Here is a 57671-nt window from a genome sequence, read left to right as displayed (position 1 = left end):
TTATATTGAGCCGTTCCGTTAGACAAGAAGCTTCCCAACGCCTGGCTATGAAGACTCTCAGTTGAAGACTACAGGCTAATTATAGCAATAAACCACTCGGAAAAATATGTTCCACATTACAAAATGCAAAAATATATCATAAGTGGTAGATCGCAATTGCAGCCAGCTAAAAAGCCCAAGAATGCTGTGAAATCAACATTCTTGGGCTTTTTAGCATTTCAGGGGTTATGCACGAACCCGCTTCACGGGACTAGCCTGAGCATCGATTAACAATTCTCTTGCTCCATCTGCTTGATCGCCTCCGGCGAGTAGCCTGTGACCTCGGCTATAATCTCGCTATCTACTTGCTTCGCCAGCAGTTGCTTCACCATCGTTTGCTTCGCAACGCGTTCTCCTTCTAGTCGACCCTCACGACGACCCTTATGCTCGATGTCATCCAATATTTTCTCCAGTCCCATCTGCGATGACTCTCCTTTCACGCTCGGAACTGAACGTTTAGTCGCCCTCTTGCTCCATCTGCTTGATCGCCTCCGGCGAGAAGCCTGTGACCTCGGCTATGATCGCGCTATCTACTTGCTTCGCGAGCAGTTGCCTCACCATCGTTTGTTTCGCAGCGCGTTCTCCTTCTAGTCGACCCTCGCGGCGCCCCTCCTGACGACCCTCCTGGCGACCCTCACGACGACCCTTATGCTCGATGTCATCCAATATTTTCTCCAGTCCCATCTGCGATGACTCTCCTTTCACGCTCTGAATGAATTGCTCCAGCGCATCCTTCTCCGGCAGCTTCCGCTTTAGCACATTCGCCATCCACGACACAAACTTCTGCTGATTCTCCTCCGGCAGGCGGCGGAATGTCCCCATCAACTGCTCCAATCTCCCTTGCAGTTGATCCGGGCGCGCCGTCTTATCCAGGAAGAATACAGAGGCAATCGTATTCGATAACGACAGCAGATCCTCATCCGTATAACGTGCCACATCTATGAGCAGATATTCAAAATTCAGCAGCTCCGGCCCGAACCACCCTTCTGTCTCCAGCAACTGGCGAAATTCCCGCTTCGCCGTCCAGCTCTGCTGCCCATTGTACAGTACAAGCGGCACGATCGGTGGCAGCCTGAAGGTCTTCCGGTTCTCCGACGAGTACGCTTCATGATGCTGCAGATACCGCCAGATCTCCACCTGATAGAGCAGCAGTCGGTACGCCATCCGGTAGTCCACACTCGACTGCAGCTCCAGCAGCAGATAGAAGACGACATCCTGACCGTTCAGCTTAACTCGGTAGACCAGATCCGCTTCCTTCCGCTTGAAGTCCGGCAGCACGAACGAATGCGGAATCTCCTCCACTTCCTCTTCCGTCACCGTCTTCAACCAACCGTTGTCTACGAAGGTTCGCAGCAGCTCCACGAACAGCTTCTTGCTCGATAGCAAATATCGATACGAGGTGTCGTGCTGCGGATGGCTTGACGTTGTTTCTTCCTCCTCCATCTTCGGCGCACCTCCCTCTCTCACTGTTTAGTCGCTCTCTTGCTCCATCTGCTTGATCGCCTCCGGCGAGAAGCCTGTGACCTCAGCTATGATCGCGCTATCTAATTGCTTCGCGAGCAGTTGCTTCACCATCATTTGCTTCGCCGCGCGTTCTCCTTCACGACGACCCTTATGCTCAATGTCATCTAATATTTTCTTCAGTCCCATCTGCGATGACTCTCCTATCACGCTCTGAACTCACCGTTAGTCGCTCTCTTGCTCCATCTGCTTGATTGCCTCCGGCGAGAAGCCTGTGACCTCGGCTATGATTGCGGTATCTACTTGCTTCGCGAGCAGTTGCTTCACCATCGTTTGCTTCGCCGCGCGTTCTCCTTCTAGTCGACCCTCGCGGCGCCCCTCACGACGACCCTTATGCTCGATGTCATCTAATATTTTCTCCAGTCCCATCTGCGATGACTCTCCTTTCACGCTCGGAACTGAACGTTTAGTCGCTCTCTTGCTCCATCTGCTTGATCGCCTCCGGCGAGTAGCCTGTGACCTCGGCTATGATCGCGGTATCCACCTGCTTCGCCAGCAGTTGCTTCACCATCGTTTGCTTCGCAGCGCGTTCTCCTTCTAGTCGACCCTCACGGCGACCCTCCTGGCGACCCTCACGACGACCTTTATGCTCGATGTCATCCAATATTTTCTCCAGTCCCATCTGCGACGACTCTCCTTTCACGCTCTGAATGAATTGCTCCAGCGCATCCTTCTCCGGCAGCTTCCGCTTTAGCACATTCGCCATCCACGACACAAACTTCTGCTGATTCTCCTCCGGCAAGCGGCGGAATGTCCCCATCAACTGCTCCAATCTCCCTTGCAGTTGATCCGGGCGCGCCGTCTTATCCAGGAAGAATACAGAGGCAATCGTATTCGATAACGACAGCAGATCCTCATCCGTATAACGTGCCACATCTATGAGCAGATATTCAAAATTCAGCAGCTCCGGCCCGAACCACCCTTCTGTCTCCAGCAACTGGCGAAACTCCCGCTTCGCCGTCCATCTCTGCTGCCCATTGTACAGTACAAGCGGCACGATCGGTGGCAGCCTGAAGGTCTTCCGGTTCTCTGGCGAGTACGCTTCATGATGCTGCAGATACCGCCAGATCTCCACCTGATACAGCAGCAGTCGGTACGCCATCCGGTAGTCCACACTCGACTGCAGCTCCAGCAGCAGATAGAAGACGACATCCTGACCGTTCAGCTTCACTCGGTAGACCAGATCCGCTTCCTTCCGCTTGAAGTCCGGCAGCACGAACGAATGCGGAATTTCCTCCACTTCCTCTTCCGTCACCGTCTTCAGCCAACCGTTGTCTACGAAGGTGCGCAGCAGCTCCACGAACAGCTTCTTGCTCGATAGCAAATATCGATACGAGGTGTCGTGATGCGGATGGCTTGACGCTGTTTCTTCCTCCTCCATCTTCGGCGCACCTCCCTTCTGTTACATATATTATACCGTTTTCTATTTGCTGCAACAATCCTCGGAGAGCCGCGTGCACATAAGATCAACGCCTTCTAAGACGCTCGCTCCTTGGCGGGAACAACAGGAGTGTCGCAAGATTTTCTACGAGTTGCACAAAAAGAGATGCACAAAAAACCCCTGGAGTCCAGGGGTTCAGCTTGTAATATAAGAGTATATAAGTGGTATGCTTATAATAGCTTATATTGTCACACGCCACACATTCCTTGCTGTCTATCGAGCGGCGTCTGTCGTATATGCGTGCAGCTACAAATGGTATCCGCAGTGGATGTTACAGTTTAACTACGTTAGCAGCTTGTGGACCGCGAGCGCCTTCTACGATGTCGAATTCGACCGATTGGCCTTCTTCAAGGGTTTTGAAGCCTTCGGATTGGATGGCAGAGAAATGAACAAAAACGTCGCTGCCTTGCTCAGTCTCGATAAAACCATAACCCTTCTCAGCATTAAACCATTTTACTTTACCTTGCATTCAGAACATTCCCTTCATCATCATATAGCTGTGAGATCGCATGAATATGGCCCACAATTTGAATATACAACGGTGTCATACAAAAGTCAAACACTATTTTGTAAGCGAATTCAACTTAATTCGACATTTCCGATAAGAAAAAGGGACATTCGACAAATGCCCCTTTTTTTCGATCATTTTCGTTTGTCAAAAAACTGGCTATCATAGTACTGCGGCGAAGCATCATACGTATTCTTGACGGTGCGTCCATGTGATATTTTATTCAGCTCGGTCTCCGCCTCATCGCGAAGCTGCTCCATCCGACTGGCGATCTGCTTATCCAGCTCCAAGATATGAGCAACCAGCTCCTTATGGCGCACCTTCTCAGCGGCTGTCGGCTCCCAATCCATCAGTTGCTGAAACAGACGGCCGCGCTGCAGCATATATTCCTCTAGCTCCTCTGGTTCTCTGGACTCCAGCCCTTCCGCCAGCTCAGACGACAGTTGTGCGAGTTGTTGGAGAGTAGCTTCCATGTCCGGCTCCTGTCGGGGTTGACTGGCTAAGCTGCCTGGCCGCCTGCATCCACGTTTCTTTCATCTCGACCAGAAGATTAAGAATCTCCTCAGCCGGCTCCGGATTCTGGCGAATATTCGCCTCTGTAAGCTGCCGGTTGAAGTAATCATACAACTGCAGCAGATTGTCTGCAATCGGAGAGGTGCGATCCAATGTGATGGTAAATTCACTGATAATATCCTGGCACTTCTGGATATGGGTGTTGGCCTCCTCGATTCGATGCCCCTTGATGGCTTCGATGCCTGCCCGGCAATTCCGAATCGCGCCGTCATAGAGCATAATAAGCAATTGCGCCGGTGAAGCGGTCTGTATCGTAGTCTCCAAATATTTATTACGCTGCTGCAGTTGCATGATGTATTGCCTCCTTAGGAAGAAAATTGCTGAGTAAGCCAAGCGCTCTGAGAGTTCATTTTGTTGAGATAGGTCTCAAGCGTTGTGAATTGCTTGTAATAGCGGGTTTCGAGATCCTTCATGCGAGTCTGAAGTGCTGTAAGACGCTTATTCATGGTTTTGAGCTCTTTACCCATCGCATAGTCATCTTCATTCATATTGGTTAGACCGGCCTTATCACGAATCTTACCATATATGATGTCAATCGATTCTGTAATTCGGGTAAGCAAACCGTCTCCTTCGGTAGTATTCTTGTTCCCGTCATCCCTGGTGAACAAGGCATAGATTTGATCCGGATTGTCCGAGATTGCTTGCTTGAGCTTATCCTCATCGATAAAGAGCTTCCCTTGGTCCAAATAGGAGCCAGTTATAGAGTTACCTTGAACTATCGCGCTTGATATTCCAATTTCCCCCAGAGCCTTCAAAGCCCCTTCACCAAGACCAGTGACCGCATTGGATAGCCCATTACGCATCGACACAAGAGCGTTGTTTAACAGCGGGTCACTGCGCAAAATGCCGCTCTTGGCCTTTTCTTCCCACTTTTTAATTTCTTCCTCTTTCATATCTTCACGCTGTTCGTCTGTCAGTGGCGCAAAATCCCGGTATCGCTTTTCATCCAGCTTGGAATTCACTGTTGCGATCAGCTCATTATATTTATCGACGAATCCTTTAATCTTCTCGAAGACTGTATCCACATCTTTGGCAACCCCAATCGTAACCTCTTCTGCCCCCTGCTGCTTGGCTACGAAGTTGATACCGGCAATCTGAAAGTTATTGGAGTTGTAATATTGCGTAATTCCATTGTACTGTACTTTTGCATCGGTTCCAGTAACACCACTCACAGCAGTTCTCGTATTAAGACCAAGATTAGTCAGGAGAGTGCTGTCTGTGCCACTCAGGTCAATCGTACCCCCATTGTCACGAACAAGGGATAGCTTTCCAGCGCTATCCAATACAGCCGATACTCCTGTACCGACTCCGCCTTCTGTATTTTCATTAATCTTCTTCACCAACTGCGCCACAGTAGTTTCAGTGGTCACATTGAATTTGAGCTCTTTCCCGTCAACCTTGAGATTGAACTCACCATTGGCCTCAAGCTTGTCCGTGCCCTTTAGTTTTTTGCTACCAGCTTCAAATGTCTGAAATGACGTCTCTGAAAACAAAGACTTCAGATTGTCGCTCAACGTGATCGCAGACTGATTCCCCGAGCCTGAGGAGCTAAGAAACAGACGGTTCAGGGACTCGTCGTAATTCGCCTTCACACCTGTAGCAGGTGACTGATTAGAGATCGAAGCAACAAGCTCCCCTATGGTTGCCGTCTCATCCAATTCGATCGTAGCGCTTCCTTTCTCGCCACCGATGGAGATCTTGATTTTCTCGCCAGCATTAGCTGGTTCGATACCCAGACTTTTCAGCGTTGTTCTTCTCCCTTGGATCGCTTCCAGTTCTCCGGTTCGAATAGATGCCGACTCAGCCAGACGATCAATCTTGATCTTATGCTGACCCACCACGGCATCCGCAGTGCCGGTGCCGGTAACAAGCTTATCGTTGGAGGACGATACAGTCTTCGCCAAAAAAGTAGATTGTCGCTTCATGTCATTGGCTGCAGACTTGAAGTCAAAAAACTTCATATTGAAGCTACGATATTCATCCCTTCTCCACTCCAGCATCTGCTTTTGTTGCTTCAGCTTATTAAGAGGCGCGCGATTCGCAGTCATCATCTTCTTAATAATTTCATCGGTATCCAGTCCAGATGCCAGTCCGGTGTACCGTGTCGTTGCTCCTGTCACTGCCATGTCATAACCTCCCAATCATAGTCGTTCTAGTACACTTCTTACCACTTCTCGTCCACAAAGATGCCGGAAACTTCCCATAGCTTGGCCACCAGATCCAGCGTCTTCTCTGGAGGAATCTCGCGGATTACCTCTCCTGTATCTACGTCCTTCACCTTCACCGCAATCATCTTCGTCGTCTCGTGGACGGAGAACTCTAGCGAGGTTGTCCGGCCCTGTAGAGCCTTAATCGCCCGTTCAAGCGCTCGAACAGCTTGTTCATCACTAATGGTTATCTTCTCGCCACGAAGCTCCGCCTGCTTCAGCTCATTCACATTGGATACTGTCGAGGAAAAATTGACCGTCTTTGGCTCGGCAGGGCTGCTATCCACTGGATTCAAGGAACTGCCGCCCGGAAAGGCAGAGCCTGGAAATGAACTCTGAATACTCATACCCGAATCATCCTCCAGCCGTTAATCTAGACTTATTATCTACTATATCGGCAAGCACTGTTCAATCTATTAGCGCAAATAAAAAGGAACCCGGAGAAAAATCCCCAGGTTCCCATATAACGCGTTAAGATTAACGCAGCAATTGCAGTACGCCTTGTGGTTGTTGGTTCGCTTGAGCCAGCATCGCTTGAGCAGCTTGCGTCAGGATGTTGTCCTTCGTGAAGGTCATCATTTGTTTCGCCATATCCACATCACGGATACGGGATTCAGCAGCAGTCAGGTTCTCGGAAGATGTACCCAGGTTGTTGATCGTGTGCTCCAGACGGTTTTGGAAGGCACCTAGCTTAGCACGTTCGCCAGATACAGTCTCAATTGCTTTTTGAATCGTTGTAATTGCCTTATTAGCACTTGTTTTATCTGTAACATCAATATTATTAATTCCTAGAGCGGCAGAACGCATATCACCAATCGAAACATACATATTTTGGTTTTCATTAGCGCCAATATGCATATTGAGTCCGCCGTTGGAGGTTACAGAAATTGTTGCAGCCCCTGTTGCGCCTGAAACGGAGAATTCCAGACCTTTAGCGTCTCCACTTTGAATAGTAATTTTGTTACCATCTGCAGTATATGAAGGGGCACCTGTGATAGTTACAGCAGCATCTGCACCTTCGGTAATAGTACCTGCTCCGGCAAAATCACCAGCCAAACCAGTAATCGTAAGATTAGATTTACTACCGACCGTCGTAGATGTGAAAACAATGCCAGCACCATCTGTGTGGGAAGCTTCCACCCCAATACCAGCATTATTTATTGTGTCCAATACATTTTGAACAGTATGCGAAGTGTCAAAAGTAAAAGAAACTCCATTTATTGTGATTGCACTACCGGCCGCCATAGTTGCATTTTTGTCAGCAAACGTGGCCGTAGTTGCGGAAGATGTATCCGCAGTCGCGGCTGTAAATGCAGTAATAGCCACACTTCCGCCAACTTTAGTATCAGCAGTTCCGCCATTAACAGTAACTCGAGATGCAGCAGCTCCGGTCACAGTTGCTGCTACAGAAGCACCACCATTTAGAAGCTTTTTAGTATTGAATTCTGTATTGTTACCGATACGATCAATCTCGTCAACCAACTGCGAAATTTCTTTTTGGATTTCGGAGCGGTCGGTTGCTGTATTGGTATCATTCGCAGACTGTACAGCCAATTCACGCATACGTTGCAGAATGCTGTGGGTCTCGTTCAACGCACCTTCAGCAGTTTGAATGAGAGAAATACCATCTTGAGAGTTTTTAGCAGCCATGTCCAAACCACGGATTTGTCCGCGCATTTTCTCGGAGATTGCCAGACCTGCAGCATCGTCGCCCGCACGGTTGATCCGAAGACCGGAAGATAGTTTCTCCAAAGATTTACCTGCCGCTGCATTGTTGCCAGTCAGTTGACGATGAGTGTTCAGTGCCGCGATATTGTGATTAATACGCATGAAAATTTCCTCCCTGAAATTGTATTCCGCATCCTTGCGGAAGCCCTCGGTCTATAGGTCGGCCGCCCTAATTACCGTGCTAATGTATATATCGACAATACGGTCGATTAGTTTATAGCTTTCAATGAAATTATCAAAAATTATTTTTCCTCCGCTTTCTCCTGCGTCGAGGGATTGAGCAGGCTCGCCAGTTGCCCGAGAGCCATCTGTCCCTGTGCCGCCTCGCGGTTGGAGGCCTGAATGGACATGTACAGCTCCTTGCGGTATATATCCACCTGCCGGGGCGCGCGGATGCCAATCTTCACCGTATCCCCCTCGATTCCCAGCACGACAATCTCGATCTGCTCTCCGATCATAATTGATTCTTCCAGCCTGCGTGATAGTACAAGCATCGCTTCCGCCTCCTATTCCGCTCGGTCCGCAGACTGCTGGAGCAGCGGATGACGGGAATTGTATTCATTGGAACGCAATATATATTGTTTGCCAAGCCCTGACTTGCGATTCAATATCACTGGGGCCAGCAGATTAATCGTCGCCTTCTCCAAATCATTGGGCACTGTCAAAATACAGAGGATAATGAGATCCCTTTCCCCTTCAATTTGAAGCTCCTCCTGTACAGGCTCGGGAAGCTCGAACTCATAGCTTGGGTAAAATATAAAGGGCGAGCTGACAAGAAACGAAATGTCCTTGTTGTCAAGCGACTGCAGAAGTTGAATATTTCGTTCAGCCTCCATCTCCAGCAAGGCGAAGCTCCGCAGCTTCTCGAAGCCCGGCAAGCCATGCTCGAACCGATATACCGCCTCCTCTGGAATCTCCACCTCGCCCAGCCATGATGTTTCCACTTTCATCACAATACGCCTCCCTTATGCTCATTCTACACAAAGATAGACCGAAGCGTATACGCCTCACCGGGATATACGTCGGTCTACCTCTCCTGCTGTCATCTTTATGCAGTTAAATCTACTGTAATATTAATACTCGGCCATTGCTGCATATAGATGTCCAGCTTGCCGCGCTCATAACGATGCACCGGACGATTCACTTGAACGTCGATGTCCACACCGCCCCGCTCGACGTCAATATTCAGCTCATCCTGCGTGTAGCTCAGGTCTACATTCAGGCTGGAGGCCGGGCCTCGGAAGTCGAATTCCGGGAATCGCTCGCGCCAATCCTTGGAGATGTCCGCAATCGCATTCCCACCGCGCGTCAGATCGCCTAGCTGCTTGCCCTCGCTGATTCTCCGCGCAATTCCCTTGAGGGCAATATCCTTACCCATCGAGTAGATCTTGCTCATCACCTTCAGATTGTTGCCTAGCGCGAGCGCATCCCATGCCCTCTCCTGATCGATCTCCAGACCGAGCCTATTTCTTGTAATCGTCTGCTTGGCCGATCGCTGATGCATCTCCACCGTAGGCCGTGGCTGTTCGATCTCTTGCGTCCCATTGTCGGCGTTAATCCCGATGCGGCCATATTCCTGCCTGATCTGAATCTGAGGAATGTTCATCTGGGGCCTCCTCTATCCTCTATTAACGGAGAAAATCGATCAAGCTTGGACGAATCAGCTTGGCTCCCGCAGATAACGATGCCTGATACACATTCTCCTCCATCTGAAGATTCGTAATGACGAAGGCTTGATCCGCATCCTCTGTCTTGGACTGCAGTTCAGTCAAATTAAGCTCGATGTCGCTGAGCCGCTCCTGGATCAGCTCCACCCGATTCATTCGGGCGCCAATCTCGGAGCGCTTCTCCAGCAATGTATTCATCCGACTGTCAAGCCGTCCGAGCAGCTCGGATACCTTGGAGGAATCCCCTTCCGAGAGAGCGTCATAGGTCAGCTTCAGCACATGGAACAGATTGTCGCTTGTAGCTTCATTATCTGGTGTAACGGGCTCACCGAATACCTCGGAGCCTGTAATATTGACTGCCATCACCATGCCTGGCGACAGCTCGTACTTGATCTGCCCTGTGTCGGTCGCTATATCCTGTGCTCTCGGGTCGCCGGAGATATCGTCAATAGCCAACTTCGGGTAAGGGGCTGTCGATGTCTGTTCCCCATTGAACATGTATTTGCCATTGAATTGGCTATTCCCTACCTCTACCAGTTGTGCATATAGTTGACCGATCTCTAGCTTAATCGCGTCATATGCAGATTGCGGCTGAACATTTGCTCCCTGTACCATTAGTTCGCGCGCTCTCTGTAGGACTTCTCCTGCCTGAGCGAGCGCCGTATCCGTATATTCGATCTGAGAGATCGCTGAATCGACATTGCGGATATATTGCGAATTGCCGGACAGCTCATTGCGGTAACGCATCGAGAAAGTCATTCCTACCGGATCATCCGAAGGCGCATTAATACGCTGACCTGTCGACAGTTGGTTCTGAAATGTATTCATCTTGTTCATATTATTAGATACATTACGCAGCAGTTGCGTATTCATCATCGATTGGGTGACACGAATTGCCATCTACTATTCACCTGCCCTCTCTTAACGTCCGACGACGCCCATACCGTTAATAATCCGGTCAAGCATCTCATCGATGGTTGTCATATTGCGTGCAGCCGCGTTATAGGCATGCTGGAACTTGATCAGATTGGACATCTCCTCGTCAAGCGATACGCCGCTTACCGACTGCCTCCGTCCATCCACCTGATCAACGAGCGACTGCGCATTGGAGGTCTGACGCACCGCTTCCTTGGTCTGTACCCCGAGCTGACCCACCACAGAGGAGAAAAAGGCCTGCAGCGTGTTCTTGTCCTCCACTCCATTGCTGCCAAATTCAAACTTGGCGTCCCTTGTCTGGGAGAACAGCACAGCAAGCGAGTTATTGCCGATTACGGCGCTTACGTTGCCATCCTCATCGGTCGTGGTCTTCATTGCCGTAGCAATCTTGAAGGCATCAGTCACAATCGCCGGATTCACGGAGAAATTGGCCGCTGTTAATCCTGCGGTCGCACCGCTTGAATCGGTGAAGAACGGGATTCCCTGCTCGCCAGACAAGGTATAACCAAGCTGATGCAGACCGTTCAGTCCCTTGACCACAACCTTCGTATCTGCCGTAATCTCGCGCGTGCCGGCAGGAAGGCCATCCAGCACTACCCCATCGGGCAACAGCGTACCAGCAGGCAATGTAATCTCTACATCACCATTGGCAATCGTATTGGCCAGCTTGTCCAGATCCTTGATGTAGCCCTCCACAAACCGGTCGCGGGACACGAACAGCCCATACATCTCGCCATCATTAAAGGTACCCTCTGTAAAGGCCTGCTCCAGTCCCTCCATCGTGAGCGCCTGCGGCACAGCGCCGCCCTCGACGAGCACATTGCCGCCCATCGTCACCTGATACCCGGTTGCCAGCTCTGTCACGTTGATGTTGATGACTTTGGAGATCTGATCGACCAGCAGGTCGCGCTGATCACGCAGATCATTCGCATTGTCCCCTAGCCCCTCGACACGGGTAATCTCAGTGTTCATCTGGCTGATGGTGCCCAGCATCGAGTTGACGTCCAGCAACTTGATATTCATATTGGTCTCAATGTCCGTCTTCAGGTCATTCAGTTGCTTCGACGTATGATTCAGCGAATCAGCCAGCGCCAGCGCCTGCTCGCGCACGATCTTGCGGCTATCCGAGCTCTCGGGCGTCTTGCTCAGGTCGGACCATGCATTGAAAAACTCGTTCAGCACCGTGCGGAAGCCCGTATCTGTCGGCTCACTGACGATCTTCTCCAGCTTCTCCAGCGTATCCTTCTGCATCGTATAGTTGCCCAGCGCCTTGTTCTCATTGCGGAACTGGTCGTCCAGGAACTTCTCGCGAATACGGGTGATCGAGGAGAATTCCACCCCCATCCCCATCTGTCCCGGCACATTGGAGCGCATCAGCCCATAGGATTCGAGCGGGCGTGCAGCCACCATGTTCACGGTCTGGCGGGAATATCCTTCTGTGCTTGCATTGGAAATATTGTGACCTGTCGTGTATAGCGCTGCCTGCTGGGTTACAATCCCCCGCCGGGACACCTCTAGGCCATGGAACGTCGATCTCATCGGTTCACACCTCTTTCATTAGGCTTTTGTATCGAACTGGCTATATCGCTTGAACCCCTCCGATTGCAAGGAGCGATGATAGGTCGCCTCCTGCTCGCTCGGACCGGCAATCACATCCAGTGAATGGGCGATGTATTCCAGATTCAGCTTCATCATCTGCTGATTGAATTGATTCACATCCTGCAGCTCGTTCAAGGAGGCGGCCAGTCGTTCACAGGCCGCTTGCAGCGCCTGCTTCTCCTCTGCCTTGTATACCATCTGGACGAGTTGGCTCATACGGAAGGTTCCCGTAGGCGAGATGCCACGCTTCACCAGGTATCTGCCGACAGCCAGCAGACGCTGCCGATCCAGCTCTGTCACCTTCGCAATAAGCTTCGTCTCACGGTTGGTTGCCGCAGCTACACCATCTGTAGCGTTGGCCAGGATCGCTTCACGCTTCTCCAGCCCCAAGGCAATCAGCTCGCGGTGGAGAGCATCCAGCTCATCCAGCGTATCGACTATGACTTGCACAGCCTCGTCCATGTCCATTCTCCTCGTAGTGAAAATTCATCGCGCTGCTGCGCGCCTACCGCATATATTAGCCAGACCCTGCAACGCCCGCTATTCTGATGGCGATTTCAAATAGGGCAAGAGCTTGTCTGCAAGCTTGCCGGCATCTACAGAATACGTGCCTGCAGAGACCGAGCTTTTCAGCTCACTCAGCCTCTGAGCCAGCTCGGCCTGATTCATTCGCTGCGACTCCAGCAACTCCTTCGCCTCCGGTGAAATCGACACTTCATCCTTGCGGCGAGGCGGCGAAGCTTGCTCCGACCGATGGCCGTTGCCAGACGCATATTTCTGTATGCCTGCAATCCGTCCGATTTCATTTAATTTCATAGTCTCACTCCGTTCAACAAAAAGAAATAGCCGATGATTACTATGATGTAATATCGGCATAGGGCTTATAAAAGTTTATAGTGGAATGCACAATCCGTCCGTCCACCTTATGGTAATCCTCATCCTGTCTGTCCTGCTATACTGAGGGCAGACCACTACATCTGACAGACAAGCATCTAATCTCGCCTCACTCGCCGGTTTGGTACGTTTTCCCCAGTCTGGCTGCATCCAGTCGGGCCTGATCATGACCCTTCAGCGAGTTGACATCCTTCACCAGCCGTTGTCTACAGTCCATGCACATATTGCTATCCCGAATCAACGTACCGCATACCTCGCATGGGTAGGACATATTGGGCGCATTGACAATCGAGATCCGCCCCTCGCGGATGAAGCGAGTAATCTGCCGCGTGCTGACCTCCGTCTTCTCGGATAGCTCGGTAATAGTGGTGCCCGGAAATTTGCGCAGATAATCCGCGCAGCGCTCGTATTCCTTGTCGAGTTCTTTTATACAAGCAGAGCATAGATTCCGCAGATTTAATTGATAGACCTTCCCGCAGCGGGGACAGTTACCCAGATTCATTATCGCCAACTCCTTTTCTTCTCCGGCTGACCATGGCTGAATATAATAAGTTACCTTATATTTTAACGGATAAATCCAAATTTTTCACTACGGAAAATTAAAGTTCGCGATTGCACTGGCTCGATCCCGTAATCCCTTACATTTCGCTATGACTCTATGTGCTTGGGCAGCCTGTCATCTCGATGCTTCCAAACCTGGCGAATAAGGCTCCTGACCACCTGGCCGTACCTAACAAAAGCAATAGCCAGCTCAATCGTGGATCATGAAAAGCAGGCATCCGCCTCACTGCGATCCAACACAGGCACGCAACTCAGGCACGCAAAAAAAGGCCAACCAGTAATAACGGGTTAACCTGGATCGAGCATACGAAAGGCTGGACGGAAAACCTTACGTTTTCTCGCCCAGCCTTTTTCGGGGGACTCTCTGGACAGCCCCATGAAGCTCGAATACAACAAGACAATAGCAACATTACAACGGCCGTTCCATCGTAAATCGTTCGCCCAGCCTGGCGTAATCGTCGCCAGCCAGTCGGCTTAACGGGCGCAGAGCTGCGGCATCGATGCGTCCTGCCTCATAGATTGTCTCATCTACATGAAAGCAGACGACGCGGCCGATCAGCAGATCGCAGGACGGTGCATCTGCTTCATCTCCCCCAAGCTCCACGACCCGCTCCAGCACACATTCCATACGAACCCTCGCCTCAGCTATGCCAGGGACCTTAATCTTCGAGCTTGCTACGGGGGTCAGGCCCGCCAGCTCCACCTCGCTCTCCTCCGAAGGAATACTGGCCGCCGTCCTGTTCATCTGCTCCCCATAGCCCTCATCGGCGACGTGCACGACGAACTCTCCTCCTGCCACCGCATTAGCTGCTGTATCCTTGCGTGTACCATCTGGCTTACGCTGCACAGAGATGCTGACCATAGGCGGATTCGCGGTTACGATATTAAAGAAGCTGAACGGCGCTGCGTTAAGCACGCCATCGCGGTTCATAGTAGTTACCATAGCAATCGGCCTGGGAGCTATGCTGCCGATGAGCAGCTTGTAATTGTCACGTGTGCTCACACTGGCGGGGTCTATCGAAATCATCGGCGACTTCCTTTCTGTAATCGGCGGAATGCCATAGGATATGGAACACAACGAATGGAGTACCAGCCTGCGCTGCATCCCCTCTGATGCCCGACCAGCAGAGCCAGGCTGGTTCATCCCAGCCCTTGCCCTACACGCTCGCTCAGCATTTCGTACTATTATAGCTGAGTTATTTCAGCAGTGCATCCAACGAGTAATCTCCAGCACCCACCAAAGCCACCCCAAGCGCGACGGCAATCAACACCAGATTGTATTCATAGCCGTTCGCTGTTGTCCACAAGCCATTGGCTCCGTGCACTTTGAATATCGCGACGAGCATCGTTGCGATGATCAGCGCCGCGGCAACCGGCGTCAGCAATCCCAGTGCAAACAGCAATCCGCCCAGCAGCTCCATTAATCCGGCGACAACAGCCATCGCCACTCCCGGCTTGACTCCGATCGATTCCAGCCAGCCGCCAGTTCCCTTCGGACCATAGCCTCCGAACCAGCCAAACAGCTTCTGCGCTCCGTGCCCGATGAACAATAACCCTACTACGATTCGAATAATGAACAATCCCCATGCAATACTCATGTCTACATTCCTCCATATGAAAGTATATTATCACTAATCAAAGACTCTTTAAATTAAGATATATGCCATACTTCTGTATAATATGCCGGTAGCGTTGCATTGCTAAGGCGCTAAGTTGGCTCCCAGCCAGCACAGTACCACACCTGCAAGAAGGGATTCGGCCTCATCATTCGTGGCTGTACGAACCTGCCTGAGCTGGTTGTATTATTCATTTGGCTTCCCTCCTTTATCTCGAATTGAATCATCTTAAATTAAAGATATATGATATTAAGGTTTTTGTCAACTCTTATTTTCATTACACGAGAAGATCGGATAGGTACCCTGTATCTATGGAGTTCTTCCTCAGTCGCACCTTGGTCACATGAACGCCGAGGCTCACTATATCGATACATATTACCGGGCTTTGGGAAACATAAGCACTGTAAGATACAGGGGACAAGGGCACGCCGTCACAGTCTGCTATGCCCTTGCCCACGTTAATCCATACACCTCCACCCTCACGCCCTTCATTGCTTCGGCAGCAGATAACGCATCTGCACAGGCGCGAAGGGTGCTGCCCGTTGTATAGATGTCATCGACAATTAATATCGTCATCGGTTGCTCTCTACTCGCTCCACCGATTACCCTTGCACGAGCCGCTGCCGCCTGCAACCGCTCCGTGTTCGCCACAAATAAATTGGCCGTATTCTCTATCCGTCCGTGACGCGTCTGATGGCTCTGCCGCTGACTGTCTCTCACTCTGGAGAGCAGCGGCACTGCCTCCAGCCCATAGCGCACAGCAACGGCCTCAGCCAACTGCTGCGCCTGATTGAAGCCTCGCTCCTGCGCGCGTTGGCTGCTGATCGGAACGAATGTGACTGCATCCCAGACAGCAGATGCCCGGGAGCGCAAGGCAGCATATCGACTCATTAACAGCGTTCTTGGGCTCCCGTTATATCTATAACCGCGGCGACCATGCCTGTCGACCGGGACTGGATGGCGCAACTGATGCAGATGGGCGGTCAGCTCCTCAACTACCGGATACAGCATGGCGGATAGCAGTGGAAGGAGTTGCTCATCTCCGGCGTATTTGTAGCGGGCGAGCAATTCCTTCATCGACGGGTCATACTGGACGGCACTGCGGCTGCGGATGAGAGTGTCGGACAGCCCCCGCGGACAATCCGGGCAAGAGACAGCGCGCCCGCAGGTGTGGCAAGCAATCGCACACGGCTCAATCCAGGGCAGAGTGATCGTGCATGTTCTACAGAGCCATTTGGCAGTATAACGGGTATGTGACGGCAATTCAGTGCCCACCTGCTGCCCGCTCCTGTCCGGTCTGCCGCATAGCAGACAAGCTACTGTCACCGGCTTGAGCAGCCGCAGCAGCAGATCAATTGGATTCATGCTTGCGGCCTCCCGTATCTGGCAGCAGATACCCGCGCCTGCGGGCGATCCGGTTCATCGTCCGAATCTGGCGCACCGCCTGAGCCTGGGAGCGGGTGACATCCGGGCTGCACAGATATACCCGGCCGAACGGGTCATCACCCGAGCGTCCGGCACGGCCAGCCATCTGGACGAGGGAGGCCGCATCGAACAGCCCTGCCCCGGCATCCAGAATAAACACATCGCTGCGCGGGACGGTTACGCCCCGCTCCAGTATAGTCGTCGTGACCAGCAGCCGGATGTCCGTGCGGCGAAAGGCCTGTACCTTATCCGTCCGCTGGGGGTCGACAGACGAGGTGCCTGCAATGCGGAGCTGAGGCTCATGAGCTGCGAGCACCTGGCACAGCGGCTCGACATGCTTAATCTGAGCGACGAATACAAATAACTGTGCTCCACGCGCAATCGAGCCGCGCAGTGCGTGGAGCAGCCTGACGGGCAGACGTTGCTTCTGAAGCAATTCGGCTGTCGCCGGGCAACGCAGCAGCACGGGCACCGGCAGCGGGTGGCGATGATACCGGACAGGCACTCGGGCATGAGGAAGACGACCGCGCCTGACCGCACGCTGCAGCTCCTCCGGCGGGGTAGCGGACAGCAGAATTCTGCATCCCCCTGTTCGTCCAGCCTTGCGCGCGGCATAGTAGAGCTGAGGATCATTATGATATGGGAAAGCATCCAGCTCATCTATAATGACCAGATCAAATGCTTCCTCGAACCGGAATAGCTGGTGGGTCGTGGAGAGCGTAATATTCCCATGCTCCCGGCGCTGACCGCTGCCGCCATAGAGCGTAACGACCGAGCAGGTCGGGAAAGCCTTGCGAATACGCGGATCGAGCTCCAGCACGACATCCCGGCGCGGTGTCGCCAGCAGCACCCGACCTCCCCGCTGTACAACCGATTCGATCAGTGGGAACACCATCTCGGTCTTGCCAGCTCCTGTCACCGCCCACAGCAAGAACTCACGCGGCGCATTCCCCATCTCCTCCCTGCCCCCGCCCAGGCGGCGCAGCCAGGCGCGGAGCGCGCCGCCTTGCCGCAGCCGCTCCTGTGGCTGCGCCTCAATGAAGCGCAGCGCCTCCCCGGCGGCAGCCAACTGCGCCGGGCTCAGCCCCCAGTGGCGCAAGCGCGCGGCAAGCTGCCGCTGCGACACCGCCTGCGGCGCAGCCCCCGATCCCGCATGGGCGGGGGCAGTCGCCGCTGGCTCGTGCCCGGGCGCTTCGCTGCCGAGCACGAGCAGCTCGCACTCGCGTGCCCGGCCCATGCCGAGGCACGCCTCGCAGTAGGCGCACATGCGCCCGCACGCGGCGCATGGCGTGCGGCGCATACGCGCCGCCCCGCTGCCGCAGCGTCGGCAGCGGAGCTGCGAGCGCGCCTGCGGCAGCGCTCGCGCCAGGGCGCCTCGCCGCCGCCTGGCTATGGCGGCGGCGACGGCGCTGGCGAGCCGCAGGCAGCCCTGCAGGGCTGCAAGCTGGAGCAGCGCGTCCCAGCTTGCGCCCGCGGGCGGGGCCGCCACGGCGGCGAGCAGGGCGTGCGCTTCGCGGTGCAGCAGCGCACGGCCCTGCAGCGCCTGAGCGGCAGCGGCTGCTGCTGCCGCCCAGGCGTGCCCTTGAGCGCGGCGCTGCCCGCGCTCGGCGCCCTCGCCTGCCGCTGCGCGCAGCAGGCGCCAGCTTGCTCCGGCCTCAACTACCTTGAGGCCGCCCTCCTCATGCCTCGCAGCATCTGCGAGTCGCGCGAGCGAGCGGGCGTCCCCTTGCTCCGCTCTCTTCCCCATCTGTTGATGCTGCTGCCTTATCGCCACCAGCAGTTGCTCCAGCGCACGGCAGGCCTGTGCCGCACTGCTGCGCCTCCTGCCCTGCTGCTCATTCCAGCTATACGCAGCCTCCAGCACAAGGCCAAGCGGCTGCTCCTCATCGAGAATGAGCAACTGTTGGCAGGAAGCCAGCACCGGCATTCGCCCGCGTCGCCCGGCTTCCTGCTGCTCCTGCTCAGCAACCCCGTGACGGAAATCCAGATCCAACGTATATAAGGCAACAACGTTCATATCGATGCCGCAGCCAGCCACCCAGCGGCCTCCGTCCAGCTCGGCTGCATACAATACAGCTTTCAAGCCCGCACCTCCCCGCCAACCAATGAACGGGATTTAGCTGTAAGTCCTCCTACTCTCCTGCACGCTTCACATGATACACAGCGCAGCATACCATTCCATGAGTCATCCGCTTCCTTCCTCGCCATAGCCAGCTTCCCCCTATCCATCCCAATTCGATATAACGAACAGCACGTCCATAAACCAAAGATAACACCAAAAAAGCACACCCCCGCGCGTCATTGACGCGACGGATGTGTGCTTCACTCCATCACCATTTCAATTTTCAGTATATCTCTGGTCAGCCTCACCGTCAAGCAGCACAACCTCGCGCGCCGGGAACTGCGCATGGTGTGATCATGCCTGCTATGGCATACCCGCCTGGCATGGAGATTTCGTAAATGTCTGTACCTTCACATATGCCTAAGATGGCCGCTATGAGTAGCGCCTCGCCAACCTCCAATTCACGACCGGCCGCAAGCTGTGTCATAGTACAAAGTGCTACACTTCATAAATAACGCCCCGTCAGACTCAACACAGCAGCTATAGCGGAAGCTTCACCAACTGCTCTGGGCGGCGAAGATCGACGAGCACTGTCTGCTCATTGCCGGATATGATTCCCTCAGCTCGCAGCCGCCCCAGGTACCAGCAAGCCTGTATGTCATTGAGCTCAGCAGCCTGCGCCATCCCTGCTTCGCCTGCCAAGCCGATACCGTCAGTTCCATCCGGCTGGTCTTGAGCTTGCCCAGCTCGATGCAGCCTGATGCTTTGATCCTCGCGAGCCAGCTTTTGTACGATCGCTGCCGTCTGATCGGTGGAGCCTTCATCGACCACCGTTATTTTAACCGGAGCCCCGGTAGCAAGTGAAAACCAGCGGATGGCGCGGATATAGCCTTCCATGTGCAGCTCATGGTTATCGCCGCGCAGCACATAGTGACGCACCTCCCGCCGCTTGCGTCCTACGCTGCGCATGACCAGCACCGCTAGAGCCGACAGCGCATAACACAGCACAATCGCCATAAACAAGGAGACCATCAGACCACCTCCTTTTTATAGCACTATATGCGCTGTGCAAGCCAGTGGTTCCCCACCTGCACACGGTCACCTGGCACCTCTAACGACCAAAGCGCCCGCGCTTCGCCCCCCCCTCCTCCCGAGTGTTCTTCTGTGTAATGCCGCTGCGAAACAGCACGATCCCCCCGACAATGAGCAGTACCGCCACCAGTCCTGACTGCAAATAATCACGCACAATATATAAATGGTACGTCTGCCTTATCTCATGTGGCAAGAACTGCATAATCAATTGATCAAAGACGAAATAAACGCCCAGTATAATCAGCCCCGCACCCAGCCAACGCTTGCGGCTTCCCAGCCAGGCAATGATGGGCTCGTCCGCTACTAACCCGCCGGATGCCTCATAACGGGAGCTCTGCTGCAGCCCGTCAAAGAACGAGTAGCACCAAATCAACGGTACGATGAACAGAAACATCGTCAACCGTAGCGTATCCAGAATGTAGATGGAGAATAGAAACCCGGCCATCAGTTGCAGGCCGCGGTGCTGCAGCCCCAGGTACATATGCCCCGCACCCGGAAATATCGACAGCAAGGTTGCCACCAGTCGGCTTCGCCTGCCGCTCTGCCGCTCCCGATCCCACTCCTCCAGAATGGTAATATCTTGAAGTTGCTCGCCACGTTGTTTTTTGGCAATCAGCGAAGACGCATCCACCATCCCGTACAGCCAGATGATCGGCAATGCGCCGAGAAACACGAGAAAGCCATCTTGATTCGTATAGACCGCCAAAAAGAAAAACATCGTCAGCATGCCGAAGAACCCTACCAGCAGCGTCAGTCCCCGCTGCTTCAACCCCATGTGCAGATGACCCAGGCCAGGAATGAACGAGAGCAGCAGCATCATGAACCGCTCATTGGCAAGCTGACGTTCGTATAGACGATCCCCCCGATACGCGTGCGCCGGGTCGGCGCTATGCATTCCCCCATGCCCCTGCGAGGATACCACGGACGGAGGGGGCGGATAATTGCCGTATTGGTGGTACGCCTCAGGCCCCGTGGGATGCTTGAACAGATACAATATGATGTCCAGCATATTGATAATCCAGAACAAGAAGCTTACAAATACCCCAGCATAGAAGATGGACCCCTCACCCTCCGATACAGCAATTAAAAAACTCAGCCCCAGTATCCCAAAGCACAAGAAGCTATATACAAAGCCTCTGAATTTTCGATTCACGGCAAAATGACCCAGACCGGGTATAAAGGACAAAAAGAATATGGCGATTGGACTGCTAAACATGAAATAACTCCCCCTTCTCCAGTAATATGTCTTAATTATGACTTGCCCGCTTCATCCAGCCCTCTAGCAGGCTCGTAGCATGCTTCATAACTCTCTCGGCATTTGGCACCTTCTGTTGATCAGCCACCTCGTAGGCATTGCGCCAGCTTTCCGTATAGCTCATCAACTGCTGGAATACGCCCGATGACATCAACAGCAATGTCAAGCTTGCCGCTACCGTATAATGGATAAGACGTCCGCGCCGTTCACGCTGCATTTGCCGCTTGGAGCCGCCACTGTACTGCCCTTGACTCTGTATTGTATCCATCACCTCAGCAGTGACTGCCTTAGCCCGCTCCTCCTCCCAAGCAACCGACTGCTGATCCACCACACGAAGATATAGAGCCAGGCAATCATCACAGACATATAAATGGCGTTCCGCTTCCTCGCGCTCTGCCTCCGGCAGGCGATTCTCCATATAGGCGATCCATAAGTCATACGAGCGATGCATTACCATTCCTCCTTCTTCCAATGCTTTCTCATCCATTGCTTGGCCCGATAGATTCGGGATTCAACCGTCTTGGGCTCCACCTGCTCCTCGGCCGCGATCTCCTTGTAGCTCTTCTCCTCTAGATAAAAGGCTTGTACGATTCTCCTGTGGCCTCCGGGCATTTCCTCAATCAATTCACGTACCCGTTCCTCCCGCTCCGAACGCAGCACCGAATCCTCAGTCGCTCCTGGCTCTGTGCAGGGTACTTGTCCTCCCACATCATATGCGCCGCTGCTGCTGCCAGAAGGCACCTCTTTCTTGCGCTGCGCTTTCCGCTTATAATCTATCGCCTTGTTCACGGCAATTCGAGCAAGCCACGTCTTCAAGCCTTGTCCACGATATTGGGGGAGAGCCAGATAAATCTGCACTAAGGCATCCTGCAGCGCATCCTCCGCATCCTTGGGGTGGCGCAGCACCGCGTAGACACACCCGTACAGCTCCTGCCGATAGCGTTCAACCAGTTGCTGAAAGGCTTGACGATCGCCCGCGATAATATTCTGAATCAGCACCTCGTCACAAATTTGCTCTCCCCCCCTTCACCAGAATAGACGATTCGAATCGCCTGTAACCCTGCATGTCTTCAAACATATTTGTCTGTCATTCCAGGAGTCGCAGCGGGTGTGCGCTCTAGCTCCCACCCAAGTTCCAGGAACGGAGGTTGCAGCAGGCTGTGGCGCACTACGAAGTATTAACCCTGGCTACGGGGCAGCCCCCATCAAAAAGAGGATGCTCTTCGCAACGTTTCGCTGCAAGAACATCCTCCATCGTTCAGCCACACTATGTACGGACCAAGCTCGATCAGAGTGTGACCCAGCCATTCTTGATCGAGTTGATAACGGCCTGTGTCCGGTCGTCAACCTCCATTTTTTGCAGGATGCTGCTGACATGATTTTTGACCGTCTTCTCGCTAATATACAGGAATTCCCCGATCAGCTTATTGCTCTTGCCCTCAGCCATCAAGCGCAGCACCTCCGCCTCACGTCGTGTGAGCGGATTATTGTCCCCTGCGATGAACTTGACGCCACTCTCCTTGGCCGCCGCCGCGCCTGTCACGGCACCAATCTCGTCCAGATAGGTCATTCTGCGTAGCTGGTTAATCAGCTTGCCCGTAACCTTCGGATGGATATAGGCATGACCACTCACCACGGAACGGATTGCGTTGATCAGCTCCTCCGCCTCCATATCCTTGAGCAGATAGCCGCTGGCGCCCTTGCGCAACGTCTCGAATACATAGCTCTCATCATCATGAATGGAGAGAATGATCACTTTCACATCCGGGAAAATATCCCTTAGTCGCTCCGTTGCCACCACGCCATTCTCCACTGGCATGTTAATATCCATCAGCACGACCTCAGGCTTCTGATGATTGCAGAATTCGAGCACCTGAATACCATTGCCGCATTCTCCGATGACCTCAAGATCGTCCTCCATGTTCAAAATTCGCTTTAACCCTTCGCGAAACAATTGATGGTCATCTGCGAGTAAAACTTTAATTTTGTGCGCCCCTTGTGGTGTATACTCCATAATCGATTACTCCCTTCTGATCTCTGCGTTTATAGGAATATGAATCGTAATCTTCGTTCCTTCTTGAATAGCTGATTCAATATCCAATCTTCCCTCGAGCAGATCCACCCTCTCCCGCATGCCGATCAGGCCGAAGCTGGAATTTTCCGCAGATTTGGTTTCCATTTGGCGGACATGAAATCCTACTCCATTGTCCTGAACGACAATCTTGACCATCTGAGCCTGATACGTCATCTCCAGCGATACAATCGAAGCATTGGCATGCTTCAAAGCATTCGTATACGCCTCTTGTACGAGCCGATAGATGCCAGCCTCCATCGCGGATGGCAATCTGATCTCGCGGCCGATCAACTCGAAATTTGTGCGAATCTTCGTCTTCTCCTCGAAGTCTTGAACATATTTGCGCAAGGTCGGCACCAAGCCGAGATCATCGAGCGCCATCGGCCTGAGGTTGAATATTATTTTGCGAATCTCCTCCAGTCCGGTTCTCACCTGATCCTTCAGATCGCTCAGTTCCTCCTTGACCAATCCCAGCTCCTGCTTATGCAGCATCCTCTCGGCGATTTCAGTACGGATCACCAGATTGGCCAGTGACTGGGCGGGACCGTCGTGAATCTCCCTGGCGATTCGCTTGCGCTCTTCCTCCTGCGCCAATATAATCTTCAATCCTATCAGTTGGCGGTTTTTGGCTGACTCCAGTATTCTCGTAATTTGAGTCAGGTCGCCTGAGAGATATTCCAGCACAACATTCACCTGTGAGCTGATCGTCTCCGCGCGCTCAATCGACAGCTCGACATTCTTCGTGCGCAGTTGGAGCTCGTCCCGCCGCGCCTTCAGATAGGTCTCCTTCTCGCGGAATACCATCAGCTCCAGTTGAATCTGGGTTGCCTTCTCATACGCCGCTTTAATATCTTCTTCCTTATATCGAACGAAGTCCCGGCTTACCTCAGTAAGCCGGATTCGTGAGCGGCGGTAGTCCAGCTCCAGACGATCCACCTTCTCGATCGTCTCTGCTGTTTCCTTGAAGACCTGTTCCAGCTCCTTCGTCAACAGCATCAGTTCTTCGCGGGCGGCTTCACAAATTTCAAAAATCTGATATTTGCTGTCTTCCATGACCTGAATCGCATTTTTGATCACGCGATCAACATCGTTAGTCCTGAACTCCATCGGTGAACCCGCCCACTTTCTTATTAAACATAACTACGACTATCATACCATAATTGGTGTGATAAATTTTATTGAATCGTAACTTTTTGGGCACTATTGTCCCAATTGACCTTTAATCCGAGCTGTTCAGACACCAATCGCACTGGCACCATCGTTCGACCATTACGATCAATAGGACTTACTTCCGTCTTGATCCGCTTCCCATTGAGCACTACGTCCTTGCGACCAATCCATAGCTCCAGCATCTTGTTGCCACGGAGGAAGGTCACACGCTTGCTGCTATTGTCCCAGGCCACTTGGCCGCCGACAGCGTCCGACACGAAGCGCAACGGGACGTAGGTCGTGTTCTTGATAATTACAGGCGCTGCATCCAGTGATGTCGATTGACCGCTTACCGTTGCCGTTTTCTTGCCAACGAACAGCTCGATCGTCGAAGCGGCCGGCGTCGTGATCGTACTGGCATACTTGAACTGAATATCATCGATCGCCACCTGCCCTGTCAGCGAACGGTTCTCCTGACCGGATTCAGGATTGGCGATATAAATCTTCTTCACCGTAATCGGATAAGCCATGGTCAAGCCGTTAAAATCAACCTCGATGTCCTTCCAGCCTGTCCAGGTGATAGGTCTTACCAGATCAATATAGTGCGTCTTGCCGTCAGCATCGGTCACCTCTGCGCGCAGCCAGTTGCTGCTGCCGTCGCCATAGACCGCTGCCTTCAAGCCTACAGGCTTGCCCTCCACGGCCTTGCCGCCCGTTCCTAGCAGTGCATAGGCCCAACGTCCGCCTGTTCCATCTGTGAAATCATAGGTGATCTGCAATGCCGAGCCGGTTCGCTCAGCAAAGCCATTGACGATGGAAGCATTGCCTGCCGTCTGCTCCGGCACACCCTGGAAGTTCACCTTGTAGTTTACGTTCTCGAAGCTTTCCCACACCTTAGTGTTAACGGACGGTGAGGTTGAGAAGGCTGCCATCGTCGCGAAGCCATCATACCTCGCAATGGCATATGCGTTAGCTACACTCGTGTTGACCGACTGGATGTCCAGCTTGCCGTCCTTAACGCTGCCCTGCATGCCTTGCAATTCCCACTTTATCGACTCGGCAGGAACCGACAGCTCTCTTCCATCGGTCAGCTTCACCTTCACTGGCAGACTGATCTGCGTACCCGCCGACAATGCTGTGCTGCTCGGTGTGACCGTCATCGTATCAATCTGACTGCCTGCAATGACCTCCACGTCCATCTTCGCTGTCGCCTTATCCGATTTGACCGTTACCTGAGTCGTGCCCGCTTTCTTAGCCGTCAGCGTGCTGCCCGAGAACGAGCCGAAGGCGGAAGGGACACTCCACGCGGCCGTAACATTATCCTGCTTAATCGGGTTATAGTAGGTATCATAGCCCTTAATTGTGTAGTCCGCCTTGGCGCCGATGAAGATCGTTGAAGGTCCACTTGCCCTCACGTCCTTCACCTGTCCCTGAGGCGCTGTTGTGAAGATGCCCAGACCATTGGCAACCGCCCGCTGCACCGTGCCTGTTCCATTCGATGTCGAATGCGCAAGTCCAGCAGCGAAATCACCGAGCGGACGAGCCGCCATCGTCGTCGAGCCGCCGCCATCCAGGTTCAGCCCCTGCCATACGCCCAGCATCACCATCATATTTTGCAATTCCTTGAGCGTCATGCCAGAGCTAGCTCCCTGTCGCTCTACGGTAATCAGATAGACCTTCTTATTATCCTTGGAATATCCAATAGCAGTACGCGCCACCGCGCTATTGCCGCTGACCCCTGTTACATCCCGTGTGAACGCCGATGCCTTGCCGTCCGTCACCAGCAATGTATGTCCGCCCACCATCATCTGATAGGAGGCGGGGTCCTTCTTCGCGCCGCTTACGAGCGACACCAGATTATAGGTCGATGACACGGTCTGTCCGACGGTCAGATTTTCTTGGATGAACTTGGCCGCGTCGCCATGCCCACGCAGTATGTATCCGTCCTCGGGAGCAGACATAGGCAGCGTTCCATTTTCTTGAATCTGCATCACGACATTATTTTTTACCAGCACCTCTGTAGGCGTGGTCCCGCTGTTTTTAGGACGCTCGGACTGTGCCCAGGCACTCGTATACATGTAGAGCTGATTCGTGTGACTGCGTTGTGTTCCGTCTGCCGTGTCCATCGTATAGGAAGTCTGATTCACTCCTGCCAGAGGGAAGCTGGCGCCAGAGCCGGATGTCACACTGCCCTCGAACGAGTAACGATCAATCGTCGGCACCCGGTTTTTGTCCAGCGCAAAGGCATACATTCCGTTAATGACAGAAGGAGAGGTCATGAGCGCGCCAGATGTAATCTGTGGCCCCATGCCGACGCCCTCGGCTGACATAATGAAAAAGTCCGCGTTAATGCCAGCAACTGCCCCATTCTCTGCAACCATGTTCGTGACGGTATTTTTGCTTGCTACGGTGCCGTTCTTGCCGCTCATCACATCCAGATTCACATACCGGTTTGACAGATCGACCTCGATAACATGTACATTCGCCTGCACTGCACGGTTGCTGCGCGTCGATGACCATACGTACTTGAGCCGCTTCGCACCGGAAGTAATCATAACCTCCTCCTGCAGCTTCAACGACGGCGACTGGGCTGTCGCAGCGGCTGCAATCACCCTATCCCCCGTCAGCGATACTGGCAACAGCGGCTGCAGCAGCAGTGCCCCGCTTAGGGTAACGACCAGTATGCGCTTGCTCACTGTAAGAGCTGTTCTATTCATCTGTACCCGCTTGACTTTAATAGCCTGTCTGTTCGCATGACCATGCCTATGATGTCTATTTAATGGTTTCCGCATGTCTCCTACAACTCTCCCATTCTAGAAATCTATTAGTTATAGACATGAAAACACTGCAAAAAGTTCCGCAATATGAGAAGACTCTAATACAATTATCAAAAAAAGAGACCCCGATCCCTATTCGCGACCAGGAAGTCTCTTGGAATTCAGCAAGGAAAATGTATGGTCCGGGGCAGCCTCCACCCGCACTGCCCCTCATCCGCACTACACATCCATAAATCCTATATAACCTAGCAGACGTTTGATCATAATTGCCGCTTGCGCGCGTGTCGCGTTGCCTTTAGGGCCCATCATTGTCTTGGTCAGACCGGTGATGATGCCAGCATCCACTGATTTGGCCAGTGCATCCTGCGCCCAATTCGCAATGCTCGCCCGATCCCGATAAGGCGTAAAGTACGAAGCTGCACTGCCCTTCAGCTCGACCTGCACACCAGCGACTGCTGCAGCACGGATTATCATAGCCGCCATTTCTTCACGTGTCACATAGTTATTCGGCTTGAACGTGCCGTCCGTGTGCCCTTTGACGATGCCAGCCTTGGAGGCAGCTCCGATGTAAGCCGCCATCGCAGAGGAGGTACTGACATCCTTGAACTTGGCGCCCTCTGCCTTATCTCCGGACAAGCCCAACCCTCTTACAATAAACATCGCGAACTCCGCGCGAGTAACTGGCTTCTCAGGCTCATACTTTGTCGCAGAGGTGCCCGCTGTAATATTTTTGGCGGTCATCATATTAATATCGCTGCCCGCCCAGTGCTTGCCCGTATCAGTGAAGCTGGAGGTACCGCTGATGACGGCATAGGCTCCGCTAGCCGAAGGGCGCATAAAGGTAATGATAGAGGAGCTGTTTACCGTCGTAATCCGGGTTGGCACGAAGGATAGCCCGCCTGTCTCGTTGTCCAGCCACACGACCGCGGTCTTCTTCGGATCGAAGGAAACATTAGACTTAATGGACATCGTCACATACTCAGACAACCCATAAATGACCTGCTCTGAGCTGCCAGCGCTCACCGAGAGCTGGAAGTATGCCGGACTGGTCATCAACTGGCTCGTCGAGCGATTGATCGCCGTCATCAGGCTGCTGGAGGCCGTAATTGTTGCTGCCGTATCCAGCCGGATAATGAGCTGCGCACTGGTGGTGGAAGTACCTGCCAGGGTCGCCAGCTCCGTATAGCTCAGGCTGCCCAGATTCAGCTCATACGTCAATTCCTTATAGCTTACGACAAATGATGCATTGGAAATCTGCTTGTGAATGCTCTCCAACTGCCCTAGTGGAATCGACACGATGGCCGCTTGCTCCGTTGAGGGAACAACGAACTTCACCCGCGGCGTTACGCCTGATTTTTTGAGTATATACTCATAAGCGGACTGGAGCTGGGTGGCGGAAATCGTGTAACGGCTGGCCGTCCGATTCCCCAGTGTCATATCCAGACTTGTAGATGCCAACGTTTCCTTCATAATTATGCCGCTCGTGTTCTCCCAATCCAACCCCGTGGGGAGAGTAACGGTTGTTCCTGTATTGCTGGTATTGCTGTTCGAGTTGTTATTGCTGCTTGTGGCACTATAATCCGTGAAGGTGCCAATCGTAATGCCGGTTGTGGTTCTCAGCGTGCCAGATGTGCCTGTATAGCTGACCAGCACCGTGTCCCCGGTGTTGATCGTTCGGACGACCTGAAGCAGCACATTGGAGCCAGACAGCGAGACGCTGGACACGGTACTGACGATGCCATTGATTTTGACATAGAATTGTGAAGCCGCCGGCACGTAGCTGCTATTAAGCGTCTGAGTAAAATTAAGGGTGACTACTTGCCCCTGTATGGACATTCCCCGCAGCAGACCTGTTCCTGTTGTGTGCGTTGCTATCTGATTCGTGAAGGACGGCGCCTGATTGCCATTCAGGTCGGTTATGGACGGATAGCCGATCACATAGCTCACCTGAACGGTCTGGTTCGTCGATACCGCTGAGGAGAGTGTCAGAATGACCTGGGTGCCGCTTATCTCCACGCCCGTTACCGAGCGAGCGGTTTGGTTAACCAGAACAGCGAACTGCCCCGCTGTCGGCAGTGAATTCGTATTGATCCCTTCATTGTAGGTCAGGGTTAGCTTGTTGCTGTATACCTCGACCGTTTGCAGTTCCGGCGCTTGCTTGTCAAATGGGTTTTTTACATAAAAGTTACTGAAGGACTGCACTGAATTGCTATAGTAATCTCGGAGTGGATACGCGCCAGGCGTATAGTTCACATAGACAGGCGCATTATCCGAGACGATGGAATCCAGCGTAATCGTAGCAGCTATTCCTCCGGCCGTTACACTTTTGATGGTGCGCAGACTTCCACCCACATACACCTGGAACTGGTTATATGCCTCTCTCACATTCGTCATCGCACTCAAGGGTTCAGAGAAGTAGACCATAACCGTATCATGGCTAACCAGTCCGCTTGTCGGCTTGGGCAGTGTCGTATCCGCCGAGTTGACCACCGTGTAGCTGCTAATGTTGGCTGCCTGGTTTCCTGACAGATCCTGCAGAGGCGTTGAGCCCTTGGAGTAGGATAGCTTGACCGTCTGACCGTAGATGACTCCACTAGAAAGGGTTAAAATCACCGTCTTATCATTAATCGATATATTCGAGATGCTTCTCTCTACATCATTCACCGTAACAAAAAAGTTCGAAGTGGATGGGATGAAAGCTGCATTCATCACTTTGGAATAGGTGAGCACTACTTTGGTGCCGCCCGTCATCTCTGCCTTGGACAGCGTAGGCACAGTCGTATCCGTGCCTGTTCGGAATGTCCATTGGAATTCATTCTGAATACCAGCAAACTTGTTCCCTGCAAGATCCACAACTGCACCGGATGGAATATCGACATAATAGGATACACCATTCACCAGAGTTGAAGTGGGGATGATGTTCAATTTACGGTTATCCGTGCTGTCGACCGTTGCATTGGTTGCATACGAGTTGCTTGTACCTGACCGTTTGATCGAGATGACGCCATCGCTTCGTTGGATCGGCTTATTGAAGGTAAGGGTCAATGTTGGTCTGGTCGTCACGTTCGTTGCATTATTAAGTGGAGAATAGGTCACGACATACGGAGCCGATGTATCCCGGTTTACCCTGAACGTCCAGCCTGTCTTATCGCTAATTCCCGCATAGGCATTGCCTGAGCTGTCCTCGAATGCCTGGTTGCCAATCTGTACATAGTAGCTCGTACTGTCCACAAACTGCCGGCCCGGATCAATGGTAATCGTGTTTGTACCACCACCAGTGATCTGGTTAGAGGTGACAGAGACCGAAGCAAACACAGCATCATTGGATACAGTGCGGATAAGCACATGCCCCGTCTTCGGATAGACCGCCTTATCAAAGGTCATAACCAGCTTGGAGTCAAGCGCCGTCGCAGTGCCCCCTCTGAGTGGACTGAATGTCGTGACCGTCGGATTTTTCGTATCCACCGTCGTAAAGCTCCACACTAAAGCATCTGAGATGCCCTGGAAACGGGTAGAGGATGTCGCCGACACAAAAGCTCCGCTATCTATAACAACATAATAGCCCGTATTCGCTTCAAAAACGGGGTGATCAATCATAACAGTAGAGCCCGAAACCTGAACACTTGTGCTGTTGACGCTTATTGTACGAAACACGCTATTGTCCGATACTTTACGAATTTCGATATTGCCGCTACCTTTGCTCATCGACGAGTCAAAGTTCATCACAAGCATGTTGGTTACACTCACACCTGTGGCACGGTTGGCTGGCGTCAGACTGGGCATATTCATGGGCGGAGCCGATGTTGTAAAGCTCCAACTGTAAGCGCTCATGCCTTTGCCGAATGAATCCGTAAATGCGTTGCTATCAATACTAACAGTATAGCGAACCCCTGCAGCCAATTGTGAGGTTGGGGTAATCCGAATATTGCCCGAGCCGCTGCCTTGGACTGCACTTGTTGTCACCCCGATCACCTGGGTATCCCCTGTAGCCATATTCTTGATAGAGATATTTCCGCTGGAAGCGAAGACGCTCTTGTTGAATTCAAGGCTAAGCGTTGAATCAATCGATGCCGTAGAGCCAGCAGATGGAAATACCGCTGTAACCATCGGAGTGGTAGTGTCCAAGGATACAACAGAGAAATTCCACGCTGTCGCGCTGACTATACCCGCAAAGTTCATGCCATTGCTGTTCTGGAAAGCACCAGCATCAACGAGCACATAATAACTGATCCCCGATTCCAAAGTTCCTGTTGGCAATGATATGGTTACGACATTTCCACTGATCATTACCTCGGAGCTGGTGACCGCAACCGTTCGAATTACCTGGTTATCTGTGACCCGACGGATCGATAACGATGCTGAACCCGTTCCTTTGGTCACATTCTCATCGAACGTCATCGTGAGGTTTGTATTTACAGGCACATTCACTGCATCGTCTGCCGGGTATGTCCCCAACAGCACAGGGCCTGACGCCGCTGCTTCCACTTGGGAAGGAACGACGGGTAGCACATTGAATAGCAACTCCAGAATCAGCACTGCTGCTAGAACGATAGAAACGCCTCTTAATTTCCGAATCAACGCTGGCTCACTCCCCAAAAAGACAATAATATATATAATTTCGGCTAATCTAGCCATTAAGTTTAGAGTACAAACAAAATAACCGCCATACATCAGCGTATGACGGTCTTGAAGCTATTCGCTTAATGCTTCTTCTCTCAGCTTGCCTGCCTTGTCCACACGCTCCCAAGGCAAATCGACATCCGTTCGGCCAAAATGACCGTAAGCTGCAGTCTGACTATAGATCGGGCGGCGTAGATCCAGCATCTTAATGATACCTGCCGGCCGTAGATCAAAATTGTTGCGAATGACTTCAACCAACTTCTCCTCTGCAACCTTGCCTGTACCATACGTATCGACGTTAATAGACACCGGGGTCGCTACACCGATTGCATAAGCCAATTGAATCTCGCATTTGTCTGCAAGCCCCGCTGCTACGATATTCTTCGCCACATACCGTGCTGCATATGCCGCAGAGCGGTCAACCTTTGTTGGGTCCTTGCCGGAGAAAGCACCGCCGCCATGACGGGCATATCCGCCGTAGGTATCGACAATAATTTTGCGTCCTGTCAGGCCAGCGTCGCCTTGAGGGCCGCCAATAACAAAACGTCCTGTCGGGTTAATATAATACTTGGTCTCTTCATCCAGCCACTCTGCCGGTACCGCAGGCTTAATGACATGCTCGCGAATATCCTTTTGGATCTGATCCAGCGTAATCTCTTCCGCATGCTGGGTAGATACAACAATCGCATCCACTCGAACCGGCTTCCCGTCGATATATTCGATCGTGACTTGGGTTTTCCCGTCTGGACGGAGATAGTTCAACGTGCCGTTTTTCCTTACTTCAGACAAGCGCCGAGCAATCCGGTGGGACAGTGCTATAGGCAGCGGCATTAGTTCTGGTGTCTCGTTCGTCGCAAAACCAAACATCAATCCTTGGTCGCCAGCACCGATATCTTCATTCTCTTGACGAATATCCTTCCCGTCGCGAGTCTCAATCGCCGCGTTCACCCCTTGGGCAATGTCTGCAGATTGCTCATTCAGCGATGTAAGCACAGCGCAGGTGCTGTAATCAAACCCGAATTTGGCGCGGGTATAGCCGATTCCCTTAATGGTACGACGCACAATGGATGGAATATCGACATAATCCGCTCGGCTACTAATCTCGCCTATAACTAGCACCAGACCGGTTGCTACCGATACTTCACATGCTACGCGGGCATACGGATCAACTTCCAGAAAAGCGTCCAATACGGCATCGGAAATTTGATCGCATATCTTATCGGGATGACCCTCGGTTACTGACTCAGAAGTAAACAAGTGCCTACCTTTTATTGACATCCGCTTTAGCCTCCTATAAATATTGGTATAGTATAAAGTGCGTTCGTTTCCCTATACAAAAAATGAACCTTTTCCGGGCAGGAAAAGGTTGTTAGACAACTCTCTAGGATAGTATGATACCGGAATTACTGTCAATTGTCAATGGATACGACCCAGTACCTGCTCCGCTTGAGCAATCAGGCGCTTGGTAATCGATCCGCCAACAGAACCAGCATCCCGGGTAGCTAACTGGCTCCAAGGCACATATCCATGTCCTGCACCTGCGGAAGTCTCACCCAGCTCGCCAGCGAATTCCGTATCGCCTTGTCCGACAGGATGAACCATCAAGCCTAATTCCACCGCGATCTCATATTTCATCTGATTCAATGCTTGCCTGCACTCCGGTACCACTTTCTTATTGCTTCGAGAAGCCATAGCAGCCACCTCCTGTTGTAATGGCTATAGTATATGGAGCTGCGCGCTTCTCGAAGCGTATAACTTATTGTCATCCCGGGGAAAAATAACTAGGGCGTGTCTGAAAACTCTGAACGGAACAGATCTGGCCGAATTTTCGTTCCAGGCAAGGCGCTTTTTCGCAGGCGTACCGGGGGTACGTCAAGAAAAAGCAACGCAGCATGGGGCGAAAAGGCGGGGAGAGATGCCCTTGAACGGGTTTTCAGACACGACCTAAAGCATCATTGCTGCACATCCGTTTTATTTCAACTGATATTTGCCTTTCACTAACACGATCAACTTGTTGTTACTCACGCTGCTATCCGGCGTTATGCCGCGTCCTGCTCTGGGCGACAGGATCAGATTATTATTGGCAACCGCCTTGCCATGTACCAGATCTGTACCCGAGGTTAGATTGGAGATACCGTCCTTCTCTTCACTATAGGCAACTGCCTTGCCTGAGCGCACGATGAACTCCGTTCCCTCTTCAGTAGCAAGAAGCTTCTTGCCTGCTGCTACGGTGACTACTTTCATCGCTGTGTCCTCAGAATTGGAGCTTGATCCGCTGGAACCGCCATTTTGACCGAGCAGCTTATCTACGTAGCTCTTGGTAACTACTGGATCTTCTACACCGCCAGGAACAGGCTGGCTGCCATTTGCATTACTATGCCAAACCGTCCCGAGCACGATGCCCGATGACAGCAACAGAACAGCAGCAATTAAGTTAGGCCACTTCAAGTCTGTTCCTCCTAGGACTCGGGATTATTATTTTGGGCAACATAGAAGCGGCTATATTCCTTGTAGGACAGCAGCTTTTTATGTCCATTATAATATTCGTACACATTGAGCGTGTAACCATTAAAAATAACTCTGGAGATATTCGGGCCTGTGAATTCAATCTTGCGTTGTTGATTGCTTCCAACAATCAGTCCTTTCTCGCCCTCCATATCCACAACCTGCTCATAGGTTTGTTTCCCATCATTAATCTCGAATAACAACTGCTTCTTCGTCTCACTGACTTCATATGGCTTTTCGTCGGTCAACGTATATCTGAGGTCTAAGGTAAAGGTAGAATTACCTGTAATACCAGCATCTAGTTTATTCAAAGTCAAAGTATAAGGATTTATTTTCATGTTCTCAAAATTGTTAGTTACCTCATTAACCGCAACAGGGACAGTCAAGGAAGCACCTCTAATATAGCTATCCGGTGTCTCGTCAATCTTAGAGTAATTCCCAGCCGTAATTGCCTCACCAACAATCAGTGACAAACCATTACTGTCATACTCTTTTGGCACTTGAGCGGAAGCAATGAATTGCGCCTTGCCTGACGGGCTCACTGCTGCTTTTACATTCGTTAAATTAGCCTCAATATATTTGCCGTCGTTAGTCTTGAAGTAGCCTTTGAGCACGGGCAGAGTAGAGAAGCGATCTTCCTTGTTCACATATGCGAATTCAACATAGTACAAGCTGGAGCTTTTGGCTTCGAAGCGGTATGAACGACCTACATCCAATGCAGCTTTGCGCCCTTTAGATGACAAGACATAGCTCAAACGATTGTTCTTGACACCACCAAGCTCATTAACAGTAAATTGACCCATTGTGCGAATCTTTTTATCCTTCAGTTGATCATTAAGCACCAGGCTCATTTTTGAGAATTTATAGTTATATGGAACCTTCGTGCTAATAACATATTGAATGCTCTCCCCAGCCGGGATAAGAATCTGGTTATCCAGTTTAATGATGGATACACTCTTCTCATCGAGGGCAGCGCCATTCATCTTCAGTGTGCTGACCATATCTGGAATAAGCTGCTCTTTGTCGCCTTTGTTGCGCACAGAGACGTAGATGTTCACAATATCTTGATCGCCCCATGGGAGTCTTTCCGTATCTGTAATCGCGATTTCATACTTGCTATCTTCCTTCTGATATTCACGGATTAGTGAGGCATCAGAACCAGTAGCAGTAAGAGACGGAAGCTTGAAGCCTGTTAAAACATACCCGGATGGCTTATTCTCTTCTTTTGGTTGTTGCACGATCACTGTCCACGATTTGGACTTGTCTTCAGAAGGCACTTTGCCTGTCAGTAACAGCTCACTCTCAATGCCTGGCACCAGATTTACTTCCTCAGATCCTGGCACAATCGGATACCTAACCCCAGACGAGCTTAATAGCTCATATTTGTACGCAGGGAGCTTGACTGCTTTCTCGCCTTTATTCGTAAACTTCAGTGTAACTGAAATTTCATTCTGTTTATCGCCTTCATCCAAATAACTATATTCAACCATACTTTGGATGCTTTGACTGTCTACCATAATCGTCTTGGCTTTGTTCACTTCAGCAACGATCGTATTCGTCGCTTGCCATGTCATTGCATAATTCGCAACGGGGGACTCGAAGTTAGCCTCGCCCTCTGTCTGTGTCACGAAGAGCTGGGCGCCAGCAAGATCAATAGATTTCCTTACCTCGCCGGACAGCAGAACGTCAAGCTTCTGACCGGAATCCAGCTTCTGACCTGCCGCCAGGTTCGTATTCAACTGAATAATGAAACCTGCTTTGGTCTTTATATAATACTTGTAATTCGAAATATCCTTCGCAAATGTCCCTTGATTGCTCAATTGAAATGTTGTTTGGAACTGGGTTGTGTCTCCTAGACTAAACTTCGATCCTGGCTGCAAATACGTTCTAATCTTCTCAGTTCCTTTAGTGAGAATGTAGTATTGTTTAGAAGGGACGACATTTACATATTTTGAAGTAACGCGCGCCTCGCCAAGCACACGCTCATAATTGGCAGCACCAAAATCCCACTTAATCAGCTTGAACTTGAGATTATAATAGTTGAGCTTCGGATTGACCTTTGCATAGTACTTGTACTCCTGAGTAGACTGAGGAGCAATCTTGTTGGACTTGCTGTTGCTTGGATGAGCCTGCACTGAATATTTGGAGCCGCTAGTATCCTGTACTTCGATCCAGTAATCCATAAAGTCAAGGTTCTTGTTGTCATTGTTATGTACAGTTACCGTATAATGAACGATCTTTTCATTATTGCTATATTGGAACAATACATCGCTAATCTCAATATAGCTTTTAGCTGAGATATTAAAGGTCTTTAGCTTCGTGCCAGCAAATGCCTTAATTGAGCTTGTTGACTGCGTAGAAGTTGCCTTAGTCTGAGTAGTAGTTCCCGCCGCGTGTACCAAAGGTGATGCATTCATTACAAGAAGACTTGTCGCCAATGCCACTGTGCATGTGTACTTCCCCAATTTGTTCATTCATTAATTCTCCTTTGTATAAAGCTGCTATATATATAGACGAATTAATGGATGAAAAGTTTCAGGGGAATTGAAATCGATTCTTTTTCGTTCCTAGAGTCCAGTCTTCCAAGTTGTTAAGCTAAAGATCTATTCTGCCATTGAGATTTTCAATATTAGTAAATTAGACCTATTTTTATAAATTACAATATGTGTTAAATTTAGCATGTAGTTACTGGCCAGTTTCTATAATAACGTACAAATAAACGGAGGATTTGAACTTGAGATTCATTAAATTCACTATTGCTTTGGTTTTAGTTTGTATATTTTCTACTTCTCAAGGCGCATTCGCAGCTATTGGTATTGGGGACACTAAGGCCACTGCTATTCCTTACACACCATGCTCTTACAGTGCAAATAATTACGCTTGTTATTCTACTGCACTACCATTAAATTCAGAAACAGATGTAGATTGGTTCCAGTGGACAAATAGAACAGGAATTACTAAACCAACTGATATATGGGTGACTAGTCCGAATGGTGCCTGGTATGGTTTTACCTATCAAGTCATAAATAAATATGGTGATTTGATCGATTTCGCATATCTGAACACTCAAGTTGGTGGAACAGCATTCGCTCCTCAAGTGAGTGTTCCAGCAGACGCAACATTATTTCTGCAAGTATATGTTATTAATAAGCCCACTGACTTTAGCTCATTATACTCATTCAGTATCAACATTCCATAAGAACTAAATCCAAAGAGTGTCTTAAAATAAATAAGCCCTAATAATTCATTGATAAACCTGGTGGTTAATTTAATGGATTACTAGGGTTTTATTTGTATGCATAAAAAAGAAAATAAGACATCAACTCTGTTTTTAGTTTCCTTATGCCTTTACGATCCTCCCGCATCACTATATGATTTGTGCATTCTCTGTTCGATCAGATCCTTTGTTCGATACACTTCTAAGTACAGTTATCTAAATCAAAAGTCGAAGATTCGTTCCTTCGAGCATATTGCCGCAAGCTCTCTAGCGAGATTTGTTTGCTGTCGTTGCTCTTCATGCGAACGTATCACTCTCTTTCACAATTAGGTTAGCCCCATCCGGTTTCCAGCGTCTCAAATTAGATTCGTGTACATCGCCGTGCTCTTGCCCCAAATCCCTTCAGATTCCATCTCGCAATAGAAACCCTTGCTCTTAGATAATGCAAGGCGCTTGCCAGCCCCCATCCGGACTTCACTCTAGAGATGAAGCCCATGCTGGGCATATAAGTAAAAAAGAAGCCCCAAAAAGGGGCTTCTTTTTTAAGAAGAAGATTACTCAACTTCTACAGTCAATTTACCTTGAGCAACAGGATGTCCTGGAATGTTGTAGCTAATTTCGAATTTTGCACCTTCACTTACAGTAGCTACACCAATAGAGGATGCCTTAACATTGCTAAGAGCAGTAGTGTTGAAAGTAATTTTTTCGTTCACATTGCTGATGTAAACGATTGGGTCAACAGTAACTGTATCACCATACTGGTCAACAAATTTCAGACCTTGGAACACCTTGTCAATTGTTGTTCCAGCTTTGAAATCAGCTTTTTTAGTTACTGTAATTTCGCTCAGTCCAGCTTGGCCTTTGAAGCCCTTCTCAGTACGAGTTGTTACAGATTTAATAACTGGCTTCTCGTTAGAAACAACCAAAGATTTGCTGAATTGATCGAAAGAAGAGTTCAGGACAGTAACAGTAAAGTTAACAGTAGCTTCTTTCACATCACTTGTGCCGAAGTTATAACCATTGTTTTCAACAACGATTTTGTTATCGGCATTTACAGTAAGACCATCAGTAGAAAGATTTACAACAAATTGAGATTTGTCAAGTTGGTAAGACTCACCATTGTACTTACCAAAAACTTTCACTTCTCTGGAGTGGTTGTAACCATCAAGGTTGCCACCAAACATTTTCGACAGATCATTTACTGTGAAGTCTTTGAGATCTTTCAGTTCAGCTGCAGCAACAGTGAACTCAGATGTAAGTTCAACAGCATCAACACCAGCTTTGTTCTTCAGGGTAACTTTGAAGCGAGCAGTACCTTTAGCAGATGCAACAATCTTAGTGCTATCAGTAATTACATCGCCAGTTCCCAGACCATTAATTGTAAATCCAGCATCGCCACTTACTTTAGTAAGTGTCAGGTCATATTTACTTGCATCAACATCCCATTCACGAGACAGAGTATCATCGATCTTAATTTTGTCAGGTTTTACTTCAAACTCAGCAGTTTGAGCGTCACCTTTCAAAATCTTATTACGATCCACATCTACTTTTTTGATGTAGTTAGGCTTAGGAGCTGCTTGAACTGATACTTGAACAGTAGATTGGCTATTGCTGTTCTTAACGTTAGCAAACAGACTATAAGTGCCTTGTGGTACACCAGTCAAGTCAAGAATAAGAACTGCTTTACCGCCTGTTTCTTTATCAAAATAGAATTTGTTTTCTCCACCAACAGAAGAGTTCAACATGATTCTATTTTTCAAATCGTCATACTTAGTAACTTCGTTACCATTGCCATCCACAGCGGAGAATGGAACTTTAACTTTTTTGTCGCCAGCAGCTACGTTAGATGGAGAAGTCAGGGAAATGCTTTGAACTGCAGATCCTTTGGACACTTCAACATCAAACTTGGTTTGCTTACCAGCAAAAATGGAGTTAAATACAACAGAGTTCGTACCTTCTTGAACAAATCCTTGGGAAGCTGTGTTAGACTCTTTCAGCTTCAGACCAACTTGGTCTTTGTTTTTACCTTGGTCGTTCAGAATGTTTGGTTTGTTCTGATCATCCTTAGCAATATCAAAGATTGCTGGGTTACTAACATAGACACTAAGGTCATTTTTGAGTTTAGTAAGGTTAGTGACCAGGTTACCATATTGGTCTTTTGCTTCAAACAAGAGTGTGTACTCAGTGAAGTTAGAACCAGCAGAGATTGCTTTACCATCTGCATGATACAGCTCTTTCACAGTAACGCTATCTACACGAGATTGAGTACCAACTGCCAATGTTTCATTTACGAAAACATTATTAGTACCGTTAGAGTAAGTTGCGCTAATGTAAACTTGCTCATTGATTTGGTAAGTCAGGTTTGTGCTAGCTGCCAGTGCAATAACCAATTTACCATTAGTTTTGGACTCAACAGAACCTTTGGATGGTTGGAAGTTTACGCTACCACCATAAGTTCTTGTTACATCTTCACTATATTGGTTTGTAACTTTGTAAGAAACTTCAATCTTGTTGCTTTCTACAGTTCCATCATCTTTAGAACCAAGAGCGAATTTATCACCAACAAATTCGATGTTAGCAACTTTCTCATTCTCAGCAGAGAAGGAAGCGGACAGTTCAGCTTCAGTAGCGTCTTTAGCTACTACAGTGTACTCGCCAGTAACCAGCTTAGTGTTCAGTTCCAGCTTAGCTACTTTTTTGTCTTCGGAGTAGGTTACTTTGTCAACAGTTACAGGAGTAACGCCACGTTTCAGCTCGAACTTAGCTTTGTCAGTAGCGATCTCTTTGTTGAAAGTAACAGTTACTTCTTTAACAGCTGTAGGAGCAACGGAGATCGCAGGAGCTACAACTTCGTAGCCTGGCAGACCCAGTTTAGTTCCCAGCTTTTGACCGTCAACCTCTTTGTCAAGAGCAGTTGTGATGATGTCATAAGTAACACCACGAACAGCTTTTTCATCCAGGTTCAGCTTGTCGTCGATGATACCAGCAGCAATTGCCAGTTCGCCGATTTTGCTGTAGTCAGAAGTGTCTACACCCAGAGCGCGCAGGATAACTGTTGCGAACTCTTTGTAAGTGATTTCGTTGTCGAAACCAAAGTTCGTAGCGGAGTTACCTTGCATGAAGTTGTTTTCTTTAGCCCAGGAAATGTATCCGTCGTAGAAAGTTCCACGAACGTCAGTGAAAGTATGGGATTTCACAGTTTCTTTTGCCTCAGTCTCTTTACCAGCAAGACGGGACATCAGAACTGCTACGTCCTGGCGCAGCCAGTTAGCGTCTTCCAGAAGGTCACCGTTTTGGTTCCCCTTGATAACGCCCAGACCTTGAAGTTTAGTACCAGATTCAGATGCTGCAGCTGCTACGGCTGAAAACATAGAGAACACCATAGCGATGGCTACAAGCAAAGATAAACTTTTCTTCATAACCTTTTTTTCTCCTCCTCTAAAATGCTTCGGTTGTTGAGAGTGTTGATAATTGCTTAATGAATGGCTCGTTTCCCTCATCGGCCGATTCACCCCCTTCCCAGAGTAGAGCGCGTTGATATTAAATAATGTCTGCTGCATGTCTAACCCTTGTAATAACATGTCGCAGAAACTCGTAAACTCAAGAAGAAAAATATGGTAGAATCGCTAGATCACTATAACATTATACAATGGCTAATATCCAGCGTAAAGCACAATTTTCTTCATCCGCCCAGTGCCAAAGCCTGCTCTGGCGATGTCGATTAGTTCGTTGCTTCGTTTCTACATGTAATTAAACGCACCGTTTCGCAAAAAGTTGCGATCCCTTGAAAAAATTTTTAATTTTTTTCTCGCCGCTTCTTATGTATACCAAACGCTGCACAGATAGCAGTAAGGGAACCAACAGAAGTAAGTATAACCTGATTATGCTGCGCCGTCGACGCTAAACATTTTCCATGGAGATTGTTTCATGCTGTCGAAGCCTGTCTTCTCTATTGCTAGCTTGACCTATTCATCATAGAGTTGACATCATTATTATATTATACCCCAACTGCGCTATAAATTGCAAAGAAAACGGAGCGAGCGTGCTCGCTCCGCTTCTCTGCCAAACAATCATTACTGGGTCAGTATCTTAGGCAACTTCCTCTGATCTGCCATAACCTTGCTAATGATGATGGCTGCATCGCTGCGCAGCAGGCGAGCTCTCGGCTGGAATACATTCCCCCGCTTCGGATCATTCACGTCCACTGGCGAGCCTTGAATGAAGCCCTTCTTCTGTATGGCCAGAATGGAGGGAGCCGCATAATAGTCGATCGTGCCTTCGTCCTTAAATGCCTTTTGCAGTGCTGTCTTCACCTTGCTGGCGCTGGTCTCCAGCTTCAGGTTCAATGCCTTCGCTAGCATTACGGCCGCATCCTGGCGAATCAAGGAGTTCTCAGGATCAAACACACGCGGCTGGGTGCCGCGCACAATGCCTACTCGCGCAGCCGTCTCTACATAGCGGTAATCCCATATCGATTCCATATTGATCGCATTGCCGAGATTCGGGACGTCGACGAAGTGCGTATTGCCGTCATAGCTTAATTGAATCTCAAGCGCTCTAACCAGCATCCGAGCGAACTCTGCACGAGTAACATATTGATCTGTACCGAACGCTCCACTTGGATCGATCGCATTCATTACGCCCTTGGCGTAGATCGCCTCCATCGACTCTCTTCCATAAGGATGATCCGTAATGTCATTGAAGCCATAGGACAGCTTCGCAACAACATAGTAGCCGAATTTATCAAATGGAACCTTGATTGTGTTCTTCTTCTCGTCTACAACTCCGCCGATATTTTCCCACTGCTGTGTGAAATAATCGAAGCGGAAGACCGTGACGAGCACACCTGCGCTTTGGCGCATGCTGGCATCATAAGACAGAGTCAACGTACCCCGCTTGGACGGGATCAGCTCTCGTGTATTCGGACGATTGAAATAGTACGGCTTAGACTCGCCCTCGATGACCGAGAACGGGAACGGATCAAAGCCCGAGGTCACGGGATCATATACACGATCTGTAAGCGGATCATCGGCCTGACCGGAATCGATCCAATAGACAGGACTAGCCTTCAGGAAACGCTGCGGGAAGCTGGCTGAGAACAGGATTTTACCAAGTGACAGATCCAGGTCATAGTTGGCCGGTACCGTCTCATAGTCATGGCGATCGACTACGCCGTCCTCAGGGTTCGCAATAGCGAAGAGCAGATTATTTCCTTCATATACTTGTCCCTTCAAATTTTCGGGCAGGTTGTAGTCCGGTCGTATCAGATTGGTGCCTTTAGGAAAGACCAGTGACAGCTTGCTGTCGAACACCTTGTGCGACGATTTCATCTTCTCCATGATCTGTCCACCCGGAATATTCTCGGGGACATACTTTACATTGAAGAAATCCGTTATCTTATCCTTGCCGCGAGTGATAACAATATCAATCTTATTATCCTTATTGCCTGGCTTCAAGCCAGTAACCAGTGCGCTAAATGCCGGGATTAGCGACGGCTCGCCGTTTTGCAATTGATTATAATCTTTAAAGGTGACTTTGCGAGCAGCGACCTTGTTTATCGTTATCGTCTCGGCTCCAGGCGATGTAATAATGACCTCTACGTAGTTCTGGTTAAGAATTCGCTTTTGTGAGATGGGTGCCAGCACAGTATACGGAATCGTAGTAGAGTTAATCTCCAGCCGGTAGCTTGCTCTTGGCCCATTCTCGCCGCTGTTGTAGACAAAGAAATTGTATACGAGCGGGCTGCCATCACTAGGCAAATCACGAGCCGACAGCATGAACGCAAAGCTCTCCTTCTCCAGATCGTACAGCACGGTTACCGTTACCTTATTGTTCTGGTTGTAGCTTATATCCAAGCCAGGGATCAGCTCGTTGTTCCTTGATGGGTCTGTGGATTTAATGACAAAGCTATGATCCAGAGTCCATACAATGTCGCTCTCTCCTGCGGTCGTGATTTTAAGGCGATAGTTCTTGGCCTCGTTAATAGTACGCAGCGAAATCACTTTATTCGTTACACTTTCTGGCGTCTGACCCAGATCGATAAAGTCAAAGGTACCATAAACCTTGGCGCGTGCTTCTTTAGTATTATATACATTGCCTAGAAGCTGAAAATTCGGATCATTAGGCATCGGATCATTGTAATTAGCGGAATAAGGGAACACGCCCTCCGTATTGTCCGCTGGAATAACCGGCAGGTTCGTCGGGATGAGCGTTACCTTGATGTCGCGCTGGTAATTGTTTTTGCTCGTGCGGAACACCAGCCGGATATTGTTGTCTCCCGATTTGTACAGAGCCGCATAGGCCGCTTGTTCAGCATCTGAAATCCCGTCCTGATTCTCCCCGGCTCCCTTCAGCCTGAACACGGATCGATCTGTGTTATTATTCCGCACGTCCATCTCTAGCGGAAGCTCTGTATTGTTAATATAGAAGAATACCGTTTGCGGCAGCTTGGTGTTATTCGCCCCGTCTTCTGGAGCATACCGAATATCATTGGCATTCGCGATGTTCTGCAGCTCTCCCTTGAACCCGGAGAACTCCTGCCTGAGCAGCAGCCTGAGCACATCATCTGCCTGCACTGTCGTATCGAGCTTGATCTGCATGCCGTCATACAACGTATCAAATTTTGCGTAGGGACCGTACAGCAGGGTAAGCGGTACTGACGTTTCGTCTGTAGCTGCCGTATTCGGAGCATTAAGCGCAAACCTGAGTACCTGTTTCCCTGCCGATGGAAGCTTCTTAATCTCTACGAAGACACGCGCATACTGTGTCTCTACACCATCGACATTCTTCATCGTGAAATAATGTACTTCACGCTGCACATAGCTGTATTTAATAGTAGAAGCGGTGTCTTGCCCCGTAGAATCCCCTGCAGATGACGGATGTATCTTCCCTGTAGAGTCGGTGATGCTGTTGATCTTCACAATATTATTAAAGCCACCACCCAATGAACCAGGGTTGCCGATTAATATTTCTACCCCCATAGGCAAGGAGAAGATATCAGCATTGGCCATATCGGAGCTCTGCATCCCTTCAAGCTGGGCATCCGTTGTTCCGCTGCTGTAGCCTGGCAAATATCTGATCTGATCGATAAATGCCAGTCCTTTATTTCGCAGCTTGAAAGAATACAGCTCTGAAGCATCCGTGCCTGCCGGCACCTTGACAAAGTTCAATCCTTGGAACTGTAGATATTGAATCTGGTCAAACGGGATTGCACTGCCGATCGTCCCAATAGGAAGCTCATACAGCAAGGTCATAAACTTGGTTGTAGGTGTCGGATTATAACCCTCCTCATGGGTAATCGAGGTTAATGGAATATCGATATAGCTTCCATTGATCGATGTTCTGTATTGCAATTTCGCCTCTTGAATCGAAGGCTTATGCGTAGCTGTGGTGGTGTCATAGGATAATGGGACGATAACCTTACCCTTCAAGGTGAGTGGAGCTCCATTATCCACCGAAAAGTTCGGATTGCTCTCCAGTGAAGCTGAATTCGTCCCATCCGTCAGATTCATATCATAAAAGGTAATTTGCCCGTTGTAGAAAGCGAGATCGCGCACAGTCTCCACAATCTGATTGTTATTGTACACTCGAATGGTGACGGTGTTCTTACCCTTCTTAATATTCACAGGGGAGGCGATGAAGCTCCAGTTCATCGTACTATTAACCGAATAGGTATAGCTCTTGCCGTTGACAATAACGGTTACCTTGTCCGCATTCGGAGCACGCCCGCTAATGCTAATATCTGCTGCTGGCTTGCCTTGAGAAGGCGTAGAGTGAATAACAGTTGTCCCTTCCTCCAGTATCTCATATTGCAGACCGTCGAGGCTGGCTACGAGATTGTAGAGTGTCGGGCTATTACGATATTCAATATAAATCGAATCGGAAACGTCCGCATTGCCTTGTGTCCCCTTGAACGTAATCTTGTTCAGTCCGGGGAAGAGCTGCACATTGTACACGGTGATGGAGTTGCCGCTAAGCGTAATGTTTGCGGTCTGATTTTCATTGGAATTGGAAATCTTCTCCGTCTCACCGCTCAGATTGATCTGATACACACTGTATGAGATCGTGCTGCCGATTACGTTGTTGATGGTTCCCGTCAATGTCACACGCTCATTCGTCGTAATCCGTGCAGAGCTTGCAGAATACTGCTCATTCACAAACGTAAAGTTATTGGCCCCCGCTGCGTGCACCACTGGAGCAGCGGACGGTGGCAATAGCGTAATTAGCAGCGCTAGCATCAATAAAATCGATAAAGCCTTTTTCAAAAGAATGTCCTCCCTGTCTCAATTTTTCTGCATCTTGCGATTCTTCCTCAAGGCAGATAGCTATAGGTTTGTTATCGGCTCAGAGCGAGCAAATGTGAAGGGAAAATCCATAACTTTATTACAGACAAAACAAATAAAAAACGCCCGCGATCATCCTTCCTCCCGGAAGAATGATTACAGGCGGTGCTTCAACGAGTATGAAGCTATTTATTTCGAGCGGGACTGTGTGTCAGCCCTCAAGAACGTCCGCTGAATAAAGTTAATAACAGGTCTCCTCGACTTGTCAACGATCCCGATCAGCTCCGCGCCAATCTGCAAGCCAAACATCAGCACGCACACGACGACGAAGGTCACCCAGTTCGCTGCATCCGAACGAATGACAGCCGCTTGAACAATGGCACAGGCTCCGAAAAAAGCAGCAATCGCATAAATGATAAGCACTGTCTTGCGATGACTGAAGCCTAGCTCGCGCAAGCAATGATGCAGATGCCCCTTGTCAGGTGCAAAGATCGGCTTCCGGTTGATTAAGCGGCGCACGATAGCGAAGAAGGTGTCTGACAGCGGCACGCCAATGATAAGCAACGGCGTGACGAACGAGACGATAGTTACCTGCTTGAACGCCAGCATCGACATCATCGCGAGGCTGAAGCCCAGGAACAGCGAGCCAGAGTCGCCCATAAATATTTTGGCGGGGTGAAAGTTGAAAAATAAAAATCCGATAATGCCGCCAAGCAGCAGCGCACTCATCAATATAATCGGCTCAAAGCCCATCAACGAGGCCATCACCAGGATGGTGCCGATCGCAATACCGGATACGCCCGAAGCAAGCCCATCCAGGCCGTCAATCAGATTGATTGCATTCGTCACACCGACGATCCAGAAGATGGTCAACGGGATGCTGATCCACTCTGTAATGAATTGCATGGATTCGCCAAAGGGAATATTGACAAAATTTATCTTCACATCGAAGCCGAAGACGACGATACAAGCCGCTGTAAGCTGGCCAACGAGCTTAACTTTTGCAGACAGCTCGAAACGGTCGTCCAGCGCGCCAATTAACACAATCAGCGTACCGCCTGCAAGCATCGCCCGCACCAGGTTCATATCCGAATTATCGAACAATCCGTCCGGAACAAAAGGCAGCAAAATCAGCAAGCCTGCAGCAAAGGCAACATAGATCGCCAGACCGCCCAATCTTGGCATAATGCGGGTATGCACCTTGCGGTAATTGGGCTTGTCAATCGCCCCGACTGCAAAGGCAAATTTCTTGACTAATGGAGTAAGAACAAGCGCAAGTACAAGTGCAATGACAAAGCCTGAAATATAAAGAAAGCTCACTGACATTTTCCAACTCTCCTTTTGTCTCTACCGGATTGAATTATACCCCGATTGAAAAAGAAACTCCACTGCCGTTTTCACGCAAGTTGTGCGATTTTCAGCGTTTTTCACGAAGTTGGCTAACGTTTTGTGACGTTTTCTTTCTCTCGCACCACTTTGACCATGAATTGCGGCAAGGCAAGCATCCTTTTGTATCTCTTGGGCTCCTGCAATAACCTGTAGAACCACTCCAGACGCAGCTTCTGGAAGAGGATTGGCGCTCTCTTCAGCCGTCCCGCGATAATATCGAAGCTCCCCCCGACACCCATAACCAACGGAACCCCTAATTCATGCTTATACTTATAAATCCATGGCTCCTGATTATTGGCGGCGCGGGCAACAAAGAGTAGGTCGGGTGCAGCTTGTCTGATCTTCTGAATGACCTGGGCATCCTCTGCATCGCTAAAGTAGCCATGATGGAAGCCAACCAGCTCCACGAGCGGAAACTTCTGTTGCAGCCGCGCAGCAGCCTCGGAGATAATCTCCTGAGAAGTGCCAAGCAGGTACACCTTCCAACGCTTCTGCTCTCCCACCTGCATCAGCCGATGCAGCAGGTCAAAGCCAGCCACCCGTTCCTTGACAGGCATTCCAACGTAGTTAGCTGCCCAGACGACGCCGGCTCCATCAGGAACGATCAGCTCCGCCTCCTTCATGACTTGACCATATTTCGGGTCTTCAAGGGCTGCCATTACCATGATGGGGTTCGCTGTGATGACTTGGGTCGTCTGGCGAAGCTCTATTGCCCTAGTTAAATGGTGTACTGTCTCATCCATACTCATTCGTGAGAACGGCAGTCCAAATATTGGGACAACAGGGATGGTCTCGCTCGCCTGATGCGACGCCGGTTGTACCTCTTGCTGGCGGGAATTGGAGCTAGAATTCATGCTGCTTCGTCACCTCTTTATCAATTGACGCAAAAAATGAACTATGTGTTGCGCCGGCTGGCGCGATTGCTGTTTCAATTTGTCAATTATATCATTATTATCTGCAAGCCATCCAGCACGATTTTTGAGCAGCTCTCCTGCTGCCGCTGCCAAGGCAGATGGCTCAAGACGCTCGGTCGTTCCAATAGCCGATTGCTGCAGGCGATGAAGAAACTGATCAATCTTCGGATCATAGGAGATTCCCAGCAACGGCACCTTAGTGTTGGCAGCATAGATGAGCGCATGCAGCCTCATGCCTATAAGCAGATCACAACGGCTAACCTGCAGCAGCATCTGCTGCGGATCATCGCCAGCATCGATGATCTCAGCGGAGCTGCCTGTCAGCTCTCCAAGCCGCTCCAGGACATACTGTGACGCTTCGATATCATCCGGTGTGTGAAAGGGAAGAAAGCGAAGGCGCACATCTCGCTCCGAGGCAAGCTGTGACAAGCCTGATGCGACCGCATCCATATCGGCACGGTCTTTGCGCCAATACCGGAGCGAAACGCCGACGATCGGCCGCTCATCCTTACTCGCTTCTTCTTTGCCAGCAACAGGAAGCGGCAGTCCCATCACCGGGTCCGGCACGACCTCGATTCGATCTCGCGCAACACCGATCCGGGCGAGCAGCTCTGCCGATTCGGGATCGCGAACCGATACGTACCGGCTATGGCGCATTGCACTGCGGATGAGCGGATTCATCCATCCACGGTGCAACGGCCCTATACCTTGAGAATAGATAAAGGTTGGCTTGCCCAGCCATTGGGCAAGCTTGATAACGCCTGTGTAATAAGGAATCGTCTTGGCACTGGTCGCGTCCTGCAGCAGACTGCCGCCTCCACTGATCAGACCGTCGCAGTCTCTCAAGGCTGCCAGAACAGACTGCGGGCGCATCCGGTGCACTGCCTCGACCCCATACATGCGAGCGGTCCATTCCGGGTCAATCGACAGCACGACAGGTGTAATGACGATCCCCTGCTCCTTGGCAGACAGCTCCAGAGCGAGCAGGATCGACTTCAACACGGCCTCATCTCCGCTGTTGTGGAAGCCATAATAACCGGAGATGGCTATTCGAAAGCTTTGCCCGCTTTGATCAGTTTTGGTGACCATCTACGCCATGCCCCTTCCGCGAGCTGCCATACGCCAATTGCAGCCAAGCCGATAATCGCGCCAATTCCCAATCCCAGAGCAACCCGAATCGCTGAAATATACAGCGGCGTATGAATATGCGCGAATGTGTCCAGCATCGACAGTTGACCAATCGACGCGATAATAAATACGATCCAAGCTGCACGATAACGGAGCGCAAGGTACAGCCCCAGCAGGAATAACGGATGGGCAAATAAGAACTCTTTGAACCGAGGACGAACGCCAATCGTCGTCTCCAGCAGATTGCGTACTATAATTTCAAGGCCGGAGGCTTGTCCTGAATTGCCGGTTCTCGACATGTAGTACATCCCCACAACGCCAAGGACAGCAGCGACCACAACCCAGAGAACGGTCACTTGCAAGGACAACAGCTTACGCAGATTGGCCCAGACCGACTGCGTGCCCGTGTACAGGAACAGATATAGAGTGACGAGAACAATCGGCGCAAGATGAAGCAGGCTGACGCCGCGGAATTGCTCAAGCACCAGGCTGTACGTAATATTGTTCAGCATAGCCACGAGCAGCGGGACACCGACTAACGAGATGATAGCTGTGGACACATACAGCCCGAGAGCCATCGTTAAGCGTCTGGCCGGGCGCTGGCTTTTGAATACCCACTGACCGCCAAACAGCGCTTCGCTGCTCTCGCTTTTGCCTCGCCATGGCCCGCCAACAAACCGTTGATCTCCCTCTGTATGCAGACGGATGCGTCCAAGCGCCCAGATGAGTGCCAGAGTCGGAGCGGCAATCGATGCGCCAAGCGCCAGCCCCTGCTCCAATACGGCGTGCGACAGCACGAACAAGCCTGCGCTTCCGATTAACCCGATCACGAAGGACGGAAGCAACAGTACAGGAATAAACGTGCCTATTAGCAATGCGATAATCGCTACTGACGCAACGGCTGCGATTGCCTTGAGCGGCTTCACCCAGCCTTGCGGCTGCTCATGCGTGAATGCTTTGGCGACACCATTGGGAAAGCCCTGCTGACTTAGCTGCTCCACCGCGCCCATCGTATCCTCGTCTCCCTTGAGCGCCAGATACATATTGTCCAGTGAATGGATAATCGCTGCCTTGTCTATACTTCGCAGCACCTGTCCATTGATATAGAACATGCGAATATTTCGATCCTTAGCCGCAAGCAGGAAGCGATCCGCAATCACATCTGGCGTCAAATTCATCGCATCCGCGTCGGACAGAGAATAGAGACGCGCTACATTGTAATCTGTCAGGTTAGCGAGCAGGTTGATCCCTTTCTGCGGCACCTTCAAGTTCTCAATCGTCGCGATGCCTATGCCATACTGATTCAGCAATTCGGCGAATGCATTGATCGTCTTGTCCTCCGCATGGTCCTCATACCCTGGCACAGCCGTTCCATCGAACAGGAGGCGCGTCACACCCAGTTCACTGAACTCCTTGAGCATGCGTCCCATCATCTCTTCATCATAAGGACGGGTACGGTCAGACAGGCGCGGCAGCAGGTTAAAACCTCTGTCCTTGAGCATCTGCATGGCGATCGGGTCCGGCGGCAGCCGCTTGACTACAGCATTCTCCACCGGGGTCTCGATAATAAGACCCTCCCTCCCATCAAAGCTCCACGGTCTGACCACAATGCCAGAGCGTTCAAACACATAGTCAATCATAGGAGTCAATGCTGTCGCCATCTCTTGATCGGCAAACAGTACATAAGCATAGTTCTCATTAAATGAGATAGCCTTGTTCTGCAGCATGGCTACTTGAGACGAGTTGTAGACCGTCAAATGCTTGGCCAGGCTCAGCTCGTCCAATGTGCTCTCGAACAACGCCATCGTCCCGATCCCCGCAGCCTTCATCTCGTCCAACTGCTGAGAGGTGAATCCCTTCGGGTCAGACTGGTAAGCCGCAATTTGCAGCAAATCCTTATAATTGAACACAAACTCTACCTCGTTGGCCGTATCCTCCATCTGCGCGCGCAGAAAGGCGATCGGCATAGCCGCCAGTACACCGGCGATAACAATGAGCCATAACCATTTTCTTGCCTTGCGATTCCATTGATGCAGCATTTGAAACACAACTTCCACTCCTTAAGCTAGGGAATCAACTCTTTGCATGACCTGCTCCAACAACTGGTTCAAGGAAGCGGATGCTTCATCAGGGGTAGTACCGCATACAGCAAAATAGATTTTGATCTTCGGCTCCGTACCTGACGGACGCAGGCAGAACCAGGAACCGTCAGCGAGCAAAAACTTTAATACATTCTCAGGTGGAAGGCCATCCAGCCCCGGCAAATAATCAAGCACTCGCTCCACCTTTACCCCTGCAATCTGTACTGGCGCGTTAGAACGCCAATCCTCCATAATTGCCGCAATCTTCTGTACGCCATCCACGCCCTTGAGCGTCCGGGACTGCAGAGCCTCCAGATACGTGCCATAGCGCCCGTACAGCTCCAGAAGGACATCATACAGCGTCTTGCCTTGCTGCTTATAATATGCCGCCGCCTCACAGATCAGCATGGAGGCCACCACAGCATCCTTATCTCTGGCATAGGTTCCCGTCAGGTAACCATAGCTTTCCTCATATCCGAACAAAAATGTCCGGTCGCCTGATTTTTCAAATTCGTTTATTTTCTCGCCGATATACTTGAAGCCGGTGAGGGTATTGATCACCTGCGCGCCAAACGACTGGGCAATATCTGCGCCCATCTCGCTTGTGACGATCGTCTTCACAACAACTCCGTTATCCGGCAGCTTGCCCTTCTCCTGCAATTGACTCAGGAGGTAGTACACCATCAAGGCACCGGACTGGTTGCCGGTCAGCACAACATATTCGCCTGCATTATTTTTAACTACCGCTCCCATCCGGTCACAGTCGGGATCAGTGCCAATAATGATGTCTGCTTGGTGCTTATGTGCAAGCTCAATAGCTAGTGTAAATGCCTCTCGCTCCTCCGGGTTGGGAGATTTCACCGTACTGAAATAACCGTCCGGCTGCTCCTGCTCGGCGACGACATGGACGTTGCTGAATCCGGCTGCCGCCAGTACCTGACGCACGGGCATATTGCCCGCTCCATGCAGCGGTGTGTATACAACTTGCAGCGCATCTCCAAGACCGCCGCGCAGCAGCTCCTGATTGACACTCTGGGCAACGACCGTATCAACATAGGCCTGATCCGCATCCTCTCCCAGCCAGCGAATGAGGCCAGCAGCTTCCGCATCCGCCTGCTCCATGCGCCGAATTGCGCCAAAGCCAGCAACGGACTGGATAGCCTCAATGACTTGCTCGGCATCTGCCGGAACGAGCTGACAGCCATCTGCGCCATAAGCCTTGTATCCATTGTACTCGGGCGGGTTATGGCTAGCCGTAACGACAATGCCGCCGCTTGCTCCCAGTTGGCGCACAGCAAAGGAAAGCTGAGGTGTCGGGCGCAGACCCGTGAACAGATAAGTCGTAATGCCATTGGCTGCCAATACACGCGCCGCTTCTAGCGAAAATTCAGGGGATTGATTGCGCGAATCATGAGCGATAACGACCGATGGCTTCTGCTGACGGCTCAGCAGCCAGTTCGCCAATCCTTGCGTCGCCTTTCCGACCGTATAACGGTTCATTCGGTTCGTTCCTGCTCCCATCACGCCGCGCAGCCCGCCTGTGCCGAATTCCAGATCCCGATAGAAGCGATCCTCGATCTCCTTATCCTGCCCGTCCAAACCACGCAATTCGGCTTTAGTCGCCTCATCAATCAACGGATCGTTCATCCAAGTGTGATAACGCTCCAGCGCTTGCTCAAGCTGTGTCATTGTCCCACTCCCTCTGTAGCTGGCCTGTCCACCAGCGCAAACATAATTTCTCCAGATGCAACAACCTTGCCATCGACCGATGCCGTAGCCTTCCCTTTACCTACTGTGCCTTTGAGGCGAATAATCTCTACCTCAAGACGCAGCGTATCCCCTGGTACGACCTGCCCACGGAAACGGAACTCATCTATCCCGGCCAGGAAGCCCAGCTTATGTTGGAATTGCTCCACCTTCAAGATCGCTGCCGCGCCCACCTGGGCAAGCGCCTCCACGATCAGTACTCCCGGCATAACCGGATACCCTGGAAAATGTCCTGCAAAAAAAGGTTCATTATAAGTGACGCATTTGATGCCTACAGCGCGTACCCCTTCCTCCAGTTCAATAATCCGGTCTACAAGCAAAAACGGATGACGATGCGGAATCGTCTCCTGGATCTGTACAATATCCATCATAAGTGTTCGGCTCCTTTTTCCAATTTTTTTATCATCCTATGTAATAAAATGATGCTCATGTAGCAACACTAGTAGTATCCCTTCATGAACTGCAGTCATGAGGGTTAAGATAAGGGGGCAGGGCGAATCGGCACTTGACAGGTGCCTGTTGGCCTTGCTCCTTTCTTGTTTCCTTTCTCTGGCTCTTGACGCGCTTCCCAATTATTATACCTCTCCCCTAACAAAAAAAAAACCACCCCCGCAGGGGGCGGTCTCGCGACTTCGCGCATATCGCCCAAATATCGCCACGTTATGGCTTAATTATTCGACGACAATCTGCACCTTGGCCGACTTATTGCCAAACTTCACGGTCAGCGTGGCCTTGCCTTTGCCCTGGGCGGTTACAACCCCGTGCTTGACATGAGCTACAGTCGAGCGGGACGAGCTCCACACGCCATCGAGCGTCACGGTGCGTTCCGAGTTATCCATGTAGGTTGCCACAGCATCCAACTGTATCGTTTCATCTTGTTTAATCGTAAGCTGGGCAACAGGCTTCTTGCCGCTGTAGATGTCCAGATATTTCAACTGGTCTACATCCACATGAATCGTAATCGTCTTGCCGTTGTATTTTGCCGTCACCTTCGTCTTGCCTGAGGCGACTGCGGTTATTTTGCCCTGCGTGACGGTGGCTACCTTCGAGCTTCCGCTCTTCCATTCCGCCAGCGCTGTCACATCCTTCGTTCGGCCATCCGGCAGCGCCGCTGTCAGCTTGATCTCTTGCGTGATGCCAGATTGCATAGACAGCACCTCTGCATCTGCCTCCAGCTTTTGCACAGCGCCGACCTCAACGGTGATCGTGACGGTCTTGCCGCCGAACTTGGCAATGACATTGGACTTGCCCGCAGCGAGCGCCCGGATCAGACCCGCATTGACATCAACGACCGTCTTCGAGGAGGCTGTCCAGTCCGCCTCGCTAGTGACGTCCGTCTTGGCGCCCAGACTATCTACAGATGTCAGGGTAATCTGCTTGGTCTCATTCAACTCCAGCGTGACCCCATAGATGTCTGCCGTCAGCTTGTCCGACACATCCACCTCAACGGTAACTGTGACTTTCTCACCGCCAAAAGAAGCGGTAATGACCGTTGAACCAGAGCTGTTAGCCGTCACTTGCCCCTTATACACCGAAGCAATGTCCGGCTTGGAGGAGCTCCAGTCTGCCAGTGCCGTCACATCCTTGGTCACGGCCCCCTTGTAGTCGGCCGTAAGCGTAATGGCGGCGATGCCGTTTTTGCGAAGCAGCAGCTTCTTGGCGCTTGGCGTCAGCTTCTCGATGACGCCAACCGAGACAACCGTTGTCGCCGTGCGGGCGCCGTACTTCACTGTAATGGTTGCGGTGCCATTCTTTAGACCGGTGATGGTGCCTTTATTCACCTCAGCAACGTCAGCGTTAGAGGAGCTCCATTCCGCCAATGCGGTGATATTATCAACACGGCCGTTTGCATAATTCCCGTTAGCCGTTAAGGACAAGCTATCGCCAACCTGCATGTCGACCGTTGTCTGGCTGATCACGATCTGGTTCGGCACATCCACCCTTACCGTTGCCGTTGCCTGCTTGCCGCCGTAGGACGCTTTAATCACGGTCACACCAGATTTGTACCCTGTTACTTTACCTTTAAGAACATCTGCGATCGCTGTGTTGTCCGAGGACCACTGCGCCTTATCCGTAATTACATCCTGTGTACCGTCCGCGAAGGTTGCCGTCAGCTTCAGTTGCTGTGACTGATTCAATTGCATATCCACAGCATCAACATCCAGATCAAGACGCTTAGGCACCTCCACATCGACCATAACCGTTACGCTCTTGCTGCCATAGGTCGCTGTAATCTCCGCTGTGCCGGACTTTTGGCCGAACACCTCTCCCTTGACCACATAAGCAACCGATTCATCCGATGAGCTCCATTTGGCCTTGTCGGCAATCTGCGCCGTATTACCATCAATATAAGTCAAGGTGAGGCCAAGCTGCTGTGAGGTCCCCACTCTGAGGAATACCTCCTGCTTGCTCACCTCAAGCTTGCGGGAAGCATCGACATGCACAACAATGGTATCCGATTTCGTTCCATAGGTTGCCGTAATGGTAGCCGTCCCGGCCGAGTAAGCCTTGATAACGCCGTTGATTGCATCAGCAACCTTCTCATTGTCACTTGCCCAATCCGCCTTATCCGATACATTCTGCGTAGAGCCGTCAGGATAAGTCGCTGTTACCACTATTTTTTTCTCTTCTTTCACCAACAGATCCAGCTCTGCCAGTTCCATATCAATTCGGCGGGCAAGTTCAACCGATGCCTGCACTGACAGGCTCTGATTGCCCAGCTTCGCCGTTACGATCGCTGTACCTGATTTTTTGCCCGTTACCAAGCCGTTCACTACGGTCGCAACGGAATAGTTGTCTACAGACCAGGCCGCCTTTTTCGTTACGATCTCGCTTGTACCATCCTCGTAGATGGCTGTCAGCTCAATCTGTTGCTCCTTGCCTACACGCAGATCAAAATCGTTCACATCCATCGTCAACGCCTTGACCTTTTTGTTAACTGTGACATTCACAACAACCGTCTTGCCTGAATAGGTGGCCGTAATGACCGCCGTGCCTTCCTTCTTAGCTGTAATCGTCCCCGCATATACGGTTGCGACTTCTGCATTGCCGCTGCTCCAGTCGGTCTTGACCGTCACATCGCTTGTGCTCCCAGTGACATAGATGGCTGTAGCCGTCAGGGAGGCAGTTCCCCCTTCTTCCAGCGAAACTTCATTTTTGCTCAATACGAGCCTAGAAATTTCGGCTTCTGCGGCAACAGAGATGATACTGCTGTGAACCACAAGAAGCACCATCAGGACCAGCGCGACAGCGGAACGGAACCTTCTTGACATCACTTCATTTCCTCCTTGTACAACCTGTATTTCACAACTCAACCTATCTGGGTATGGACTCTACTATTGTTCATCGGCAACGATACCCTAATAATGAAGACGAAACCGCAATTTTCAACTGCATGTTAGACAATACATAAAAAGAAAATCAAAAAAAAGCAGCCTTCCGGCTGCGTGTCCCTCATTGCTTATATGTAGCCCCTACTCCATAACCCTAGCAGTGACAATAGCCCAGGCACCCTCAGCTAGCTAGGAGTCCGAAAAAATCAGATCATACATGTGTCGCCATGTATCCCACTCGAATACATCCGTTTCCGGCCCTTTGCCGAGCACTACATAGCCTGCGTACATGCCAGCTATCAATGCAACGAGCAAAATAAGCGGCACGATGCTCTTGCGCAATATAAACAAGAGTATCCTCACAGCGAGCGGCTTGCGCGGCTTAGCGCCCGACTTGCCCGATTTGGACGTCTGGCTCCCGTTGCCCTCGCTCTGCTCCTCCTGCTCTCTTGCAGCTCGTCGAGGCTCGAAATCATCCTCCGCCTGCGCGGAGCCTCCTCTGCGCTGCCGTACACCTTGGTCTTCTCTACTCATTGTCAATCCATCCAATCTCATCAACCGCGAAGATTATTGGCGAGCCCCATCATCGTATCGCTGGAGGTTAATGCCCGCGCGCTCATTTGATATGCCCGCTGCACGATCATCAGCTCTGTCGTCTCGTCGGTCAAGTTGACATTGGATTGCTCCAAATACCCCTGCATCAAGCTGATTCGATTCGTGTCATTAGGCACAACTGCTCTGACAACCGCCTCTGGCTCCAGCCCGTCCGCCACTACGAACAGATTGTCCGCTACTGGCGTCAGCACGCCCGGCTTCATCACCTGGACGAGGCTCATTCGCCCTAGCGGCACAGCTGTCACGCCATCGCCTGCCACACCCTCGATTTGTCCGTTAGCCGAGACGCGCAGCGTATAGCCGTCTGGAACGCGCACCGGTCCTTCCTCGCCATTGGGCAACTGTGCAATGACAGGATAGCCTTCAGCAGTGGTCAACATAGGCACACCGGCTGCATCCATTCCCATCTTGAATGACCCACTGCGTGTATATGCCCGGTTGCCAGCCGGCGTCTGAATCTGGAACAGGGCATCGCCCTGAATGGCAATGTCATAGACATTATCGGTTGGCTGAATCGGACCCTGCGACAGATCAGGCTGCACCAGCGTAAGACGCGAGCCCCAGCCCTGGTTAAAGCCGAGCGGCGTGAGGCGCGTAGGCTGATCAAAGGCCTGTTCCTGCTGCTTTATATTGGTCAGAAGATCCTCGAAAGAAGCTTCCTTGCGCTTGTAGCCTACCGTATTCACATTGGCAATAT

47 protein-coding genes (1 of these 47 running past the window's edge) are annotated in these 57671 nt (G+C 50.8%); 1 reads left to right on the top strand and 46 read right to left on the bottom strand.

The genetic code is table 11. The features are described from left to right. Positions 1–266 precede the first annotated feature (266 nt). From ACY1JZ_RS07410 to ACY1JZ_RS07240, 35 genes are all read right to left on the bottom strand, one after another. Positions 267–458: a hypothetical protein gene (locus ACY1JZ_RS07410; RefSeq protein WP_462628682.1), complete on the bottom strand. Its 192-nt coding sequence runs from the start codon at positions 456–458 to the stop codon at positions 267–269. 37 nt (positions 459–495) lie between these two features. Further along, the gene (locus ACY1JZ_RS07405) at positions 496–1482 is read right to left on the bottom strand and encodes an Rpn family recombination-promoting nuclease/putative transposase (protein WP_462628681.1); all 987 of its coding nucleotides are present in this window, start codon (positions 1480–1482) and stop codon (positions 496–498) included. Between the two features lie 27 nt (positions 1483–1509). Continuing rightward, a complete protein-coding gene (locus ACY1JZ_RS07400) occupies positions 1510–1689 on the bottom strand; it encodes a hypothetical protein (RefSeq protein WP_462628680.1) in 180 nt (59 codons plus the stop codon). A gap of 36 nt (positions 1690–1725) precedes the next feature. Beyond that, a complete protein-coding gene (locus ACY1JZ_RS07395) occupies positions 1726–1929 on the bottom strand; it encodes a hypothetical protein (protein ID WP_462628679.1) in 204 nt (67 codons plus the stop codon). A 37-nt stretch (positions 1930–1966) separates the two neighbouring features. After that, complete coding sequence (locus ACY1JZ_RS07390) at positions 1967–2941, bottom strand: Rpn family recombination-promoting nuclease/putative transposase (protein WP_462628678.1); 975 nt, start codon at positions 2939–2941, stop codon at positions 1967–1969. Positions 2942–3272: 331 nt separating this feature from the next. Then, the gene (locus ACY1JZ_RS07385) at positions 3273–3470 is read right to left on the bottom strand and encodes a cold shock domain-containing protein (RefSeq protein WP_270166209.1); all 198 of its coding nucleotides are present in this window, start codon (positions 3468–3470) and stop codon (positions 3273–3275) included. A gap of 173 nt (positions 3471–3643) precedes the next feature. Continuing rightward, a complete protein-coding gene (locus tag ACY1JZ_RS07380) occupies positions 3644–3982 on the bottom strand; it encodes a flagellar protein FliT (RefSeq protein WP_462628677.1) in 339 nt (112 codons plus the stop codon). Further along, positions 3942–4373 (bottom strand): flagellar export chaperone FliS, encoded by a 432-nt coding sequence (gene fliS, locus ACY1JZ_RS07375; protein WP_270166213.1) that lies wholly within the window; start codon positions 4371–4373, stop codon positions 3942–3944. Before fliS ends, ACY1JZ_RS07380 begins: the two co-directional genes overlap by 41 nt. Before the next feature lie 14 nt (positions 4374–4387). Continuing rightward, positions 4388–6208, bottom strand: coding sequence for a flagellar filament capping protein FliD (fliD, locus tag ACY1JZ_RS07370; protein ID WP_462628676.1), 1821 nt, complete (start codon positions 6206–6208; stop codon positions 4388–4390). 38 nt (positions 6209–6246) lie between these two features. Then, the gene (locus ACY1JZ_RS07365; RefSeq protein ID WP_462628675.1) at positions 6247–6636 is read right to left on the bottom strand and encodes a flagellar protein FlaG; all 390 of its coding nucleotides are present in this window, start codon (positions 6634–6636) and stop codon (positions 6247–6249) included. 130 nt (positions 6637–6766) lie between these two features. Continuing rightward, complete coding sequence (locus ACY1JZ_RS07360) at positions 6767–8119, bottom strand: flagellin N-terminal helical domain-containing protein (protein WP_462628674.1); 1353 nt, start codon at positions 8117–8119, stop codon at positions 6767–6769. Positions 8120–8259: 140 nt separating this feature from the next. Then, a complete protein-coding gene (gene csrA, locus ACY1JZ_RS07355; RefSeq protein ID WP_462628673.1) occupies positions 8260–8511 on the bottom strand; it encodes a carbon storage regulator CsrA in 252 nt (83 codons plus the stop codon). Positions 8512–8523: 12 nt separating this feature from the next. Next, positions 8524–8967, bottom strand: a complete 444-nt coding sequence (gene fliW / locus ACY1JZ_RS07350; protein ID WP_462628672.1) for a flagellar assembly protein FliW — start codon at positions 8965–8967, stop codon at positions 8524–8526. Between the two features lie 98 nt (positions 8968–9065). Then, positions 9066–9623: a DUF6470 family protein gene (locus tag ACY1JZ_RS07345; protein WP_462628671.1), complete on the bottom strand. Its 558-nt coding sequence runs from the start codon at positions 9621–9623 to the stop codon at positions 9066–9068. Between the two features lie 22 nt (positions 9624–9645). Next, positions 9646–10584, bottom strand: coding sequence for a flagellar hook-associated protein FlgL (gene flgL / locus ACY1JZ_RS07340; RefSeq protein ID WP_462628670.1), 939 nt, complete (start codon positions 10582–10584; stop codon positions 9646–9648). A gap of 21 nt (positions 10585–10605) precedes the next feature. Beyond that, on the bottom strand, positions 10606–12159 hold the full coding sequence (gene flgK / locus ACY1JZ_RS07335) for a flagellar hook-associated protein FlgK (RefSeq protein WP_462628669.1): 1554 nt from the start codon (positions 12157–12159) through the stop codon (positions 10606–10608). Between the two features lie 18 nt (positions 12160–12177). Further along, positions 12178–12681: a flagellar protein FlgN gene (locus ACY1JZ_RS07330; RefSeq protein WP_462628668.1), complete on the bottom strand. Its 504-nt coding sequence runs from the start codon at positions 12679–12681 to the stop codon at positions 12178–12180. Between the two features lie 78 nt (positions 12682–12759). After that, positions 12760–13035, bottom strand: coding sequence for a flagellar biosynthesis anti-sigma factor FlgM (gene flgM, locus ACY1JZ_RS07325; protein ID WP_462628667.1), 276 nt, complete (start codon positions 13033–13035; stop codon positions 12760–12762). Positions 13036–13222: 187 nt separating this feature from the next. Next, positions 13223–13615, bottom strand: a complete 393-nt coding sequence (locus tag ACY1JZ_RS07320) for a flagellar protein (RefSeq protein WP_270166229.1) — start codon at positions 13613–13615, stop codon at positions 13223–13225. Positions 13616–14083: 468 nt separating this feature from the next. Next, positions 14084–14701, bottom strand: coding sequence for a flavin reductase family protein (locus tag ACY1JZ_RS07315; RefSeq protein ID WP_462628666.1), 618 nt, complete (start codon positions 14699–14701; stop codon positions 14084–14086). 169 nt (positions 14702–14870) lie between these two features. Then, positions 14871–15272, bottom strand: a complete 402-nt coding sequence (locus tag ACY1JZ_RS07310; protein ID WP_270166231.1) for a DoxX family protein — start codon at positions 15270–15272, stop codon at positions 14871–14873. A gap of 459 nt (positions 15273–15731) precedes the next feature. Next, complete coding sequence (locus tag ACY1JZ_RS07305; protein ID WP_462628665.1) at positions 15732–16655, bottom strand: ComF family protein; 924 nt, start codon at positions 16653–16655, stop codon at positions 15732–15734. After that, positions 16642–18732 carry a helicase-related protein gene (locus ACY1JZ_RS07300; protein ID WP_462628717.1) on the bottom strand — a complete coding sequence of 697 codons (2091 nt, stop codon included), beginning with the start codon at positions 18730–18732 and terminating at the stop codon, positions 16642–16644. The genes ACY1JZ_RS07305 and ACY1JZ_RS07300 overlap by 14 nt, the downstream gene beginning before the upstream one ends. Positions 18733–19317: 585 nt before the next feature. After that, positions 19318–19809, bottom strand: a complete 492-nt coding sequence (locus ACY1JZ_RS07295; protein ID WP_462628664.1) for a hypothetical protein — start codon at positions 19807–19809, stop codon at positions 19318–19320. A gap of 79 nt (positions 19810–19888) precedes the next feature. Continuing rightward, complete coding sequence (locus ACY1JZ_RS07290) at positions 19889–21085, bottom strand: hypothetical protein (RefSeq protein WP_462628663.1); 1197 nt, start codon at positions 21083–21085, stop codon at positions 19889–19891. A 31-nt stretch (positions 21086–21116) separates the two neighbouring features. Continuing rightward, complete coding sequence (locus ACY1JZ_RS07285) at positions 21117–21575, bottom strand: hypothetical protein (RefSeq protein WP_462628662.1); 459 nt, start codon at positions 21573–21575, stop codon at positions 21117–21119. Then, positions 21575–22123, bottom strand: coding sequence for an RNA polymerase sigma factor (locus ACY1JZ_RS07280; RefSeq protein WP_462628661.1), 549 nt, complete (start codon positions 22121–22123; stop codon positions 21575–21577). The genes ACY1JZ_RS07285 and ACY1JZ_RS07280 overlap by 1 nt, the downstream gene beginning before the upstream one ends. Before the next feature lie 289 nt (positions 22124–22412). Continuing rightward, on the bottom strand, positions 22413–23138 hold the full coding sequence (locus tag ACY1JZ_RS07275; protein ID WP_270166240.1) for a response regulator: 726 nt from the start codon (positions 23136–23138) through the stop codon (positions 22413–22415). Between the two features lie 6 nt (positions 23139–23144). Further along, entirely contained in the window at positions 23145–24305 is a 1161-nt protein-coding gene (locus tag ACY1JZ_RS07270) for a sensor histidine kinase (RefSeq protein ID WP_462628660.1), read from the bottom strand. 68 nt (positions 24306–24373) lie between these two features. Further along, a complete protein-coding gene (locus tag ACY1JZ_RS07265) occupies positions 24374–27064 on the bottom strand; it encodes a stalk domain-containing protein (RefSeq protein ID WP_462628659.1) in 2691 nt (896 codons plus the stop codon). Between the two features lie 279 nt (positions 27065–27343). Next, entirely contained in the window at positions 27344–31702 is a 4359-nt protein-coding gene (locus tag ACY1JZ_RS07260; RefSeq protein WP_462628658.1) for an Ig-like domain-containing protein, read from the bottom strand. A 114-nt stretch (positions 31703–31816) separates the two neighbouring features. Next, complete coding sequence (gene metK, locus ACY1JZ_RS07255) at positions 31817–33022, bottom strand: methionine adenosyltransferase (RefSeq protein ID WP_270166248.1); 1206 nt, start codon at positions 33020–33022, stop codon at positions 31817–31819. A 138-nt stretch (positions 33023–33160) separates the two neighbouring features. Further along, the gene (locus ACY1JZ_RS07250) at positions 33161–33436 is read right to left on the bottom strand and encodes an alpha/beta-type small acid-soluble spore protein (RefSeq protein ID WP_462628657.1); all 276 of its coding nucleotides are present in this window, start codon (positions 33434–33436) and stop codon (positions 33161–33163) included. A gap of 279 nt (positions 33437–33715) precedes the next feature. Then, positions 33716–34192, bottom strand: a complete 477-nt coding sequence (locus ACY1JZ_RS07245) for a hypothetical protein (protein ID WP_462628656.1) — start codon at positions 34190–34192, stop codon at positions 33716–33718. Positions 34193–34203: 11 nt separating this feature from the next. Next, a complete protein-coding gene (locus tag ACY1JZ_RS07240; RefSeq protein WP_462628655.1) occupies positions 34204–36723 on the bottom strand; it encodes a hypothetical protein in 2520 nt (839 codons plus the stop codon). Between the two features lie 260 nt (positions 36724–36983). On the opposite strand from ACY1JZ_RS07240, the gene ACY1JZ_RS07235 reads away from it, so the two are divergent. Then, a complete protein-coding gene (locus tag ACY1JZ_RS07235) occupies positions 36984–37448 on the top strand; it encodes a hypothetical protein (protein WP_462628654.1) in 465 nt (154 codons plus the stop codon). Positions 37449–38020: 572 nt separating this feature from the next. Here ACY1JZ_RS07235 and ACY1JZ_RS07230 read toward each other — a convergent pair. The 11 genes from ACY1JZ_RS07230 to ACY1JZ_RS07180 form a co-directional block, all read right to left on the bottom strand. Then, positions 38021–40966 carry an S-layer homology domain-containing protein gene (locus tag ACY1JZ_RS07230; RefSeq protein ID WP_462628653.1) on the bottom strand — a complete coding sequence of 982 codons (2946 nt, stop codon included), beginning with the start codon at positions 40964–40966 and terminating at the stop codon, positions 38021–38023. 573 nt (positions 40967–41539) lie between these two features. After that, on the bottom strand, positions 41540–45730 hold the full coding sequence (locus ACY1JZ_RS07225; protein WP_462628652.1) for an S-layer homology domain-containing protein: 4191 nt from the start codon (positions 45728–45730) through the stop codon (positions 41540–41542). 207 nt (positions 45731–45937) lie between these two features. Continuing rightward, entirely contained in the window at positions 45938–47074 is a 1137-nt protein-coding gene (locus tag ACY1JZ_RS07220; RefSeq protein WP_270166261.1) for a glycosyltransferase family 4 protein, read from the bottom strand. A gap of 113 nt (positions 47075–47187) precedes the next feature. Further along, a complete protein-coding gene (locus tag ACY1JZ_RS07215) occupies positions 47188–47991 on the bottom strand; it encodes a WecB/TagA/CpsF family glycosyltransferase (protein ID WP_500862383.1) in 804 nt (267 codons plus the stop codon). Between the two features lie 9 nt (positions 47992–48000). Then, the gene (gene csaB / locus ACY1JZ_RS07210) at positions 48001–49140 is read right to left on the bottom strand and encodes a polysaccharide pyruvyl transferase CsaB (RefSeq protein ID WP_462628651.1); all 1140 of its coding nucleotides are present in this window, start codon (positions 49138–49140) and stop codon (positions 48001–48003) included. After that, the gene (locus tag ACY1JZ_RS07205; protein WP_462628715.1) at positions 49098–51218 is read right to left on the bottom strand and encodes a DUF5693 family protein; all 2121 of its coding nucleotides are present in this window, start codon (positions 51216–51218) and stop codon (positions 49098–49100) included. The genes csaB and ACY1JZ_RS07205 overlap by 43 nt, the downstream gene beginning before the upstream one ends. A gap of 21 nt (positions 51219–51239) precedes the next feature. Then, positions 51240–52949, bottom strand: coding sequence for a phospho-sugar mutase (locus ACY1JZ_RS07200; RefSeq protein WP_462628650.1), 1710 nt, complete (start codon positions 52947–52949; stop codon positions 51240–51242). Further along, positions 52946–53398 carry a 3-hydroxyacyl-ACP dehydratase FabZ gene (gene fabZ, locus ACY1JZ_RS07195; RefSeq protein WP_270166267.1) on the bottom strand — a complete coding sequence of 151 codons (453 nt, stop codon included), beginning with the start codon at positions 53396–53398 and terminating at the stop codon, positions 52946–52948. The genes ACY1JZ_RS07200 and fabZ overlap by 4 nt, the downstream gene beginning before the upstream one ends. 300 nt (positions 53399–53698) lie before the next feature. After that, a complete protein-coding gene (locus ACY1JZ_RS07190; RefSeq protein WP_462628649.1) occupies positions 53699–56299 on the bottom strand; it encodes an Ig-like domain-containing protein in 2601 nt (866 codons plus the stop codon). Between the two features lie 249 nt (positions 56300–56548). After that, complete coding sequence (locus ACY1JZ_RS07185; RefSeq protein WP_270166271.1) at positions 56549–56893, bottom strand: DNA-directed RNA polymerase subunit beta; 345 nt, start codon at positions 56891–56893, stop codon at positions 56549–56551. A gap of 20 nt (positions 56894–56913) precedes the next feature. Next, positions 56914–57671, bottom strand: the 3' portion of a protein-coding gene (locus ACY1JZ_RS07180; RefSeq protein WP_270166272.1) for a flagellar hook-basal body protein. It continues 73 nt past the right edge of the window; 758 of the gene's 831 nt are visible here — the last part of the coding sequence; its start codon lies off the right edge, out of view; its stop codon occupies positions 56914–56916.

The sequence above is a fragment of the Paenibacillus sp. J5 genome, from assembly GCF_054955055.1.
This window is presented reverse-complemented; position numbering and strand designations above follow the sequence as displayed.

What these genes read in the sequence shown, in the direction of transcription:
- flgK (WP_462628669.1), bottom strand. Translation starts at nt 12,159, where the DNA reads ATGAGATCGACGTTCCATGGCCTAGAGGTGTCCCGGCGGGGGATTGTA.
- ACY1JZ_RS07365 (WP_462628675.1), bottom strand. Translation starts at nt 6,636, where the DNA reads ATGAGTATTCAGAGTTCATTTCCAGGCTCTGCCTTTCCGGGCGGCAGT.
- ACY1JZ_RS07285 (WP_462628662.1), bottom strand. Translation starts at nt 21,575, where the DNA reads ATGCATCGCTCGTATGACTTATGGATCGCCTATATGGAGAATCGCCTG.
- ACY1JZ_RS07240 (WP_462628655.1), bottom strand. Translation starts at nt 36,723, where the DNA reads ATGAACAAATTGGGGAAGTACACATGCACAGTGGCATTGGCGACAAGT.
- flgM (WP_462628667.1), bottom strand. Translation starts at nt 13,035, where the DNA reads ATGAAATTAAATGAAATCGGACGGATTGCAGGCATACAGAAATATGCG.
- fliS (WP_270166213.1), bottom strand. Translation starts at nt 4,373, where the DNA reads ATGCAACTGCAGCAGCGTAATAAATATTTGGAGACTACGATACAGACC.
- ACY1JZ_RS07345 (WP_462628671.1), bottom strand. Translation starts at nt 9,623, where the DNA reads ATGAACATTCCTCAGATTCAGATCAGGCAGGAATATGGCCGCATCGGG.
- csrA (WP_462628673.1), bottom strand. Translation starts at nt 8,511, where the DNA reads ATGCTTGTACTATCACGCAGGCTGGAAGAATCAATTATGATCGGAGAG.
- ACY1JZ_RS07205 (WP_462628715.1), bottom strand. Translation starts at nt 51,218, where the DNA reads ATGCTGCATCAATGGAATCGCAAGGCAAGAAAATGGTTATGGCTCATT.
- csaB (WP_462628651.1), bottom strand. Translation starts at nt 49,140, where the DNA reads ATGGTCACCAAAACTGATCAAAGCGGGCAAAGCTTTCGAATAGCCATC.
- ACY1JZ_RS07315 (WP_462628666.1), bottom strand. Translation starts at nt 14,701, where the DNA reads ATGATTTCGATAGACCCCGCCAGTGTGAGCACACGTGACAATTACAAG.
- ACY1JZ_RS07305 (WP_462628665.1), bottom strand. Translation starts at nt 16,655, where the DNA reads ATGAATCCAATTGATCTGCTGCTGCGGCTGCTCAAGCCGGTGACAGTA.
- ACY1JZ_RS07330 (WP_462628668.1), bottom strand. Translation starts at nt 12,681, where the DNA reads ATGGACGAGGCTGTGCAAGTCATAGTCGATACGCTGGATGAGCTGGAT.
- ACY1JZ_RS07405 (WP_462628681.1), bottom strand. Translation starts at nt 1,482, where the DNA reads ATGGAGGAGGAAGAAACAACGTCAAGCCATCCGCAGCACGACACCTCG.
- fliD (WP_462628676.1), bottom strand. Translation starts at nt 6,208, where the DNA reads ATGGCAGTGACAGGAGCAACGACACGGTACACCGGACTGGCATCTGGA.
- ACY1JZ_RS07410 (WP_462628682.1), bottom strand. Translation starts at nt 458, where the DNA reads ATGGGACTGGAGAAAATATTGGATGACATCGAGCATAAGGGTCGTCGT.
- ACY1JZ_RS07400 (WP_462628680.1), bottom strand. Translation starts at nt 1,689, where the DNA reads ATGGGACTGAAGAAAATATTAGATGACATTGAGCATAAGGGTCGTCGT.
- ACY1JZ_RS07265 (WP_462628659.1), bottom strand. Translation starts at nt 27,064, where the DNA reads ATGAATAGAACAGCTCTTACAGTGAGCAAGCGCATACTGGTCGTTACC.
- fliW (WP_462628672.1), bottom strand. Translation starts at nt 8,967, where the DNA reads ATGAAAGTGGAAACATCATGGCTGGGCGAGGTGGAGATTCCAGAGGAG.
- ACY1JZ_RS07385 (WP_270166209.1), bottom strand. Translation starts at nt 3,470, where the DNA reads ATGCAAGGTAAAGTAAAATGGTTTAATGCTGAGAAGGGTTATGGTTTT.
- fabZ (WP_270166267.1), bottom strand. Translation starts at nt 53,398, where the DNA reads ATGATGGATATTGTACAGATCCAGGAGACGATTCCGCATCGTCATCCG.
- ACY1JZ_RS07200 (WP_462628650.1), bottom strand. Translation starts at nt 52,949, where the DNA reads ATGACACAGCTTGAGCAAGCGCTGGAGCGTTATCACACTTGGATGAAC.
- ACY1JZ_RS07395 (WP_462628679.1), bottom strand. Translation starts at nt 1,929, where the DNA reads ATGGGACTGGAGAAAATATTAGATGACATCGAGCATAAGGGTCGTCGT.
- ACY1JZ_RS07220 (WP_270166261.1), bottom strand. Translation starts at nt 47,074, where the DNA reads ATGTCAGTGAGCTTTCTTTATATTTCAGGCTTTGTCATTGCACTTGTA.
- ACY1JZ_RS07270 (WP_462628660.1), bottom strand. Translation starts at nt 24,305, where the DNA reads ATGGAGTTCAGGACTAACGATGTTGATCGCGTGATCAAAAATGCGATT.
- ACY1JZ_RS07310 (WP_270166231.1), bottom strand. Translation starts at nt 15,272, where the DNA reads ATGAGTATTGCATGGGGATTGTTCATTATTCGAATCGTAGTAGGGTTA.
- ACY1JZ_RS07300 (WP_462628717.1), bottom strand. Translation starts at nt 18,732, where the DNA reads ATGAACGTTGTTGCCTTATATACGTTGGATCTGGATTTCCGTCACGGG.
- ACY1JZ_RS07250 (WP_462628657.1), bottom strand. Translation starts at nt 33,436, where the DNA reads ATGGCTTCTCGAAGCAATAAGAAAGTGGTACCGGAGTGCAGGCAAGCA.
- ACY1JZ_RS07320 (WP_270166229.1), bottom strand. Translation starts at nt 13,615, where the DNA reads ATGAATCTGGGTAACTGTCCCCGCTGCGGGAAGGTCTATCAATTAAAT.
- ACY1JZ_RS07190 (WP_462628649.1), bottom strand. Translation starts at nt 56,299, where the DNA reads ATGTCAAGAAGGTTCCGTTCCGCTGTCGCGCTGGTCCTGATGGTGCTT.
- ACY1JZ_RS07380 (WP_462628677.1), bottom strand. Translation starts at nt 3,982, where the DNA reads ATGGAAGCTACTCTCCAACAACTCGCACAACTGTCGTCTGAGCTGGCG.
- ACY1JZ_RS07295 (WP_462628664.1), bottom strand. Translation starts at nt 19,809, where the DNA reads ATGGTCTCCTTGTTTATGGCGATTGTGCTGTGTTATGCGCTGTCGGCT.
- metK (WP_270166248.1), bottom strand. Translation starts at nt 33,022, where the DNA reads ATGTCAATAAAAGGTAGGCACTTGTTTACTTCTGAGTCAGTAACCGAG.
- ACY1JZ_RS07290 (WP_462628663.1), bottom strand. Translation starts at nt 21,085, where the DNA reads ATGTTTAGCAGTCCAATCGCCATATTCTTTTTGTCCTTTATACCCGGT.
- ACY1JZ_RS07185 (WP_270166271.1), bottom strand. Translation starts at nt 56,893, where the DNA reads ATGAGTAGAGAAGACCAAGGTGTACGGCAGCGCAGAGGAGGCTCCGCG.
- ACY1JZ_RS07360 (WP_462628674.1), bottom strand. Translation starts at nt 8,119, where the DNA reads ATGCGTATTAATCACAATATCGCGGCACTGAACACTCATCGTCAACTG.
- ACY1JZ_RS07390 (WP_462628678.1), bottom strand. Translation starts at nt 2,941, where the DNA reads ATGGAGGAGGAAGAAACAGCGTCAAGCCATCCGCATCACGACACCTCG.
- ACY1JZ_RS07275 (WP_270166240.1), bottom strand. Translation starts at nt 23,138, where the DNA reads ATGGAGTATACACCACAAGGGGCGCACAAAATTAAAGTTTTACTCGCA.
- flgL (WP_462628670.1), bottom strand. Translation starts at nt 10,584, where the DNA reads ATGGCAATTCGTGTCACCCAATCGATGATGAATACGCAACTGCTGCGT.
- ACY1JZ_RS07215 (WP_500862383.1), bottom strand. Translation starts at nt 47,991, where the DNA reads ATGAATTCTAGCTCCAATTCCCGCCAGCAAGAGGTACAACCGGCGTCG.
- ACY1JZ_RS07230 (WP_462628653.1), bottom strand. Translation starts at nt 40,966, where the DNA reads ATGAGGGAAACGAGCCATTCATTAAGCAATTATCAACACTCTCAACAA.